This window comes from Sphingomonas sp. SP3, from assembly GCF_058514305.1.
In genome coordinates, this window is the sequence record NZ_JBZSOE010000001.1 from 1103281 (window position 1) to 1160376 (window position 57096).

At 64.6% G+C, this 57096-nt stretch carries 51 protein-coding genes and 1 tRNA gene (2 of these 52 cut by a window edge); 26 read left to right on the forward strand and 26 right to left on the reverse strand.

Annotation, left to right across the window (positions count from 1 at the left end):
* The 4 genes in view from AC4K8G_RS05845 to AC4K8G_RS05860 are tightly spaced (at most 60 nt apart) and all read right to left on the reverse strand, a layout consistent with a single transcriptional unit that may run on beyond the window.
* Positions 1-566, reverse strand: partial view of an anti-sigma factor family protein gene (locus AC4K8G_RS05845; protein ID WP_491733225.1) — the 5' portion only. Its footprint begins 178 nt before the window's first position; the window shows 566 of its 744 coding nt (coding positions 1-566); the start codon lies at positions 564-566; its stop codon lies off the left edge, out of view.
* Complete coding sequence (locus AC4K8G_RS05850) at positions 563-1153, reverse strand: sigma-70 family RNA polymerase sigma factor (RefSeq protein WP_491733226.1); 591 nt, start codon at positions 1151-1153, stop codon at positions 563-565. Before AC4K8G_RS05850 ends, AC4K8G_RS05845 begins: the two co-directional genes overlap by 4 nt.
* Before the next feature lie 60 nt (positions 1154-1213).
* The gene (locus tag AC4K8G_RS05855; protein ID WP_491733227.1) at positions 1214-1570 is read right to left on the reverse strand and encodes a cupredoxin domain-containing protein; all 357 of its coding nucleotides are present in this window, start codon (positions 1568-1570) and stop codon (positions 1214-1216) included.
* A 17-nt stretch (positions 1571-1587) separates the two neighbouring features.
* The gene (locus tag AC4K8G_RS05860) at positions 1588-2526 is read right to left on the reverse strand and encodes a metallophosphoesterase family protein (protein WP_491733228.1); all 939 of its coding nucleotides are present in this window, start codon (positions 2524-2526) and stop codon (positions 1588-1590) included.
* 138 nt (positions 2527-2664) lie between these two features.
* Between AC4K8G_RS05860 and AC4K8G_RS05865 the strand changes: the two genes are divergently transcribed.
* The gene (locus tag AC4K8G_RS05865; protein ID WP_491733229.1) at positions 2665-4314 is read left to right on the forward strand and encodes an MFS transporter; all 1650 of its coding nucleotides are present in this window, start codon (positions 2665-2667) and stop codon (positions 4312-4314) included.
* Positions 4315-4318: 4 nt separating this feature from the next.
* Here AC4K8G_RS05865 and AC4K8G_RS05870 read toward each other — a convergent pair whose 3' ends face one another.
* The 4 genes from AC4K8G_RS05870 to AC4K8G_RS05885 are packed head-to-tail and all read right to left on the reverse strand — an operon-like array spanning position 4319 to position 8628.
* Complete coding sequence (locus AC4K8G_RS05870) at positions 4319-5020, reverse strand: 6-phosphogluconolactonase (RefSeq protein WP_491733230.1); 702 nt, start codon at positions 5018-5020, stop codon at positions 4319-4321.
* 19 nt (positions 5021-5039) lie between these two features.
* Positions 5040-5786: an energy transducer TonB gene (locus tag AC4K8G_RS05875; RefSeq protein ID WP_491733231.1), complete on the reverse strand. Its 747-nt coding sequence runs from the start codon at positions 5784-5786 to the stop codon at positions 5040-5042.
* 41 nt (positions 5787-5827) lie between these two features.
* Entirely contained in the window at positions 5828-6649 is an 822-nt protein-coding gene (locus tag AC4K8G_RS05880) for a COG4705 family protein (protein WP_491733232.1), read from the reverse strand.
* Positions 6625-8628, reverse strand: a complete 2004-nt coding sequence (locus tag AC4K8G_RS05885; RefSeq protein WP_491733233.1) for a TonB-dependent receptor plug domain-containing protein — start codon at positions 8626-8628, stop codon at positions 6625-6627. The genes AC4K8G_RS05880 and AC4K8G_RS05885 overlap by 25 nt, the downstream gene beginning before the upstream one ends.
* 465 nt (positions 8629-9093) lie before the next feature.
* Here AC4K8G_RS05885 and AC4K8G_RS05890 point away from each other — a divergent pair, with 465 nt between their 5' ends.
* The 3 genes from AC4K8G_RS05890 to AC4K8G_RS05900 are packed head-to-tail and all read left to right on the forward strand — an operon-like array spanning position 9094 to position 21874.
* Positions 9094-10626 (forward strand): ShlB/FhaC/HecB family hemolysin secretion/activation protein, encoded by a 1533-nt coding sequence (locus AC4K8G_RS05890; RefSeq protein WP_491733234.1) that lies wholly within the window; start codon positions 9094-9096, stop codon positions 10624-10626.
* A complete protein-coding gene (locus AC4K8G_RS05895) occupies positions 10623-18773 on the forward strand; it encodes a beta strand repeat-containing protein (RefSeq protein ID WP_491733235.1) in 8151 nt (2716 codons plus the stop codon). Before AC4K8G_RS05890 ends, AC4K8G_RS05895 begins: the two co-directional genes overlap by 4 nt.
* 26 nt (positions 18774-18799) lie before the next feature.
* Positions 18800-21874 carry a CHAT domain-containing protein gene (locus AC4K8G_RS05900; protein WP_491733236.1) on the forward strand — a complete coding sequence of 1025 codons (3075 nt, stop codon included), beginning with the start codon at positions 18800-18802 and terminating at the stop codon, positions 21872-21874.
* 16 nt (positions 21875-21890) lie between these two features.
* Here the strand turns inward: AC4K8G_RS05900 and AC4K8G_RS05905 are convergent, their stop codons facing one another.
* Positions 21891-22166, reverse strand: coding sequence for a hypothetical protein (locus AC4K8G_RS05905; RefSeq protein WP_491733237.1), 276 nt, complete (start codon positions 22164-22166; stop codon positions 21891-21893).
* Positions 22167-22388: 222 nt separating this feature from the next.
* On the opposite strand from AC4K8G_RS05905, the gene AC4K8G_RS05910 reads away from it, so the two are divergent.
* The 4 genes from AC4K8G_RS05910 (at position 22389) to AC4K8G_RS05925 (ending at position 28563) form a co-directional block, all read left to right on the forward strand.
* On the forward strand, positions 22389-23948 hold the full coding sequence (locus tag AC4K8G_RS05910; RefSeq protein ID WP_491733238.1) for a hypothetical protein: 1560 nt from the start codon (positions 22389-22391) through the stop codon (positions 23946-23948).
* Positions 23949-24018: 70 nt separating this feature from the next.
* On the forward strand, positions 24019-27105 hold the full coding sequence (locus AC4K8G_RS05915; RefSeq protein WP_491733239.1) for a hypothetical protein: 3087 nt from the start codon (positions 24019-24021) through the stop codon (positions 27103-27105).
* A 2-nt stretch (positions 27106-27107) separates the two neighbouring features.
* A complete protein-coding gene (locus AC4K8G_RS05920) occupies positions 27108-28163 on the forward strand; it encodes a PrsW family glutamic-type intramembrane protease (protein ID WP_491733240.1) in 1056 nt (351 codons plus the stop codon).
* Between the two features lie 139 nt (positions 28164-28302).
* Positions 28303-28563 carry a hypothetical protein gene (locus AC4K8G_RS05925; RefSeq protein WP_491733241.1) on the forward strand — a complete coding sequence of 87 codons (261 nt, stop codon included), beginning with the start codon at positions 28303-28305 and terminating at the stop codon, positions 28561-28563.
* A 32-nt stretch (positions 28564-28595) separates the two neighbouring features.
* Here the strand turns inward: AC4K8G_RS05925 and AC4K8G_RS05930 are convergent.
* Positions 28596-28685 (reverse strand) — tRNA-Ser (locus tag AC4K8G_RS05930).
* Positions 28686-28810: 125 nt separating this feature from the next.
* Between AC4K8G_RS05930 and hspQ the strand changes: the two genes are divergently transcribed.
* The 4 genes from hspQ to AC4K8G_RS05950 all read left to right on the forward strand — a co-directional run bounded on the left by hspQ (position 28811) and on the right by AC4K8G_RS05950 (position 30876).
* On the forward strand, positions 28811-29152 hold the full coding sequence (gene hspQ / locus AC4K8G_RS05935; RefSeq protein ID WP_491734422.1) for a heat shock protein HspQ: 342 nt from the start codon (positions 28811-28813) through the stop codon (positions 29150-29152).
* 116 nt (positions 29153-29268) lie between these two features.
* Positions 29269-29856 carry a 50S ribosomal protein L21 gene (gene rplU / locus AC4K8G_RS05940; protein ID WP_491733242.1) on the forward strand — a complete coding sequence of 196 codons (588 nt, stop codon included), beginning with the start codon at positions 29269-29271 and terminating at the stop codon, positions 29854-29856.
* A gap of 6 nt (positions 29857-29862) precedes the next feature.
* Positions 29863-30135: a 50S ribosomal protein L27 gene (gene rpmA / locus AC4K8G_RS05945; protein WP_491733243.1), complete on the forward strand. Its 273-nt coding sequence runs from the start codon at positions 29863-29865 to the stop codon at positions 30133-30135.
* A 186-nt stretch (positions 30136-30321) separates the two neighbouring features.
* Positions 30322-30876 carry a GNAT family N-acetyltransferase gene (locus AC4K8G_RS05950; RefSeq protein ID WP_491733244.1) on the forward strand — a complete coding sequence of 185 codons (555 nt, stop codon included), beginning with the start codon at positions 30322-30324 and terminating at the stop codon, positions 30874-30876.
* Here AC4K8G_RS05950 and AC4K8G_RS05955 read toward each other — a convergent pair.
* Positions 30873-31580: a 2OG-Fe(II) oxygenase gene (locus AC4K8G_RS05955; protein ID WP_491733245.1), complete on the reverse strand. Its 708-nt coding sequence runs from the start codon at positions 31578-31580 to the stop codon at positions 30873-30875. The genes AC4K8G_RS05950 and AC4K8G_RS05955 overlap by 4 nt on opposite strands.
* 56 nt (positions 31581-31636) lie before the next feature.
* Complete coding sequence (locus AC4K8G_RS05960; protein WP_491733246.1) at positions 31637-32509, reverse strand: metal-dependent hydrolase; 873 nt, start codon at positions 32507-32509, stop codon at positions 31637-31639.
* A 27-nt stretch (positions 32510-32536) separates the two neighbouring features.
* Here AC4K8G_RS05960 and AC4K8G_RS05965 point away from each other — a divergent pair, with 27 nt between their 5' ends.
* The 3 genes from AC4K8G_RS05965 to AC4K8G_RS05975 are packed head-to-tail and all read left to right on the forward strand — an operon-like array spanning position 32537 to position 34885.
* Positions 32537-33124 carry a TetR/AcrR family transcriptional regulator gene (locus tag AC4K8G_RS05965; protein ID WP_491733247.1) on the forward strand — a complete coding sequence of 196 codons (588 nt, stop codon included), beginning with the start codon at positions 32537-32539 and terminating at the stop codon, positions 33122-33124.
* Entirely contained in the window at positions 33117-34427 is a 1311-nt protein-coding gene (locus AC4K8G_RS05970) for an NRAMP family divalent metal transporter (RefSeq protein WP_491733248.1), read from the forward strand. Before AC4K8G_RS05965 ends, AC4K8G_RS05970 begins: the two co-directional genes overlap by 8 nt.
* A 41-nt stretch (positions 34428-34468) precedes the next feature.
* Entirely contained in the window at positions 34469-34885 is a 417-nt protein-coding gene (locus AC4K8G_RS05975; RefSeq protein ID WP_491733249.1) for a low affinity iron permease family protein, read from the forward strand.
* Here the strand turns inward: AC4K8G_RS05975 and AC4K8G_RS05980 are convergent.
* Positions 34882-35064 carry a hypothetical protein gene (locus AC4K8G_RS05980; RefSeq protein WP_491733250.1) on the reverse strand — a complete coding sequence of 61 codons (183 nt, stop codon included), beginning with the start codon at positions 35062-35064 and terminating at the stop codon, positions 34882-34884. The genes AC4K8G_RS05975 and AC4K8G_RS05980 overlap by 4 nt on opposite strands.
* A 98-nt stretch (positions 35065-35162) precedes the next feature.
* On the opposite strand from AC4K8G_RS05980, the gene AC4K8G_RS05985 reads away from it, so the two are divergent.
* The 3 genes from AC4K8G_RS05985 to AC4K8G_RS05995 all read left to right on the forward strand — a co-directional run bounded on the left by AC4K8G_RS05985 (position 35163) and on the right by AC4K8G_RS05995 (position 38530).
* Positions 35163-35783: a retropepsin-like aspartic protease family protein gene (locus AC4K8G_RS05985; protein ID WP_491733251.1), complete on the forward strand. Its 621-nt coding sequence runs from the start codon at positions 35163-35165 to the stop codon at positions 35781-35783.
* Positions 35784-35913: 130 nt separating this feature from the next.
* Positions 35914-37335 (forward strand): MBOAT family O-acyltransferase, encoded by a 1422-nt coding sequence (locus AC4K8G_RS05990; protein ID WP_491733252.1) that lies wholly within the window; start codon positions 35914-35916, stop codon positions 37333-37335.
* A complete protein-coding gene (locus AC4K8G_RS05995) occupies positions 37310-38530 on the forward strand; it encodes a hypothetical protein (RefSeq protein WP_491733253.1) in 1221 nt (406 codons plus the stop codon). Before AC4K8G_RS05990 ends, AC4K8G_RS05995 begins: the two co-directional genes overlap by 26 nt.
* On the opposite strand, the gene AC4K8G_RS06000 is transcribed toward AC4K8G_RS05995, so the two are convergent.
* From AC4K8G_RS06000 to AC4K8G_RS06010, 3 genes are all read right to left on the reverse strand, one after another.
* Positions 38524-38790 (reverse strand): hypothetical protein, encoded by a 267-nt coding sequence (locus tag AC4K8G_RS06000; protein ID WP_491733254.1) that lies wholly within the window; start codon positions 38788-38790, stop codon positions 38524-38526. The two genes, AC4K8G_RS05995 and AC4K8G_RS06000, sit on opposite strands and share 7 nt — an antisense overlap.
* Positions 38787-39284, reverse strand: a complete 498-nt coding sequence (locus tag AC4K8G_RS06005) for a hypothetical protein (protein ID WP_491733255.1) — start codon at positions 39282-39284, stop codon at positions 38787-38789. The genes AC4K8G_RS06000 and AC4K8G_RS06005 overlap by 4 nt, the downstream gene beginning before the upstream one ends.
* A gap of 124 nt (positions 39285-39408) precedes the next feature.
* On the reverse strand, positions 39409-40086 hold the full coding sequence (locus AC4K8G_RS06010; RefSeq protein WP_491733256.1) for an SDR family NAD(P)-dependent oxidoreductase: 678 nt from the start codon (positions 40084-40086) through the stop codon (positions 39409-39411).
* Between the two features lie 120 nt (positions 40087-40206).
* On the opposite strand from AC4K8G_RS06010, the gene AC4K8G_RS06015 reads away from it, so the two are divergent.
* The 6 genes from AC4K8G_RS06015 (at position 40207) to AC4K8G_RS06040 (ending at position 46352) form a co-directional block, all read left to right on the forward strand.
* Positions 40207-40842 (forward strand): TetR/AcrR family transcriptional regulator, encoded by a 636-nt coding sequence (locus tag AC4K8G_RS06015; protein WP_491733257.1) that lies wholly within the window; start codon positions 40207-40209, stop codon positions 40840-40842.
* A 12-nt stretch (positions 40843-40854) separates the two neighbouring features.
* Positions 40855-41895, forward strand: a complete 1041-nt coding sequence (gene obgE / locus AC4K8G_RS06020; protein ID WP_491733258.1) for a GTPase ObgE — start codon at positions 40855-40857, stop codon at positions 41893-41895.
* Positions 41892-42797 (forward strand): NAD-dependent epimerase/dehydratase family protein, encoded by a 906-nt coding sequence (locus AC4K8G_RS06025; protein ID WP_491733259.1) that lies wholly within the window; start codon positions 41892-41894, stop codon positions 42795-42797. The genes obgE and AC4K8G_RS06025 overlap by 4 nt, the downstream gene beginning before the upstream one ends.
* Before the next feature lie 61 nt (positions 42798-42858).
* Positions 42859-43110 carry an acyl carrier protein gene (locus tag AC4K8G_RS06030; protein ID WP_491733260.1) on the forward strand — a complete coding sequence of 84 codons (252 nt, stop codon included), beginning with the start codon at positions 42859-42861 and terminating at the stop codon, positions 43108-43110.
* Positions 43076-44305, forward strand: coding sequence for a serine palmitoyltransferase (spt, locus tag AC4K8G_RS06035; protein WP_491733261.1), 1230 nt, complete (start codon positions 43076-43078; stop codon positions 44303-44305). Before AC4K8G_RS06030 ends, spt begins: the two co-directional genes overlap by 35 nt.
* 58 nt (positions 44306-44363) lie before the next feature.
* On the forward strand, positions 44364-46352 hold the full coding sequence (locus AC4K8G_RS06040) for an ATP-binding protein (protein ID WP_491733262.1): 1989 nt from the start codon (positions 44364-44366) through the stop codon (positions 46350-46352).
* Here AC4K8G_RS06040 and AC4K8G_RS06045 read toward each other — a convergent pair.
* Both AC4K8G_RS06045 and AC4K8G_RS06050 read right to left on the reverse strand, forming a co-directional pair.
* The gene (locus tag AC4K8G_RS06045; RefSeq protein ID WP_491733263.1) at positions 46309-47169 is read right to left on the reverse strand and encodes a hypothetical protein; all 861 of its coding nucleotides are present in this window, start codon (positions 47167-47169) and stop codon (positions 46309-46311) included. The two genes, AC4K8G_RS06040 and AC4K8G_RS06045, sit on opposite strands and share 44 nt — an antisense overlap.
* A 10-nt stretch (positions 47170-47179) precedes the next feature.
* On the reverse strand, positions 47180-48241 hold the full coding sequence (locus AC4K8G_RS06050) for a diacylglycerol/lipid kinase family protein (RefSeq protein ID WP_491733264.1): 1062 nt from the start codon (positions 48239-48241) through the stop codon (positions 47180-47182).
* A 124-nt stretch (positions 48242-48365) separates the two neighbouring features.
* On the opposite strand from AC4K8G_RS06050, the gene lptF reads away from it, so the two are divergent.
* On the forward strand, positions 48366-49586 hold the full coding sequence (gene lptF, locus AC4K8G_RS06055) for an LPS export ABC transporter permease LptF (protein WP_491733265.1): 1221 nt from the start codon (positions 48366-48368) through the stop codon (positions 49584-49586).
* Positions 49583-50689, forward strand: coding sequence for an LPS export ABC transporter permease LptG (gene lptG / locus AC4K8G_RS06060; RefSeq protein ID WP_491733266.1), 1107 nt, complete (start codon positions 49583-49585; stop codon positions 50687-50689). The genes lptF and lptG overlap by 4 nt, the downstream gene beginning before the upstream one ends.
* 52 nt (positions 50690-50741) lie before the next feature.
* On the opposite strand, the gene AC4K8G_RS06065 is transcribed toward lptG, so the two are convergent.
* The 8 genes from AC4K8G_RS06065 to AC4K8G_RS06100 form a co-directional block, all read right to left on the reverse strand.
* Positions 50742-51161, reverse strand: a complete 420-nt coding sequence (locus AC4K8G_RS06065) for a GFA family protein (RefSeq protein ID WP_491733267.1) — start codon at positions 51159-51161, stop codon at positions 50742-50744.
* Positions 51162-51341: 180 nt separating this feature from the next.
* A complete protein-coding gene (locus tag AC4K8G_RS06070) occupies positions 51342-51896 on the reverse strand; it encodes an SRPBCC family protein (RefSeq protein WP_491733268.1) in 555 nt (184 codons plus the stop codon).
* A complete protein-coding gene (locus AC4K8G_RS06075) occupies positions 51889-52224 on the reverse strand; it encodes an ArsR/SmtB family transcription factor (RefSeq protein ID WP_491733269.1) in 336 nt (111 codons plus the stop codon). Before AC4K8G_RS06075 ends, AC4K8G_RS06070 begins: the two co-directional genes overlap by 8 nt.
* Before the next feature lie 49 nt (positions 52225-52273).
* Positions 52274-52918 carry an FABP family protein gene (locus tag AC4K8G_RS06080; protein ID WP_491733270.1) on the reverse strand — a complete coding sequence of 215 codons (645 nt, stop codon included), beginning with the start codon at positions 52916-52918 and terminating at the stop codon, positions 52274-52276.
* A gap of 32 nt (positions 52919-52950) precedes the next feature.
* Positions 52951-53130: a hypothetical protein gene (locus AC4K8G_RS06085; RefSeq protein ID WP_491733271.1), complete on the reverse strand. Its 180-nt coding sequence runs from the start codon at positions 53128-53130 to the stop codon at positions 52951-52953.
* 121 nt (positions 53131-53251) lie between these two features.
* Entirely contained in the window at positions 53252-54940 is a 1689-nt protein-coding gene (locus AC4K8G_RS06090; protein WP_491733272.1) for a hypothetical protein, read from the reverse strand.
* Positions 54941-55039: 99 nt separating this feature from the next.
* A complete protein-coding gene (locus AC4K8G_RS06095; protein ID WP_491733273.1) occupies positions 55040-56086 on the reverse strand; it encodes a J domain-containing protein in 1047 nt (348 codons plus the stop codon).
* A gap of 156 nt (positions 56087-56242) precedes the next feature.
* On the reverse strand, positions 56243-57096 hold the 3' portion of the coding sequence (locus AC4K8G_RS06100; RefSeq protein WP_491733274.1) for an ATP-binding protein. The gene runs 805 nt beyond the window's last position; 854 of the gene's 1659 nt are visible here — the last part of the coding sequence; the start codon falls outside the window, past its right edge; its stop codon occupies positions 56243-56245.

The following is a 57096-nucleotide window of genomic DNA, read 5'->3' on the forward strand; positions in this document are numbered from 1 at the left end:
AGTCGGCGATGATAGACGATCGCCGCAACCGTTTTGCCATCGATGGAATCTAGTCGTCCACCGGCAAGCGGATAGCCGACGCTGGCGAGTTCGGGGACCGGCGGCGCGAAGTCGATCCGCCCGTTGAACCACGGCTTCACGATATGCTGGTTGGTCGTCTGGACGTCGGTCAAATGGCCCGGCTGGAGCGAGCGTACGTGGCTCGACACCAGCTCCTGCTCCACCACCGACTGCGAGCCGTTGGGAAGAATCGCGACCATCGCCAGCGACGCCGCCAGCGCGCCAGCAAGGCCCGGTCCAAGCCAGCCCGCGACGCTGTTTTGGTTGGCCGGCTTGAAGTTAAGTTCGGGTAGTGCCGAAATGCGCGAGCGTAGCGCCTTCGGCGCCTCATGGCGGACGCCTTCGCCGCGCGCGAGGCTGCGCACGGCATGGAGCCGCTCAAGCTCCTCGCGGCAGCCCTCGCAACGCAACACATGCGCCTCGGTCATCGCGGTGTTCGCGGCGTCGAGCTCGCCGTCGACAAGCCCGCCCAGCAGCAATTCCTGGTCCGCGCAGGCCTTCGTCATTTAGCACTCCTTGTCTGCTCGGCGTGCCTTGCCGCCGGCAGTAATTCCTTGGCCAGCATGGCCCGGCCCCGCGCGAGGCGGGACATCACAGTACCGATCGGAACGCCGGTCACTTCGGCGATTTCGGCGTAGCTAAGATCTTCGAGGTCCCGAAGCACAACGGCTTCCCGGAATGGCTCCGGGATGGCTTCGATCGCGGAGCGGACGAGCAAAGCCTCGTCCGCCTGGATCGCGCTGTCCTCCGGGTTTGCGGCCCCGTCCGGATGCTCGTTCAGCTGCCTCACGCTCTCTTCGTCGAGACTGCTTTCGTGCACGACCAGCGCGAGCGAGCCGCGCTGGCCGGACAGGGCCGTGCTCGCGCAATTGCGGACGATCATGAACAGCCAGGCGCGCGGCGAGCCGCCGCGAAACTGGTCGAACGCCCGATAGGCGCGAAGCACCGCATCCTGCACGACATCCTCAGCGAGCGTCGCATCGCGCGTCAGGTAGCGCGCGAGATTGTAGGCGCCGTCGAGGTGCGGCAGCACCAGCTGCCGGAATTGCGGCGCATGGTCACCGCCGGGCGCGGGATTGCCCGTGGCGGCCATGCGTCGCCGCGTGGAGAGGGAGGGGGCAAATTTCTTCACGTGGTGGGTTGCGAGCCTGCCTTACGCCTTGACGACGATCTTGCCCGTCATGTGCGGGTGCAGCGAACAGAAATAGCTGAATTGGCCTGGCTTGGCGAAAGTGAATGAAAAGCGGTCATCGGTGTCCAATACCTTCGATTTGAAGGCGCCATTGGTTGCAACCACCGTGTGCGGAATATCGTCGCCGTTGACCCAGGTCACGGTCGTCCCCGCCTTTATGGTCACTAGCGGGGTGTTGAACGAGAAATTGTCGATCCGGACCACGGTCGCAGCGGGAGCGACGGCCGCGTGCGTGGCGACCGAAACCGTGGTCATCATCAGCCCGCCGGTGACCAGTGCGGCCGCCTGGAGGGACAGGATCTTGAAAGCGCGGTTCATGACTTCTCCTTGGAAAATTACGCGAGCGTGGAATCGATCAGCGCGATCCGCTCGCTGCCGCGAACGAAGACTGCGTCGGTGATTCCAAGCATCGAATGAAGCTGCTCGGTCGAGACCTTGAGCGGCCCCGGCGAAGGCGCCGTGCCCGGCGCCGGTTGCGGGAAAGCGGTCGAGCGCGCGGTGTGGAAGGCCACTTTGCCTTCGACCTTCTGCGTGATCTGGTGGATGTGGCCGTTGAGTACGGTCACCGATCCGAAGCGGGCGAGAAGCTTCATCGCCTCGGTCGCATCGTCGGTGCCCCAGCCCCAGTCGGCATAGACGGTCCACAGCGGAATATGCGCGAACACGACAATCGGCGTCGACGAATGCCGGCCGGCGAGGTCGGCCTTCAGCCACTTCAGCTGCTCTGCGCCGAGATTTCCCATGCCGCCCGGCTTCAAGTCGGCGACGTTGACCAGCGCGATGAAATGAACGCCGCGATGGTCGAAGCTGTACCAGCCGTCGCCCTTCGCGCCCTTGCCAAAGCGATTGAGGAACGCCTTGCCGCCGTCCGGATCGAGCATGTCGTGTTCGCCCGGCACGAAAAACACCGGAAGGCCGGCTTCCTTCAGTATCTGGTCCGCGTCGTCGAACTCGTCGTCGCGCGAAAGTTGCGAAACGTCGCCGGTGTGGATGATGAAATCGGGCTGTTGGGGCAGCGCTTTGACCTTGGCAACGGCTTCGCGAAAGGTCGCGCGGGCGTCGGCGTTTGGCGGCTTGTTGAAGCCGATGTGGCTGTCGCTCAGCTGGACGAAGGTAAAGGGCTGCGTTGGCGCCGTCTTGAGCGGCGCGGCCAGCGCACTGTCCAGCCCGACTGAAGTCGCAACCCCGCCGCCCAGTGCAAACAAGGCACCCGTTCCGGCCCAGGCCATGCATTTGAGAAAACCGCGGCGGTCGTCATCCACATCGTCGAGCATCGATCGTCCTTTTCGCTAGGGCTCGATGCGGAGACTAGGCGGCGGCGGGCTTTATTCCCGGCCACGAAGATTAATTTGAAAAGGGTGGCGCTTGCACTGCGCGAGGGCGGGGCTATCCCTCCCACCAAGGGGGGAAACATGGCGACTGCGCAGGATCAGAAAAAATCTTGGTCGATGGCTCGGGTCGTCATCGCCTCTTCCGCCGGTACCGCTTTCGAATGGTACGATTTCTTCATCTTCGGAAGCCTGGCGCCGGTCATCTCCAAGGTCTTCTTCGCCGGGCTTGACCCAACGCCCGCGCTGATCGCCGCGCTGGCCTTGTTCGCGGTCGGCTTCGCATTTCGTCCGCTCGGTGCCCTGATCTTCGGCGTCGTCGGCGACCGCTTGGGTCGCAAGGGCGCGTTTCTGATCACGGTGACCATGATGGGCGCCGCAACTTTCCTGATCGGTCTGTTGCCAACCTATGCCCAATCGGGATCGCTAGGTCCGATCCTGCTCATCTTCCTCCGCATCCTTCAGGGCATCGCGCTGGGCGGAGAATATGGCGGCGCGGCGATCTACGTCGCCGAGCACGCACCCAACAACAAGCGCGGCGCAGCGACCGGCTGGATTCAGTCATCGGCCTCGTTCGGCCTGCTCGCCGCCTTGTTGGTGATTGTCGCGACGCGCACCTCCGTCGGGGAGGACGTATTCCTGGACTGGGGCTGGCGCATTCCGTTCCTCGTCTCCGCGGTGCTGCTCGCGATTTCCGTTTGGATGCGCGCCAAACTTGCCGAGAGCCCGCACTTCGCAAAGCTCAAGGAAGAAGACGATTTATCGCGCAAGCCGCTGCGCGAGGCATTCGGGACGAAAAAGAACATCCGCCGCGTGCTGGTCGCATTCTTCGGAATCATGTGCGCGCAGGGTGCCGTCTGGTATTTCACCTTCTTCTACATCCAAGTCTTCTTGGAGCGCTCGCTCGGCTTGCCGAGCCAGACCAAGGACTTGCTGCTGATCGTTATGACGGTCGTGAGTGCGCCACTGTATGTTTACTTTGGCTGGCTCAGCGATCGCGTTGGCAGGAAGCCCGTCATGGTCGGCGGAATGCTGCTTGCGCTGGTCATGTATTTCCCTGCATCCCACTGGATCGCGGGCGCAGCCAACCCGGCCCTGGTCTATGCGCAGACCTCGACGCCCGTATTCGTCGCGACCGATCCGAACACCTGCTCGGTGCAGTTCGACCCTGTCGGCACAGCCAAGTTCGTCAGCGCGTGCGACATCGCCAAGAGCATCCTCGTCACGCGCGGTATCTCGTTCCAGACGCGCACGTCGACCAGCGGCAACACGGGCGTGGTGATCGGGACCGAGACCGTGCCGATCAAGGGCGGCGAAGGCCTGAACAGCGCCGACCTGAAAGCGCTCAAAGCCAAGGCCGCCGACGCAATCAATGCCGAGCTCCAGCTCGCCGGCTATCCCAAGAGCGCCGACCCGGCTCACTCGAGCATGACGATATTAATCATCCTGCTGCTGATGTTCGTCGTCGCCGCCACCGCCGTTTACGGCCCGCAGGCTGCGGCGCTGGTCGAGATGTTCCCGACGCGCGTGCGCTACACCGCCATGTCCTTCCCCTATCATGTCGGCACGGGGTGGGTTGGCGGCTTCCTGCCGGTCACCAGCTTCGCGCTCGTCGCGATCACCGGGAATATCTACGAAGGGCTGTGGTACTCGGTCGTCTTCACTGGCATCTCGGTCGTCGTCTCGGTGCTGTTCCTCAAGGAAACCGCGGGCCGCCGCCTCGAAGAGGTCTAGAGCCTCACGGGCACCAGTGAATATCGATCGGCTGCTCGGCTTCGGCGAGCACGCGGCCGATCGGCAACTTCGAGCTGTGCCCGTCGGCGATCGCGCTCTCTAATATGTCGCGCTTTTCCTGGCCGGTGATGGTGATCAGGAGCGTGCGCGCCGACAGGATCGCGGCACGAGTCAGCGTAACACGCGCGACCGGCGCTTCCGCCGGAAGCGGGTCCGGCATGACCCCGATCGCGCGGCGCGCCTTGGGTGCGTCGAGGGCGGCCTCGAGGTCGGGTCCGCTGAAGATCGAAGCGGTGTGGCCGTCGGCGCCCATGCCCAGCCACACGAGGTCTGGCGGCCACGACAAGTCCTGAAGACGCGCGTCGGCCGAACCGCCGGCGAGCTTGTAGTCGGCAATCTCGGTCGCAATCGGGATCACGCGAGCTCCTGCCGGTAGGAAAGCGCGCGCGATCTCGCGTACGTTAGAAAGCTCGCTATCCATCGGGGCGAGCCGATCATCGGTTGGGATGATCGTGACCTTCTTCCATGGCAGCTGCTGCTTGGCGAGCTTGGCATAGATCGCCGGGCCGGTCTTGCCGCCGGGTATTGCAATCAGTGAGGCGTTGCGCGCGTCGACCGCGCTGTCGACGATGAAGCCGACGTCGCCGGCCACTGCGTCTGCCAGCTCATCCAGCGAATCATATTCCCACCATTCGACTTCGATCATGCTTGTTCTTCTTGTCCTCTTATCGCGGCGCCGGTTGCGCATAGCCGAACCAGCCGGCGACCGGATGGCCTGCACGATTCAGCGCTGGCCGGAAGCGCAGGCGGTCGTGCGCGACGTTGCACATCGTCGTATCGATCGCGGCGACGCCGGTGCCGCGGTCGACGGTGCATTCGCTGACATAACCGCGCGCGTCCACCCGTAATCTTAGGAATATGGTCGCACCACGCGGCCAGCGATCAAGCATGTCGCGCGGGAAGTCGCGGCCGCGCAGCACCGGCGTCGCGAGATGGGGCGGGTTGGCGACACCATTGTCTCCGCCTCCCCCCGTACCGCTGCCGCCGGCGCCGCTGCCAGTACCCGTGCCAGCGCCGCCCGTACCCGTACCGGGCCCGCGCACGTCGGATGCGCCCTGCGTCGGCGCTGTGCCTTGCCGCGGCGTTTCGGCCGCGGGGATCTTCTGCACCGGCGGCGTGACGATCTTCGGCTTGGGAGCGACCACCGGTGTCGCCTCGCTTTTGATGTTCTTGGGCGCCGATCCGCCCTCCTTCTCCTTAGACTTGGGCTGCTGCTTCTGCTGCTGCGGCGGTGGTGGCGGAGGCGGAGGCGGCGTTCCAATGTCGAACACGCGCAGCACCTCTTCCGGCTCTGGCAAGGGCAGCGCACCGGAAATGTTGAGCAGCGCGAACAGCAGCGCGACATGCACGGCAATCACCGCGGCGGTGGCGGCGCCCTTGTCGCGATTATTGAGGTCGGTCCGGTAGGCCACGACCGGTCAACGCCGCTGCCGACGAGCCGGTTGCGAAACGATCAGGTGGCGGCGCTCTTTGGATGTTCACCGGGCCGCTGCGGCAACAGCAGGATCAGCGCGATGATTGCAACCGCCAGCGCGCCCGTGGCAAGTGGCCGGCTAAGCTCCAACCCACCCTTCGCGACGGGCTTGTCGAGGAAGTCGCCGACCGTCGCGCCCAATGGTCGGGTCAGGATGAAGGCGGCCCAGAACAGCAGCACGTGACTGACGCGGCTGGTGAAATAGAGCGCCGCGAGGACCGCCAGCGCCGCGCCGAACAACAGCGCGCCGCCACTGTAGCCGAGTCCAGCATCGGCGACCCAGTCGCCGAGCGCGGTGCCCAGTGTTTGCGAGAAGGTGATCGTCAGCCAGTAAAAGGCCTCCGCTTTGGGCGTCACGATCGTGTTGACGTCGACCGTGCCCAAGGTCCGGTACCATGCGAACAGCGATCCGAGCACGCAGGCTAGCAGGAGCAGCGACCCGCCCGGGTAGCCGATGCCAAGCGAGCGCGTGCAGAAGTCGGCAAGCGTCGTGCCGCAAGTCGTCGAGGCAACGATCGTCGCCCAATATAGCCACGGGCTAAAGCGCCTCGCCTTGATCTGTGCCCACACGAGCACGATCAGGGCGACGCCGAACAGGGCGGTGCCGACCAGATAGCCGTTGAGCCCGCCGGCGCCCGCATTGGGCGTGGTCTCGCCGAGCCAAGTCATGCTGACCGTGTCGCCGCCGGTTTCGCCGAGCGTCGTCGCGAGGATTTTGATGATCCAGAAGCCAAGCGTGATCGCCGGCACCTTGCTCAACGCATGCTCTTCTTCGGTCACCTGAGCCTCAATCCGATCCATAATGTGCGCGGTGTCGCGCGCTCGACTGATCCATCCCCACCTATCCCGGCCATGACAAGCGCATTGGTGAGGTTTTCCCCCCGCGCAACCAGCTGCAGCCGGTTCGAGAGCGGCCATGAGGCGAAGGCGTCGAGAGTCGTTGCGCCCTTCAGCACGTCGCTGTTGAGGTCATCGTCAAATTGCGCGGTCACTCGCCGCAGGACGAGCACCGCACCCTTCCCGCCCGATTGCCAGCTGGTCGACAAGGTGCCGGCGAACCTCGGCGTCTGCGCCGGCCGCAGCCCGTTCAGGAACGACGCGGCGCCGCTGCCTTCCATGCGCGCGTGGGTGAGGCTTGCGCCGGCCGCGAGGGTCCACGGCCCGCGGGTCCACTCGGCCGATGCTTCAACCCCGCGCACCTTCAGCGCGCCGACATTCTGCCGCTGGCTGTAAGCGCCGCCTGCCGCGACAAAGCCAACGCCGGGAAACACCCCCGGGCCATGCCCGAGTGTGACGTTGGCGATTGCATCCTTGAGCCGGTTGGCGAAGGCCGTCGCCGATAGCTTGAGCGGCCCGCGCGCATAATTCACTCCGGCCTCGACTCCCGCGAGCCCCTCGGGCTTCAATGCCGGGTTGGCAGCAGTCGCATCCGCCCCCGCCCGGAACGGCCGAAAGAGCTCGTTCAAGGTCGGCATGCGCCAGCCCAGATAGGCCGCCGAGCGCAGTTCAAAGCCGTCGCCGAGCCGCGCTGACACCCCGCCGCGCGCAGTCGGCAGCCACCCGTCGCGCGGCCCGTCCTGCTCGTCGCGAAGCACCGCTCCGGTCGCGATCTGCCGCTCGAACAAATGCCCGTCGCTGATCCGCCAATGGTCGAGCCGCGCACCGCCCGTCAGCGTAATCGCGCCGAGCTCGCCGGTCGCCTCGGCGAAGGCGCCGCTGGTGATGGTTCGTCCGCCCGCAACGCGCCGCCGGGTCGGCTCCCCCGCCACATATGTGAACAGCTCGCGCGATTCCCCGTCGGTGCGCCGCGCGTCGGCGCCCAGCCGAAGTTCGATCCCGGCGGGCATCGGCGGCCGCAGCTCGACGCTTCCGCCGAGCCCGTGCGACGGGACCGAATCTTGCAGCGACACGCGACTTGCGCCCGCCCGCCCGGCGCTGACGCTGGCGAAACTGCTCATCAAATTGCGCCATTGCCAGTAGCCGAGCGCGCTCCATTTCCAATCGCCCCGCCCGACCAACCGGAGCGAGGCGTCGGCGCCGTTGGTCCGGTTGGCGCTGAAATCGGTGCCGCGGGTGCGCCAGTCGCGGAAGCCGTCCACGCTGGCCTGAGCCTCAAGATCGTTGCCGATCGGCGCGACCCAGCGGGCGCGGCCGCTCCATTCGCGATAAGGCGCGCGCCGGTCGGCTGACCCGCGCGTATCGCTCGTGATGGGGACGAACCCGTCGCTGCGCTCGAACCGGCCGGAGACGCTCAGCACGCCGCCCGCCGCTTTCAGCGCTAAGCGGCCGCGAGCTTCGATCGAATCCCTGCTTCCGGCGTCGAACTCGCCCGATGTCCCCGCATCCGCGCGGCTCGTCATGTCGATCGTCCCGGCAAGCGCGCCCGGACCATTACCAACGCTTCCACCGCCGCGCACTACCCGCACCTGCTCGAGGTCGGCGGGATCGTAGGCCGGCCAATTTACCCAGCCGCCGAACGGATCGCTTTGCGGGACGCCGTCGAGCACCAGCGGCGCGCGGCTGGAGGCATTTCCACCGAGCGCACGCAACGTGACGCCCTGGCTGGTCGGGTGCCCGCTCCGCGCATCGGACCGGCGGAACAGTTGCAGGCCCGCGACGCCTTTCAGCAACTGGTCGAGCTCGTGGCTGGGTGATTGCTCGATCTGCCGGCGGCCGATGCGTTCCACCTTGTAGACGCGCTCGGCCCTCGTCTCGGGCAGTGCGGTTCCCGTGATTATGATCGCCGCTTCTGGCGGCGCTGTGGGAGGCGCGTCGATCACCGGGACGGACCTATGAGTAGGCTCTCCTAATCGTCGAGTTAAAATCCCGTTTCAGGACAAATGTGCCATGTCGAAAATATAAACGGGGTTAAAATTAGGTTGCTGATCTCCCGTTAAATTGCTCTAAATTGGTCATTCTTCGAGTCCGACTCGATTCACTCCAACCGGGAAGGGGGCGCCCGGGTGAAGGTTGTTGGTTGTTCAAGGGGGGGGCGTTTCAACTGCCTGGGGGGGCGGTTCGCTTCCCGATTCCTATTCAGCGCCGCCGCGGTCCTGACGCCTACGACGGTCGCCGCTCAAGCGGCGAGCGACATCCTTCCGCCGACCCGCGAAGAAGTCACTCGTCCAGTTGAGCCCCCGCCCCAGCCGGGGCCTCCCCGTCTTGAAGTCGAGGGCGGTGTCGAGCGGGCCCCGTGCGCCCTCGACGGGCCCGATTATCAGTCAATTCACCTGACGCTTCGCGACGTGCAGTTCGACGGCCTCAAGGGCCTGACGCGCGAGCAGCTTTCGTCGGCTTACTCGCCCTTTATCGGACGCGATGTTCCGATCGCAGTTGTGTGCGAAATCCGCGACCGCGCGGCGACGATCCTGCGCAATGCCGGTTATATCGCCGCCGTCCAGGTGCCCGAGCAGCGCATTGCCGACGGCAATGTCCGCTTCCAGGTACTGATGGCGCATCTAACGTCGGTGCGTGTGCGCGGCGATGCGACCGGCGCCGAATCCGTCATCGCGGGCTACCTAAACCAGCTCACCAAGCAGCCGGTGTTCAACCGCTATGATGCCGAGCGCTATCTACTGCTCGCGAGCGACCTTCCAGGCTACAACGTCCGCCTGACCCTGCGGCCCGCGGGCACCGTTCCCGGCGACGTGATCGGCGACGTCACCGTGCAGCGCACGCCGGCTTACGCCGACTTCAATGTCCAGAATGGCGGATCCAAGGCGCTCGGGCGTTGGGGCGGCCTGGTTCGCGGCCAGATCTACGGCCTTACCGGGCTCGGCGACCGCACGATGCTGTCCGTATTCAGCACCTCCGATTTTCACGAGCAGCAAACGGTACAGGTCGGCCACGACTTCCATGTCGGCCCCAGCGGGCTCAGCATTTCCGACAGTTTCACATACGCCTGGGCCAAGCCGACAGTCCCCAACGCAAGCGTTCTTGCACGCACGCTCCTGAACACGTTCGAGGTTGGCTATCCGTTCATGCGCCGCCAGGCTTTGTCCCTGCGCGGCTCGGTCGGCATGGACTATGTCAATCAGGACGTCCGGCTGAACCATACGCTCGATCTGTCACGCGATCGGTTGCGTGTCGGCTTTCTTCGCCTCGGCTTCGACACGCAGAAGACCGACTTCACCACCGCCGGCTACTCGCAAGCAGAGCCGCCGTGGCGCGCGACCGCCCTGTTTGAGCTTCGCCAGGGACTGAATATTTTCGGGGCGACCGATTGCGGACCCGGCTTCGCCGATTGCACGGGCGTTGGCAACGTGGGACCGAGCCGGCTTGAGGGCCGATTCAATGCAACGGTCTTTCGCTACACGATGTACGGCGAAGCGCGCCCCATACCGAAGCTGACGCTGGCGCTTGGCATCCGCGCCCAATATGCGTGGAAGCCGCTGCCGAGCTTCGAGGAATTTTCGGCGGGCAACTACACCGCGGGCCGCGGCTACGATCCCGGCGCACTGCTCGGCGACATGGGCTTCGGCAGCCAGGCGGAAATCCGCTACGGCAGCAAAATCCCGGCCAGCGCCCGTCGCCCGGCGATCGAGGGCTATGCATTCTGGGACCACGCGCTGGTCCGCAACCGCGACGTCCTGACCGTCGTCGCCGGCTCAGAACATCTCAATTCCGTCGGCGGCGGCGCGCGCGTCAACTTCGACCGCTTCGCGCTCGATGCGTCGGTTGCCGTTCCGCTCACCCGGGTCGGTATCGACGACAAGCGCCCCGACCCGCGCTTCCTCCTCTCGCTTACCACTCGGCTTTGGCCATGGAGTTATCGATGAAACCGACCGTTCGCCGCGCGCATCGCGTGAACAGCAAGTTGCTCATCTCGTGCGCATCGCTCGCCATCGCCGCCGTCACCATGGCGCCACAAAAGGCGCGCGCGGACGCGTTCAACGGCAGCTTCACGCCCACGCCTGACGCAACGCGGTCGAACACGGGCACGGGTACGGAAACAATCACCGTCAACAGCTCGGCGACGACGCTCAACTGGACCGCGACCGACAATAACTTCCTGCCCAATGGGAACACCGCGACCTTCACCAGCAACGTCGGCGTCACCGACTACACCGTGCTGAACAAGGTCACGCCGGCCGACGGCTCAAACCCGATCCAGCTCAACGGCCATGTGATCTCGACGCTTGAGGGCAACTCCTCCGCAATTGGCGGTAACGTCTGGTTCTACGCGCCGAGCGGAATAGTCGTCGGCTCGGGCGCGGTGTTCGATGTCGGCGGACTGCTGCTGACTTCGCTAACGCCCAACCTCATCAGCAATAGCGCCAACGGGTTTAACGCTTCCTTCTCCAAGCAGACCGGTGACGGCGGCCCGATCACCATGGGCGGCCAGGTCAACGCGCTTCAGCAGAACAGTTATGTCGCGCTGGTTGCGCCGCGCGTCGTTCAGAGCGGTACCGTTAAGGTGGACGGGTCTGCGGCTTATGTCGCTGCCGAAAGCCTGACGATGACGATGAATCAGGGATTGTTCGACATCCAGGTCGATCTCGGCGGTGGCACGGACGATGATCAGGGTGTGGTGCACAGCGGGTCCACAACCGGTGGCGACGACGCAAGCCTCAGCGACAATCACAAGATCTACATGGTCGCAGTACCCAAGAACCAGGCGCTGACGATGTTGCTCGGTGGGACCGCCGGGTTCGACGCAGGCGTCGCGGGCTATGAGAACGGCCAGATCGTCCTCACGACCGGCTACAATCTTCACGACCTCGAAGGCGACCTCAATTACAGCTATAATTCGAGCGTCGACGATGCGGGATCGATGCAGATCGATCCTGGCACCTACCTGTCCGACCTCGTCGCCATTTCCAACGGCTCGATCTACGTCGGTGCCGACGATGGCGGCATCGATTTCAAGGGCGATGTCACGCTTAACAGCATCGATCCGTGGGATGGCGGAAGCATCACCCTCAATGCCAGCAACGGCAACACGCTGAACGTCGACGGCGATGTCACGATGTACAGCCAAAACACCTGGTATCAGCCTGACGTTCAGCTGAAGGTCGCAACCGATGTCGGCGCGTCGATCACGATCGGCGGCAACCTCGACATGAAAGCGCAATTCTATCCTGGTTACGGCGGCAGTGCGCAGATCGACGCTTACGGCGGCACGATTTCCGTCGGCGGCGACACCATCGTCAACATGGACGGCATCGACGATCCCGAAAACGGCTACGGTGACGAACGGCGCGGCGGCACGATCAACATCAGCGCGTCCGACGCAGACGGGAACCAAGGGTCCTTCACGACCGGAGACCTGACGCTTTCGGCCAATGCGGTCGCGCACGACAACAGCGGATCGGAAGATTGGCAGCTGGTCGACGCGCTTGGCGGCGTAATCGACATGAACCCGAGCCAGGGCGGTGAGATCACCGTCAACGGCAATCTCGACGCCAGCGCGAACGCGACTGGCGGCCAGCAACTGGCGCTGGAGCAGGGACCCGGCGGCGAAGGCCGTGCCGGCGAGATTCACATCGGCGCCCCCGGAGGGACACTGACGATCGATGGCACTGTGACCGCCAACGCGAATGGCACCGGCGGCGCAGCCACGGCCGGTGTCGACGGCGGCGCGGGTTACGGCGGAATCGTTGACGTCTATTCGGCCGGAAGCGGCGTCGTCAGCATCGGCGGCAATATATTGCTCTCGGCCAACGGTGTCGGCGGAACCGGCCAGAATGGCGGCGCCGGCGCCGGCGGACACGCGGGCGTCGGCTCGACCGGCGGATCGGTTACGCTGGGCGGCGACACCTATGCCGGAGCCGAAGGAACCGGCGGAAACGCGACTGCCGGCTTCGGTGGCGCAGGCGGCGCAGGCATCGGCGGCGTCGCCTATATCGAGGCCGATTCCAGCGAGGGTGGAACAGCGGGCTCGATCACCGGATCGACCGCAACCATCAGCAGCAATGCCCATGGCGGCAGCGGCGGCCAAGGCGATGGCGATACGATCGGCGCCGGCTCCGGCGGATCGGCGACCGGCGGCCAGTTTGAAGGTTTCGACACCGGCGGCTCGTTCGCTCTTGCGGATATCAACGGCGGTTATCTTTCGCTGACCGTGGTCAACCTTACGTCGACCGCCCTCGGCGGCGTCGGGGGCGTTGGCGGCACGGGCCAAGTTGGCGGCAACGGCGGCGATGCGCTCGGCGGACACGTCGAGGCCGGGACCTGGAACTCCCTTGCCCCTGGCGCCCCGATCGACACTTCCGGTTCGGCGCAATTCACCGACGTTTCGGCCAACGCGAGCGCGACCGGCGGCGATGGCGGCGCGGGCGACGGTGCTAGCGAAGGCAATGGCGGCAACGGCACCGGCGGTGCCGCGCTATTCGTCGCGGAAGGCGATACCCAAGCGACCACCGTGACGCTCAACGCCGACGGTAGCGGCGGCGACGGAGCGACCGGCGGGGACGGCTTCGGTGGCAGCGGCGACGCGGGCGGCACCCTTCTGCTGGTTGATGACAATGCGAACATGACCGTCACCGGCGACATCAACCTGAGCTCGGTCGGGTACGGTGGGGACAGCACCACCGATGACGCCGGTGACGGCTACGGCGGCGATTCCGCCATCGTTGTGAACGCGGGCGGTCGTCTCGACGGCGGGATGGATCTCGACGACGAGATCATCCCCTCGGGCGAAATCTTCATCGACAATCGCGGCAAGGGCGGGGCCGGTTGGAACGGCACGCTGGCGGGCAGCGGCGGGGACGGCGAGGGCGGCAACAGCACCGTCATCGTCGATGGCTCGCTCGCAGCCGGCAACTTCACAGTGCTTAGCCGCGGCGTCGGGGGCGGAGGCGGGACCGCGAGCGCTGGCACCGGCGGCTCGGGCGGCTCAGGTCACGGCGGCAACAACGTCATCACTGTCGGCGATAATGGCTTGATGGACGTGTTCGCGTTCACCGCTTTCGCCAATGCTCAAGGCGGCAATGGCGGCTCGGGAACCGCGGGCAGTGGAATTGGCGGATTCGCCGAGGGCGGCACTAACATCGTTACGATCGATGGAACGGCCAACGCTGTCGGCTGCGACGACTGCGGCCCTGACGACGCAATCTTGGGCTTCGTGGCCACGGCTTATGCCCAGGGCGGCAATGGCCAGGATGGCGGTTCTGCTCAAGGCGGCAGCTCGTCGATCACCGTGAATGGATCGCTCACCAGCGGCACACTTCTTCAGGCGAGCGGCCGCGGCACGGGCGGCACCGGAGCGGATTACGGCGGCGGAGCCAATGGCGGCACCGCCTCGATCACGATCAACGGCGACGTTTCCGCAGGATCTGTCGTGGTCGCAACGGATGCTACTGGCGGCAATGCGACTAACTATGACGGCGGCACGGCTCACAGCGGAGCCGCGACCCTTGCGCTTCAGTCTGGTTCGTTGACCGCCGACAACGTCAGCGTCCAAACCATGGCAACCGGAGGCAATTCGACCACCGGCAATGGCGGCGACGCGTACGGATCTCGCCCGTCCGAACTGGAGGGCTTCGTCCCGGGCGGCGCCACCTTTAATACGATCGCCGGGATCGCCACCCTCGGAGGCACCCTCACCTTGGATGCCCACGCCCAGGGCGGAACGGGTTCCACGGGCGGTTACGGGGAGGGCGGCGCGGTCAGTCTCTCCGTCGGCGCCGGCTCGACCTTGAGCGTGACGGGTGAATCGGACCTCTTCGCAACTGGTGGCGGCGGACAGGGTTCCTTTAATGAGTCAGGAACCGGCGGCGTTGGCGGAGATGGCCAGGGCGGGTCGGTAAACGTCGATATCCATGGCGATGCGACGACGGGTGATTTCACCATGCGGTCCAGCGGATTTGGCGGCAACGGCGGCGATGGCGTCGATGGCGGCTCCGGCGGCACTGGCGCCGCGGGAAGTTCGACCGTCACCATCTATTCGGGCGGCACGCTCGATTCGGCCAATATTCTCATCCGCGCCCTGGGATTCGGGGGTAATGGCGGCGACGGAACCACCGGCGTTGGCGGAGATGGCGGCGATGCGTTCGGAGGTGAAACCCACCTTAACGTGAATGCCGGAGGTTCGCTTACGGCTACGAGCTATACGGGGGTGGCGCACGCCCTCAACGGCTTTGATACGCTGAACGACGAAGAGTTCGGCGGCAATGGCGGCTCCGGGGAGGCTGGATCCGGCGCCGGTGGCAACGCCGAGTCGGGCATGACGACTGGGGCAATCGATGGCACGGTAACGGTCGACGACTTTTTCCACATTTCGGCTTTCGCCCAGGGCGGCGATGGCAGCAGCGGCGGCGACGCCACCGCGGGCTCCGCTTCGCTCACCGTCAATGGAAGCCTGACCGCGGGCGGCCGAGTACAATCCTCGGCCCAGGCACTCGGAGGAATTGGCGAGAATTACGGCGGCAACGGTCTCGCCGGCACGGCCTCGATCACGGTCAACGGCACGCTTCATTCAGGCATGATGTACGTCGGCACCAACGCCACCGGCGGCAATGCCACCAATTATGACGGCGGCACCGCGTTCTCCGGCTTGTCGACCGTGACGCTGAACAGCGGCGGGTCAATCCAGGTCGACGACTGGACGACCATCTCGGCCAACGCGACCGGCGGCAATTCGACGAACGGGACCGGTGGCACGGGCTACGGCTTCGTCTTCTGCGACTGCGAATTTGCGGGAGACACGGGCGCGGTCTTCACCGCGACCGGCGGTACCGCCATGATCGGCGGCGAATTCGAGGTCCTCTCGACGGCGACGGGCGGCAATGGCGGCGACGGCGGTTATGCGCTTGGCGGCTATGCAGAGCTCAGCGCGTTTGGCCCAAGCTCGATCGCCGCGAACGGCACCACGACGGTCAGCACTGACGCGACTGGCGGCAACGGCGCCGTGAACGGCGCCGGTGGCGACGCCTATGGCGGTCAATCGAATATCTTCGTGGGCGGAGGAGCGATCGATATGACCGGCACCGTGTCCGCCAACGCCACGGGCGGGACCGGCGGCAACGGCGGCAATGCCAACGGCGGCGACGTGCTCGTGACCATGGGCGATGCCGGCGGATCGCTGACCTTCGGCGGCGCCACCACCCTCACGGCCGATGGCCAGGGTGGCAACGCTCTCGATCAGGACGGCGAAATCGCTGGCGGAATCGGTGGCGACGGCTGGGGCGGAACGGTTCAGCTCTCGACCAACGACACGCTCCTCGAGGCCAGCACGGCAAATCTTAGCCTCGGCAACCTCACCATGGAGGTCTTTGGGGTCGGCGGCGACGGTGGCGACGGAACGACGGGTGGCAATGCCGGCGACGGCCACGGCGGCGATTCCTATCTGAGCATCGGTGCAGTCGAGGCCTCGGGCGGCTCGGTGTTCAATTATGCGAGTGGCCACAGCGGAAGCGGCGGCGCGGGATCGAGCGGCGTTGGCGGCAATGGCGGCTACGCTGAAGGTGGAAACACAGGCCTCACCGTTAGCGGTGCCGGCTCATTCACCGCGACCGCCTATAGCGGAGTCGCAAGTGCGACCGGCGGCGCCGGTGGCAATGGTACCGCGGGGAATGGCAACGGCGGATCCGCGCAGGGCGGCAACAGCAGCGCGACCATCGACGGCGACGCGAGCTTCGGCGGAACGCCGGCGGGTCCGACCGGGCTCGTAATTACGGCATTCGCGCAAAGCGGCGCGGGCACCTCGGCCGGGGATGCGACCGGCGGCAACTCGTCGATTAACGTAAACGGATCGCTCACGGTCAGCGGCCTCGTCCAGGCTACCGGCCGCGCGCAGGGCGGTAACGGTGTCGATTACGGCGGTGACGCCGCAGGCGGCAACGGATCGCTCACCATCAACGGCAGCATGTCGGCCGGTCGGATCCTGATCTCCACGGTCGCAACGAGCGGCTCCGGCGGGATCGACGGCGGCTCGGCTGAAGGCGGCACCAGCAGCTTCCTGGTCGATGGCGGCTCCGCAAGCTTCACCAACAACGCGCAGGTTTTGGCCGACGCCTTGGCGAACGACGGCGGCACCGGCACCGGCGGCAACGCGAGCGCGGGCGAGGCTTCCGTTGAAGTCCGCGCGGGCGGAAGCCTGACCGGCGGCGACCTTACCCTTACGGCCGACGCGGTTGGCGGTGATGGCACCTACGCCGGCAGCGGCTACGCCGGCGACGTCAGCTTGATCGCCGATTCCTACGATTCCGGGCTGGCGACGACGATGTCCCTCGGCACAGCAATTCTCCGCGCTTCCGGAAATGTCGGGTCGGGTCTTGGCGGCGAGGGTCCTCCGGTCGGTGCCGGAAACTCGATCACCGTACGCGCCAGTGGCGCATCCATGTCGGCCGACATCATGTCGCTATATGCCGGCGGCGCGACCGACGGCGGCGATATTGCGCTCATCGCTGCTTACGGCTCGGACAGCCAGGCGGCCTCGTTCGATTTCGGCGGAACCTATGGGTCAGCCGACGGCGGCACCAACGGCGGCACCTTGAGCGTCAGCGTTGGATACGGGATGACCGCGGATCTCGGCGAAGCCGAATTGACCGCAACCGGCGCCGACGGTTTCGTCAGCATCAACGCCGGCGATTGCGATTGCGCAGGAACCATTTCCGCGGACTCGCTCAGCGTGGTCTCGGGCGGCGACTTTGCGATCGGAAGCGTGTCGGTTGATGGCGAAGCGTCCTTCACTGCCGCGGAAGGCGCCAATTTCTACGGAACGGTATCTGCACCGACGATCACCGTAACCTCTCGCGACATCAACATTTTCGACGGGGCTCGCGTGGGCGTCTGGGGCGTCACGGACGACCTAACCTTCAACGCCATCAGCGACGGCGATCCGGTGCTGATTGGTGGGTTCGAAGGCGAAGTCCCGAGCGGCTATCACTTCGACGAAGACGGCGACATCAGCGCGACGAACATCACGTTCAACGCGGTCGCCGGCGATTGCGAGTGCACGCCCGATTTCATCATCGGGAATGTGAACATCGACGGCTCGGGAAGCGAAGATCCGGGCGTCAGTCATGTGACGCTGAACACCGACGGATCGATCTACGTCGCGGGCATTGTCGACTTTCAAGATGCCGGCGCAACCGACAGCCTGACGCTTACCGCGGGCGATTCGATCCAGGTCAACACTGACTTCGGCGGCATTTCGATCACCGATTCCTCGGAAGCCTATGCTGGAACGCTCGAAATGACCGCCCACGACATCTGGGTCGCCGACCAGTCAATCCTCGACCAGCTCGCTGAAGATCCGAACTTCGACGGGCTCGCCGATGCGCTGGCGACCAACAACGGCACGTCGCTGCCCGAAGGTTACATTCGCGCGGGCGAAGTCGATGTGACGATGTTGGGCAGCAGCTTCCTGGTGCAGAACAGCGGCACCGAGAGTAACACCGGAGGCATCAGCGTCGGCAGCGGCGGCCTCTCCATCACCAACCTCGGTGAGGACGATGCCAACGTTATCGCCTACGGCCGCCAGGTGAAGGCCAACGGGACGGTCGTCTCGGGCGACGATTTCGCGGAAAATTCGGTCGAAGTATCGGGCAGCTTCACGACCAGCTCGACGATCAACGGCTGCCCGGTCGGTACCTGCACGACCCCGCCGCCTCCGCCTCCGCCTCCGCCGCCGCCTCCGCCGCCTCCGCCGCCTCCGCCGCCGCCGCCACCGCCGCCGCCGCCGCCACCACCACCGCCGCCGGACGTTCCGCCGGCCGTGGGCGGGGTCGAAAGCATCCTCGGGCCGATCGGCGACATGACGAGCCCGCTCGACCTTGGCGTGAGCGATCCGGCCGAGCCGAACATGGATCAGGGAAGCAGCGACGACAGCGACAGCGACGACAGCGACTCTGACGACAAGGGTGACGAAAAGACCAACGTCGATGCCACGCTGGGCATCATCAACACCGGCCCTGTGAACATCGAAGCGCCGGTCGATGAGCCGATCACCAGCGGCGGCGACGGTGGGCCCGGGTTCTGATGGGCCCGAATTGATGGGAGAGTGACATGGCCAAATCAGTCCTGACTCTCGCGGCAGCAGCCTGCTGCATCGCGGTCACGGCTTCGGCCCCTGCGGCGCCCCTAAGCGTCCGCGACAGTTTCCGCATCGGGAACAGCGGCACCAGCTTCTGCTCCGCGCAAAGCGTGGCCACCGACAAGGCGCTGAACGACATGTTCGACGCCGGCTATTCGATCACCTGCCGCGACGCGTCGCTGCCCGTGGGCAGGATGTACAAGCTGCGCGACGTTGCGAGCGCGCCCGGCCGGCTGGCAGCTGCACGCGCTGACCAGGTCACCTGCTCTGCCCCGTCGTCAGCCAACATTCCCGACCTCGGCCAAGTCGAAGCGATCGACTGCAAGATGAAGGACGCGGACGTCGCCTATCGGGTCTACCAGTTCCGCAAGGGCAAGTTGTTCTACGCGTCAGAAGGCCTCGCGGGTTACGACAGCGCTCTTCAGCTCGGGCTGCGCAGCATCGTCGCCGATCAGCCCGCAAAGGGTGAAATCTCGATCGCGACGACTGGCGCCGGTGACCCGGCGGCTTTTGCCCGCGTGCAGGCTGGCACACTCGATCCGGCCAAAGCGCTCGCGGAGGCCTATCGCCGCAACAATGCGGGAAGCTACGCCGAGGCTGCGGAGTTCTTCGCGGCTGTCAGCAACGCCGGTGATGTCGCGACCCTGAGCCGGGCGGAAGGCTTGGCCAACGAAGCGCTGCAGAAGTCGAATCTCGGCCGCTATGCGGAGGCCGATTCGCTTTTCGCTCGTGCCTCCGAACAGGTTGGCGCCGACCCGATCGTCGCCCGCCGGCTGCGCAATTACCGCGCTATTCATGAGCTGAACCAGGGCGATTCAAAGGGTGCCCTCGCCGAGCTCGACAGGCCGCTTCCCAAAGCCGTTCGCGATGCCGAGCGCGGGAACGGTACTGGGGGGCTTCAGATCGACGCATCGACCGCCAAGCGCCTCAACGCCGACTCCAAGATCGGCCAACAGCTCGGCCAACAGTCGGACGAGTTGCTTCCGGCCGAGAAAGCCGAAATCCTCGACGGCCAGGCGCTCCAGTTGCGCGGCACGTCGCTGCGCCTGAACGGCGATCTCGCAGGGGCAACGGACGCGCTTCGCCGCGCCGACGCCAAGCTCGAGGCGGTTCGCGGCGGCAAGGTCGCGTCGATCTTGTGGATGCGCGCCCAAATCATGGGCGACCTCGCGGCCATCGCCGAAGACCAGAAGAATATGGCCGAGGCGGACCGCCTCTATCGCCAGGGCGTCGCACTCCTCGACGTGAACTATCCAGGTTCCGCCGCGCTGCTGAACGCCAAGGCGCGCCTCGCGGGCTATCTCGCGCGGACCGGCCAGCTTGCCACCGCGGAAGCGATGTTCCGCGATATCGTCCATTCGCAGCCCGACACGAGCAATTTGCCTCCGAGCTTCGCGCACGTTTTGCGGCCCTACGTCGACCTGCTTCTGAAGAAGACCGGCGACGCCGCTGCTACGGAAGAGATCTTTGCCGCGTCCCAGCTGATGGTGCGGCCAGGCCTTGCCCAGACCCAGGCGGTGCTCGCCCGTGAATTGACCGGCGGCACCGACGAAGCCGCGCGACTGTTCCGCCAGTCAGTCACCCTAACCCGGCAGATCGAGCGCGCTCGCATCGAGCTTGCCCGCTATGACGATCTGGCCAAGCCAACGCCGGAGGAAATGGTTCGCGCCCGGACGCTTCGCGCTTCGCTAAGCCAGACCCAAAAGGAGCAGCTTGCGACCCAATCGGCGCTCGGAAGTTTCCCGCGATATCGGGCCGTTTCGAGCGAAGTCATCACGCTTCCCGAACTTCAGAAATCACTGCGCTCGGGTGAAGCTTATTACCGCATGACGATGGTCGGCGATCACATGTACGCGATGATGATCACGCCGACGAGCGCCCGTGCGGCGAAGCTCGACATGACCTCGGCCCAACTTGGTGAACAGGTCGATGCGCTTCGCGAGACCATCTCCACGGTCGAGAACGGCCAGCGCACAACTTACCCGTTCGACGTCGCTCTGTCGCACCAGATCTATGGGGAACTGTTCGCGCCCTTTGCCGCGGATCTGCCGTCAGTGACGCACCTGATCTTCGAGCCGGACGGCGCGATGCTTCGCCTGCCCGCGAACCTGTTGGTGGCGGACCAAGCATCGGTCGACACCTACACGAAGCGCGCGGCGGCCGGCGGCGACGCCGAGTTCGACTTCCGCGGGATCAGCTGGTTCGGCCGTGATCGCGACATTTCGACCGCAGTTTCGCCGCGCTCGTTTGCCCAGCTGCGCAGCGCGCCGCCGTCAGCCGGCCGCAAGGAATATCTCGGCCTTGGCGAGAACACCCCGCCAACTGCGGCCGCCCAGGTCGTTCCCGCGGCGGCCGACCGCGATTGCATGCTTCCGATGTCATCCTGGGCCAATCCGATCTCGCCCAAGGAACTGCAGGTCGCGAGCAGCATCCTGGCAGCTTACGATCCCAACGGCGTCCAGATCCTGACCAAGGATAATTTCACCGACACGGGCCTCGAGGCACGCACCGATCTTAGCGATTATCGCATCATCCATTTCGCCACGCACGGGGTTGTGACGGCTCGCGCTCCGAAATGCGCCGCGCAGCCGGCGCTGCTAACCAGCTTCGGCGGCGAGGGGTCCGATGGGTTGCTGACCTTCCGCGAGATTTTCGATCTCCACCTCGATGCTGATCTGGTGATCCTGTCGGCCTGCGACACCGCCGGAAAGGCGAGTGCTGCAGCGACCCAGCAAGCAGGCCTCGCGACCGGCGGCGATGTTGCGCTCGACGGCTTGGTTCGCGCTTTCGTGGGGGCGGGCGGACGATTGGTGCTCGCCAGCCATTGGCCGGTCCCGGACGATTTTAACGCGACTCAGCGGCTAATGACGGGGTTGTTCTCCGCGCCGCCTGGAACGCCGACCGTGACGGCGCTCAGGCTATCGCAGCGCCAATTGATGGACGATCCGAATACATCGCACCCATTCTACTGGTCGGCTTTTGCGGCCGTGGGTGACGGAGAGATTCCAGTGATCCGCACGAAGCAGGTGATTGCCGCCGCTCACTAGAGCCGCAGCGGATTCGTTATTCCTGGTCTTGCGCCTGCTGTCCGCCGCAGCGGCAGGTGGTGACGCGAGCGGTGCGTGGGCGCTTCACCGGCGCAGTCGGCTGGTCGGCCGAGGGCGGCGAAGCGGCAATGGTCTCGGCTGAAGCGAGAACGACAGCCGCTGGAGGCGTTGCAGGCTGAGCGTGAGGCTGCGGGTCGCGACTCTTCGCGGGCTCCGCGAGCAGCGGATTTCCCATCACCATCGTCAGTGCAGCAATTACCGTCAACCGGGCGTACATGACCGTCTCCATCACGAACGGCCCGGAATAGTCGCGACGCGGTTTCGGTCTTCTTACGGTAAATAGTTAAAACAGTTGAAAGAATCTGGCTTCCGGCACGGTCTTATCAATCATCGTCCGAAACTTTACGCTGTTATTTCAATGATTTAAGATGGCAGTCGACAAGCCGACTTTCATTGACTTTGGATTAACTCAGGCGCACAACCGACTCCTTGACTCAGTCAAGGGGGCACAAAAATGGCATCGAATCTTTCCAACAATCGCAAGATGATTCTGTCTGGCGTCGGCGTTCTGGCGTTCGGGCTCGCAGCATATGGTCTCGGCCGCGTTTATCCGCCGTTGGGTCCGAGTGAAGGGACCGTCGGCCCAGCCGACCGCTATGTTTCAAGCCAGGTTTCCGAAGCGGACGTGACGCTCGGCGATACCGCAGTACCTGAACTGATGCAGACCGACGCGTTCGAGCTGATGGTTCATGACGCGAACTTCCGCGCATTCGCGGCAAGCCCGGCCTTCGCCGCGCTCGCTTCGCAGCCGCAGGCAATGGCCGCAGTGATGCGCAATCCGCAGGCTTTCTCCGCGCTCGCCAAAGATCGCAATGCGTTCGCCGGCGTGGCGCAGGCCGCGCAGAGTTCTGCGGCGCTGCAGGGGCAGTCGCACCAGGCCAGCGCGGCTCTGATGAATGCGGTGGCCGGACATGCGGACGCAATGCAGGCATTGGCCGGGCATCCCCAAGCGCTGGCCGCCATCGCTCGCAATCCCGCAGGCTTCGCCAATTTCGCATCCAACGCCAACGCTTTCCGTGATGCCGCTTCACGCGCGGCCGCAGATGCGCGCATGGCAAGCAGCGCTGCCGCTTTCCAAAAGCTCGCCAGCGACAACAATGCGATGAACGCGATCGGCAAGGATCCGGGCGTGTTCAATGCGATTGCTGCGAGCGCGGCCTCCTGGAAGGCGTTCGCCGGACAGCCGCAGGCTCTGGCCGCCGCGGTCAACAGCGCCGCCTCGGCCGCTCATCAATTGCAGTCGGCAGGCGTGTCGAACGCAGCCATCGCCGCAATCGCTGGCAACAGCGGCGCCTTCAACGCGCTTCAATCGCAGCCGCAAGCTATGGCCGCGATCGCTTCGCATTCGAAGGCCTTTGCAGCGCTGGCCGGCCATCCGCAGGCCTTCGCTGCGATCATGGCGAACCCTTCTGCATTCAGCAGCTTCGCAAACAACGCCAACGCGTTCCGCAATGCTGCTTCCAAGGCGGCGGCCGACGCGCGCATGGCAAGCAATGCTGCTGCCTTCGCGCGCCTCGCCAGCGACAACAATGCAATGAACGCGATTGGCAACGATCCGAAGGTGTTCTCGTCCATGGCCGCCAACGCAGCGGCTTTCGCCAGCTTGGCGAGCAACGCGCGCGCCATGAGCCCGCAGTTGATCGCCGCGGTGGGCAACAACGCCCGCGCTTTCTCGAACATGGCGACTAACGCCGCCCAAATCAGCGCTGCGGCGAAGGCCCTGCAGGCAATGGACGCTCACTCGCTGGTCGCGTCAGCGGCCGCCGCGGGGCGGATCAATGCCAGTGCTGCGCAGGTTGCTCAGCAGAACCCGCAAGCGTTCGCGGCGATGCTGGCGAGTCCGCAGGCGTTCGCAGCGTTTGCCGGCCGACCGCAAGCGGTTGCCGCTCTTGCCGCTAACCAAAAGGCGTTGGCAGCTCTCGCGGCTCAGCCGAGCATGGCCGCGGTCATGGCCAACCCGAACCTGCATGCAGCACTCAACCAGGCTGGCGTGTCACAGTCGCACGCCGACTGATATCCCGGTCTGGGGGGACCGGTTGATGTGCGTTGAACGGTCCGGCGGGCGCCTTGCTCATGTAGCATTGATGCTCGCCGGATGCGTTTTTGCAACGGCTGCCGCCGCTCAGGCGCCCACCGACCAGCCGCCCCCTCCTCCCCCGGCGGACAGCACGACTGTAGTTGAAAAGCCGGAGGCGGTTCCGCCGCCTCCGACCGACGAGCCGGTCGCTGAACCCGTTCAGCCGGAGCCGACCAAGCCGACCGCGCCCGAGCCCAAGACCGAACATGTCCCGCAGGATGCGTCGGGCTTCCACCTGTCGACGCTCGAGACCAAGAACCTGTCGCTGCTCTACATCGACCCGGTTCAAACCTATCTGACGCCGTATCTCGGCCGCGCATTCGAGAACGCGCTCGCGTTCCACGAGAAGAAGTTCAACTGGAAGCCCTGGGACCGGACAACGATCTTGCTCAAGGACTTCGGGGACTACGGCAACGCCGCGGCGTTGGGCAGCCCAAGCAACATGGTGCTGCTCGACGTCGCGCCCTTGTCGCTCTCGATGGAGACCTTCTCGCCGGGCGAGCGCTTCTTCACGCTAAACAATCACGAGCTCGCGCACGTCGCGGCAATCGACGTGTGGAATTCGAAGGACGCCTTCTGGCGCCACTTCCTCGGCGGCAAGCCGGCGCCGCTGCAGAAGCACCCGGAATCGATCCTGTGGAATTTCCTGACCAGCCCGCGGAACCTGACCCCCCGCTGGTACATGGAAGGAAGCGCGGTCTTCTTCGAAACCTGGATGGCAGGCGGCCTCGGACGCGCGCAGGGCGGCTATGACGAAATGGTCTTCCGCGCCAAGGTGCGCGACAATCTGCGCTTCTTCTCGCCGCTTGGGCTAGAGAGCGAAGGCACGCAGATCGACTTCCAGGTCGGTGCTAATAGTTACCTCTACGGCACCCGTTTCTTCTCCTATCTCGCCTTAACCTACGGGGTCGACAAGACAGTCGAATGGCTCCGGCGCTCGGAAGATTCAAAGGCCTTCTACTCGAGCCAGTTCGAGCATGTGTTCGGGCGCCCGCTCGACGATGTGTGGAGCGACTGGATCACGTTCGAACATAAGTTCCAGCAAGAAAACCTAGCGGCACTCGCGCAATATCCGATCACCGAGCCTCGCCACTTAAGCCCGCACGGACTCGGCTCGATGTCGCGTGGCTTCGTCGACGACAGGACCAACAGCCTGATCGCGGCTTTCCGCTATCCCGGCCGCATCGGTTTCCTGGGGCGCATGGATCTTTCGACCGGCAAGCTCACGCATCTCACCGACCTGAACGGGATGATGCTGTACAAGGTGACCAGCGTCGCCTTCGATCCGGACAGCCGGACCGCTTTCTACACCGACGAGAATTACGCCTATCGCGATTTGAACGCGATCGACGTTGATACCGGCAAGAAGCGCCGGCTGTTGACCGACGCGCGCATCGGCGACCTCGCCTTCAATAGGGCCGACAAGAGCCTATGGGGCATCCGCCACCAGAACGGCTACGTCACCCTGGTCCGGATCCCGGCGCCCTACACCAGCTTCAACCAGATCAAGACGTTCCGGTACGGCGAGATCATCTTCGATCTCGACATCTCGCCTGACGGCACGCTGATCTCGGCGTCGCGCAGCACGATCGACGCCAAGCAGTCGGTTGAAGTTTGGAAGGTGGACGACGTTCTCGCCGGCGACACCGACGACCCCGTCGCGACGCTTTCCCTGCAGCCCTCGGTGCCAGAGATGTTCACCTTCACGCCGGACGGCAAGGCGCTGCTCGGCAACTCCTATTACACTGGCGTTTCGAACGTGTTCCGGCTCGACATTGCGAGCGGCAAATATGACGTGCTGACCAACGCTTCGACCGGCTTCTTCCGTCCCCAGCAGCGGCCCGACGGCTCGTTATTGGTCTATGACTATGCGGGCGACGGCTTCAATCCGTCGATCATCCAGCCTGAAGTCCGCCAGGACCTCGCCAACGTCCGCTTCCTCGGAACGGAGGTCGTGAAGACCCGCCCCGAGCTTAAGGAATGGGGCGTCGGCTCGCCGTCCAAGGTCCCGCTCGATGACCTGATTACCCAGCGCGGCACCTACGAACCGCTGAAGCGGATGCGGTTCGACGCCCATTACCCGATCGTTTCAGGCTACGATCGCAAGGCGGCCCTCGGCTATTATGTTCACCTTGCCGACCCGCTTCAGTTCCGCCAGTTGAGCGCGAGCTTGGCGGTGTCCCCTTACGGCGTTCACGGCTCGGAACGCCTCCACGCCAACGTCGAATATCAGACGCCGAACTGGAAGTTTACCTACTGGCACAATCTCGCCGATGTTTACGACCTCGCCGGCCCGGTGCTGCGCAGCCGCAAGGGCGACGCGGTGATCGCTGAATATACCAAGCCCTTGATCTACGATCCGCCGCGCCAGCTCGACCTGTTCGGGTCCGCAGCGGCTTATTTCGGGCTGAAGGAACTGCCGGGCGCGCAGAACATCGCAAGCCCGAGCAACATCCGATCGGGCGAGATCGGCCTTAAGTACACAAATACAACGTCGTCCCAAGGTGGCGTGGATCATGAAAAGGGCATCGCCGGGCGCATCGTGGCGGCGGCCGACCAGGCGCAGGGCGACTTCTTTCCAAAGGTCTATGGTGGCCTCGACATCGGCACGTCCCTGCCGTGGCACAACAGCTCGGTGTGGCTGTACGCGCAGGCCGGCATCGCCGGCGGCAAGCGGCTGAGCCCGCTGGCCGCTTATTATTTCGGTTCCTTCCGCAACAACTATGTCGATGACCGGGCGGTGAAACGCTACCGCGAGATGGAAAGCATGCCCGGCTTCGACATCGACGAGATTGCTGCGCGCAAGTTCGGCAAGGTCACCGGCGAGCTTAACCTTCCCCCGATCCGCTTCGCCGAAGTCGGCGTGCCCGCCTTCTACCTAAGCTACGTTCGTCCTGCGGCGTTCGCCGGGATCATGGCGACCGAAGCGCCCGACGGCAGCCATCACCGCTATCAGAACGTCGGCGGACAGCTCGACTTCAACTTCACGGTCGCGCTCCGCCTGCCGATGGTCCTGTCAGTCGGCGCGGCAGCCGGTTTCGAGGAAGGCCATTATCGCAAGACCGAATGGCTCGCTTCGCTTAAGATCATGTAGCCATGGCTTATTTCCTCGCCGAAGCCGCCCATTGGGGCCTTGCCCTGGTTCCGGTGCTCCTGCTGCTCGGGATATTCACCTGGCTCGACGCTTTCGCGCTGATGCGCTTTCGCGAAATCCTCCTCCTACTGCTTCTGGGCGCGCTCGCGGCTGGCTGCGCATGGCCGATTTCCGGCCGGATGCTTGACACCTTGCCGATCGGCTTTTCCAACTACAGCCGCTTCATCGCACCGTGGATCGAAGAGGCGCTAAAGGGGGTCGTGATGATCGGCCTCTTCCGGTTCAACCGGATCGGCTACAAGCTCGACGCGGTAGTCTCAGGCTTCGCCATCGGCGCCGGCTTTTCGGTCGTCGAGAACATCCTCTACCTGACCCTCTTCCCCAATTACGGGATAGGCACGTGGCTCGTGCGCGGGCTCGGTACCGCCGTCATGCATGGCACGACGCTCGCGCTAATGGCCGCGATCGCGCATGAGTTCGCGGAGCGCGAAAACCGCGAGGCAGCAAGCGATTTCAACTTCAACCTGTTGTGGTTCCTGCCCGGCTATCTCGTTGCAGTCGCGATCCACACCGCCTTCAACCAATTCCCCGAGCGGCCGCTTATCGCGATGATGGGTGCGGCGATCTTCGCCCCGCTGTCGATCATGGCCATCTTCCACTTCGGCACCGCAGAAGCGCAGGATTGGCTCGAAAAGGAGGCCGCCGAGCATCGCTCGCAGCTCGACGCCTTGCGCGCCGGCCAATGGCCGGACAGCGCCAGCGGCCGAAAGATCGCGGCGCTCGCCGAACGCCTCGACCCCGAGGCGGCCAAGCGCATCCGCCGCTACTGGGAGCTTCAGGCGTGGCTGGTGCTGGAGGCCGAGGAGACGATGATGGAGGAGGCCGCGGGCGACGCGACCGTAGATACGACCCAGGTCCGCGCCTCGCTGGCTGAGCTCGACGGGCTAAAGCGCGCGCTTGGCAAAGGCACGTTCACGGCGTTGCGCGCGCTGCTTCCGTTCAGCCGGAACGACCATTGGGAAGTAGCCGAACTTCGCCAGCGGATCGCCCGACTTTAGGGTGTATTACTAATATATAGCACTTTTTGCGGCGGGCAAGATTCGCCTAAGCCATTGTAATTTTACGACCATCCCGATTGGCATGAACCTTGAACTGGCTCCCCCGCAGCAGTGACGCTGCGAAAAAGGGAGTTTGAGTATGATTATGAGTGCTGTGCTGGCCGTGGCGTTGAACGCGGTCCCCGTGATGCATCAACCGCAGAGCCTGACCGCGCGAGGACAGCAGCTTTGCAGCCTGGTTCGCGACGTCCACCAAACCGTGGACCGCCGCGGGGACGTCCACCTGGTCGGTCACGACAAGGCCAATCGTGCCTTCGACCTGAAGATTTACGGCAATGGCGACGTCGAAGGCTCGGTCGGTGCGTGGGACGTCAGCTTCCACGCGGTCGACGCCAGCTGAGGCGGCTAGTGGGTGGGTCGGTCGAAAGTGAATGGCGGAGAGGGTGGGATTCGAACCCACGGTACGGTTGCCCGTACGCCGCATTTCGAGTGCGGTGCTTTCGACCACTCAGCCACCTCTCCGCTAGAGATTTTGGGGTGCTGACCGCTGAATGCGGCTGGTCGCGGCGGCGCTCTAGCAGCGAGGCCGATGCTTGCCTAGATATAGAAGCATGACACCTTTCGAACCGTCCGAGCGTTCCCGCCCCATGGGCCAGAAGATCGACATGCCTAAAGCCAACTTCGCGATCGGCGACGTCGTGCGGCATCGGCTGTTCGATTTTCGCGGGGTGATCTTCGACGTCGATCCGGTCTTCGCCAACAGCGAGGAATGGTATGAATCGATCCCGGAAGATGTCCGGCCGTCGAAGGACCAGCCCTTCTATCATCTGCTCGCCGAGAATGCGGAGTCGAGCTACGTCGCCTATGTCAGCCAGCAGAACCTAGTGCCGGATGACAGTGACGAGCCGGTCGACCATCCCGCGATCGCGACCATGTTCGACGGCCTCGAAGGCGGCCGTTACCAGCTGAGGTTCGGCCAGGTTCAATAGCCGCCACGGTTGACACCCGCGCCCCCCTGCCATAGGCGGCGCGCTTCCCACGAGCCGAGCGTTTTTGAAGCGCGCGCCCGCGCGGGACCGAAATTCTGTCTGGAAGAGAAGAGCCAATGTTCGCAGTCGTGCGCACGGGCGGCAAGCAATATCGCGTCGCCCCCGGAGACAAGATCGTAGTCGAGAAGCTCGACGGCAACGCCGGTGACAAGATCACGCTGGGCGACGTCCTGCTCGCCGGTGACGGCGGCAGCCTGAAGTCGACCAACGGCCTGACCGTCGCGGCGGAAATCGTCGCCCAGGCCAAGGGCGACAAGGTCACGGTGTTCAAGAAGCGTCGCCGGCACAATTATCGCCGCAAGCAGGGTCACCGTCAGCTTCACACCATCCTGAAGATCGTCGCCATCGGCGATCACAAGGAAGAGAAGAAGGCGGCTCCGAAGGCAGAGGCCGCGCCCAAGGCTGAGAAGCCGGCCAAGGAAGCGGCACCTGCGGCCGCGAAGCCCGCCGCCGTCGCGGACGCGCAGAAGTCCAGCGACGTTGCCGGCAAGCCGACCAAAAACCCGGCGCCGAGCGATGCCAAGGCCGCCGGCGCCGAAAAGCCCGCCGCCAAGAAAGCCGCTCCGGCCAAAAAGGCACAAACGGCGTCGACAAAAAATGCTGCACCTGCTAAGGGCGCGGCCAAGAAGTCACCAAAGAAGTAATTCGACATGGCACATAAGAAAGCAGGCGGCTCGTCCCGCAACGGCCGCGACAGCGAGAGCAAGCGCCTTGGCGTGAAGAAGTTCGGCAGCGAAACCGTTCGCGCCGGCAACATCATCGTGCGTCAGCGCGGCACCAAGTGGCACCCGGGCGACAACGTCGGCCTGGGCAAGGATCATACCCTTTTTGCGCTTACCGACGGCCAAGTCTCGTTCCGAGACGGCAAGCTTGGTCGCAAGTACGTGCACGTCATGCCGGCGATTACGGAAAGCGCGAAATAGGAGCGGTTATAAAGGGACCGCTTCCACAAGGGGGCGGCCCGGACGAGATCTAGAAGACCAGATCGAGACCAAAAGGGAGAAGAGGGAAGCCCCCTCTCCTCCCTTCTTTCGTTTTGGAAGGGCCCCAATCTTCTCCCGAAACTGTCACCGGACACCGCTAGGCGCCCGGCTCGAGGAGAAGATGAGATGTTCGCGAGAACGCCAAGATTGCTGCTGAGGCCGGGTTTCCCGGAGGATGCGCCGGCGCTTGCCAGCGCGATTGCCGACAAGGCGATCGTGATGAACATGGCCGGCCCGCCATGGCCGTTTCGCGTCCGCGATGCCGATGCCTATCTCGCGCGCAGCCGCGATCCTCTCCTTCCCTGCTTGATGATCATGCTCCGGACCAATGGCGCGCCCGAGCTGATCGGCGAATGCGGTTTGGCGCGGCGCCCGTCGGGCTCGGTCGAGCTCGGCTACTGGATTGCTCGCGACCACTGGGGCCAGGGCTATGCGACCGAAGCCTGCCTGGCGCTCGTGGACATCGCGCGGACGCTAGGGCTTCCGGCGATCGAAGGCTCGCACTTCCTTGATAATCCGGCTTCGGCGCGCGTGCTCGAGAAGCTCGGCTTCACCCCGCGCGGCGTGATCGCGCCACGGATGAGCTGCGCGCGTGGCGAGGAAGTGCCGGCGCGGCTGATGCAGCTCCGGCTCGACGGGTCCGGTGCCGGCGAAGATGCCGACGAGGCGCTCGCGGCCTAGGCAGCGTCGTGCATAATCACGCCGAGCGTATGGCGGCTGCCCGAGCACAGCTCGCTCACGCCGTGGCGCATCGCGACGCGGTAGGCGCCGCGCGTCCCTTGGACTGGGCGGTGATTGACGGCGAAGATCACCGCCTCGCCGGCCTTCAGTGGCACGACCGCGACGCGTGACTGCATGCGCGGACGCTGCTCGGTCAGCACGAACTCGCCGCCGGTGAAATCGCGCCCCGGTTCGGACAGCAGGAACGCCGCCTGGAGTGGGAACACCCACTCGCCGTAAAGGTCCTGGTGGAGGCAATTATAGTCGCCGGGTCCGTAGCGCAGCAGGAGCGGCGTCGGGCGCTTTTGCCCAGCCGAATGACAACCTTCGAGGAACTCACGATAGGTCGCGGGAAAGGGCTCGCCTTGGCCCATCATCTCTCGCCACCGGTTGGCGATCGGCAGCAGCGCGCGATACAGCCGCTCGCGCAGCCCGCCGATCATTTCGGGCAGCGGGTAGGCGAAATAGCGATATTCGCCGCGCCCATAGCCGTGCCGCGCCATCACGACCGTGCTGCGAAAGCGCACGTCCTGGTCGTAAGCGGCGATCAGTTCGCGCCGTTCATCCTCGGTCAGGAGCGGGCCAATGGTCGCCCAGCCGCGCTTATCGAGTGACGCGGAGACAGCGTTCCAGTCGACAGCGTCAATTTGTGAATCGATCGTCATCGGCTTGGTGTAGCGGTGCACGAGGCATCGCGCCTCCCGCCGCTTGCGCCCGAACTTCAGGCCGCGCGGCGCACCTTCCGCTTGGTCCCGGTGTCTGCCGGCGCGTGCGCGTCATAAGCGGCGAGCAACGCGCGATCGTCCTCATCCCATGGGTGGAAGCCGGGCAGGAAATAGCGCAGCCACGCCCCCGCGATCTTGCGGAACATGCCGGGCCGGACCCAGGCGTACCACAGCAGCCGCCGCCATGCCTCGAAGCCGGTTACGCCGTCCTGACGCATCAGCTCAAGCGCGCCCGCGGTCCGGTCGAGCAGGAAATTGCGGGTGACGTATAGCATCACCTTGGCCTTGACCTTCCAGCGCTTGAAGCGCGGCCAGCCACGGGTGGCGTGCAGCCAGGTGTCATAGGCGACGCCCTTGTGCTCGATCTCCTCGACCGCGTGCCAGCGCCACAGGTCGGCGGCGGCCTTGTCTGCGCCAGCAAGATGACGCGGGTCGGCGAGCAATTGGTGTGCCAGGATCGCGGTGAAATGCTCAAGCGCCATGGTCGCGGCCAGGCTCACGATGGGCAGCTTTCCGCGCGTGACCGCCAGCCTTTTTTCGACCTGCGCCTCGAGCTTCGAGAGGTCGTAGCCGCCAGCCGCTGCGCGCTTGTTGAACGCATCATGTTCGCGGCTGTGGATGGCCTCCTGCGTGGTGAAGGCCTTGATCTCTTCGGCCAGCCGAGCTGGCGTCCCTTCGCGGAACTTCCGCACGCTTTCGACGAAGAAGGCCTCGCCCACCGGGAAGGTCGTGGATAACGCATTGTAAATTGCAGTCGCTTCCACGCGCCCGCCGTGCCAAAGTCGCCGATGCGACACGTCGCGCCCGAAGCGGCGGTCGCGGGGGGTAATGCTAAGGTCCGACGGTGTTGGCAGAATCGTCACGGTCATGAAGCCTAGGTAGATTAACTTACACAAGTGTCAATAAGACGTACACGACTGACCCCTGAGGAAAGCCGGTCCGCCGCGCTCAAGGCGGCGCGCGAGCTGTTGCTCGCCGAAGGACCGTCGGCCGTGACCCTCAAGGCCGTGTCGGCGAAGATCGGCCGCACCCACGCCAACCTTCTCCACCACTTCGGCTCGGCCGCGGGCCTCCAGGGCGAGCTTGCGCGCTCGATCGCGGATTCGGTCAGTTCCAGCATCGCGGAATCGGTCCAGCGGGCCCGCGCTGGCGAAAGCGATGCGCGCGACATCATCGACCGCACCTTCGACGCCTTCGGCAAGGAGGGAGCTGGTGCGCTCGCCGCGTGGATGATCCTCACCGGCAACCGCGATGCGCTGAACCCGATTCTCGATTCGATTCGTCGCCTCGTCTCTGAGCTTACCGTGGGGCATGAGGAGCATCACGTCGCAGAGAGCACGCTTGCCCTGGTGCTGAACGCACTCGGCGATTCGCTGCTCGGTACGCCGATTGCCGACGCGCTGGGCCTGCCGCGCGATTCCGCCCGCGCGCTCGCCGCCGACCGCCTCCGCCAGCGTCTCCATATCGACCATCCCCATGGCTAGGAGGGAGGCGCACGCGGGGCCCAAGGGTCTTCGCGCGCGGTTCCATCATGCTGCCCGCCAATGGAGTTCGGGGCTCGGGCCTGGGATCGTCACCGGCGCCGCCGACGACGATCCCAGCGGTATCGCCACTTACTCTCAGGCGGGCGCGCAGTTCGGGTACGGCCTGCTGTGGACGATGCTGCTCACCTACCCGCTAATGTCAGCGGTGCAGCTGGTGAGCGCGCATATTGGCCGCGTCACGGGCACCGGCCTCGCCAGCAATCTGGGGCGCGCCTTCCCCAAGAAGATCGTTGGCCTGCTGATCGGCATCCTGCTCGTCGCCAACATCATCAACATCGGCGCCGACCTGTCGGCGATGGCAGCCGCGACCCAGCTCGTCATCGGCGGCGGCGACCACCTGTTCGTGTCTTTGTTTGCGATCCTTTGCGTCGTGCTGCAGCTGTTCGTGCCCTATCGCCGCTACACCGAGATACTGAAGTGGCTAACCTTGAGCCTGTTCGCTTATGTCGGCGTCGTCTTGCTGGTGGACATCCGCTGGGATGAAGCTGTGATCGGCATGATCTGGCCGCACGATCTGGGCAAAGCAGCGATGCTGACCATCGTCGCCGTCTTCGGCACGACGATCAGCCCATACCTGTTCTTCTGGCAAAGTTCGCAGGAAGCGGAGGAAGTGGCGGTCTCGCCCAAGGCCAGGCCCCTGAAGCAAACGCCGCGCGCTGCCCCGAGGGAGTTCAAGCGGATCCGCGCCGACACGCTGCTCGGCATGGCCTTCTCCAACCTCATCGCGCTCGCGATCATGCTCGCGACCGCGGCCACACTTCATAACCAGGGGGTCACCCAGATCGAGAGCGCGGCGCAGGCTGCCGAGGCGCTGCGGCCGGTTGCTGGCCAATTCGCCTTCGCCTTGTTCGCGATAGGCATCATCGGCACCGGCCTCCTTGCCGTACCGGTGCTAGCGGGCTCTGCGGCCTTCGCCGTCGCCGAGATTTTTGGGTGGAAAGAAGGGCTCGAATATCAGCCGCAACAGGCCGCGGGTTTCTATTCGATTATCGTCGCCGCGACCTTCATGGGCATATTGATCGACTGGTCCCAGCTCGATCCTATCCGCGCATTGTTTTGGAGCGCGGTCTTAAACGGCATTTCTGCTGTACCGATCATGGTCGCGATGATGATCGTCGCCTCGCGCCCCGAGATCATGGGGCGGTTCACCGAGCGACCCGCTTTAATAATCTTCGGCTGGGCCGCGACTGCGGTCATGGCCGCGGCCTCGGTCATCACGCTTGTGCAGATGGCCGTCGGCTAGCCGACACTGGCACCTTCTCGTTCCGCGCTCGTTACGGACGCATGCGCAAGTTCTTTTCAAACGTCGCAGGCAAGACCGCGGTATGGATGGGTCAGCCCGGCGCCTTCATCGGCGCGACCTTGGCGTGCATCATCTGGGCAGTATCTGGTCCGATATTCCATTATTCGGACACGTGGCAGCTGGTCATCAACACGGCGACTACAGTGCTGACCTTCCTTGCCGTGTTCCTGATCCAGAACAGCCAGAACCGCGATGGCGCTGCGATCCAGGCCAAGCTCGACGAGCTCCTGCGCGCGGTCGACAAGGCGCGCGAGCAGTTCATCGGGATCGAGCATCTGACGGACCAGCAGATCGAGCTCGTCCGTGCGGCGCTCGAACGCAAGGCCAAGCAGATGAAGGAAGAAGGCAAGCAACAGACCGCCGACGACACCGTCGACCGGCTTCTGGACCGTTTCTAATTTTCTCTCTCTAGCCGCGGGGCAGCACGCTTGAGTTCCGCGTCGGCTTCATCGATCGCACGCAACAATTCATTGAAGCTCGGCGCTTCCTCGACCGGCCAGATACGGTCGAACGTTGGTCCCAGCACCGTCAGATCGCGCTGGGTCAGCAGTCCCACGGCTACGATGCGCTCTTGCATAAACTGAGCCTCCGTAAGCCTGATTTGAGTTACTAACGCCCTCCGACGGCTGTGGTGCCTAGCGTTTCGCTAGAGAATCGGTTTCAATGGGAAGCCCCATGCCGACGATCCTCCCGCAATGGCAGCAACTGGCGCTCTACGCGATCGCGGCCGCGATCCTGATCATGCTCCTTCAGCGCATTCCGGTCATTGGCCGCTTCATCCGCCTGGCTTTCTCGCTCGGCCTGCTCGCTTTCTTCATCTTCATCCTGCTTCAGCAAGCGCCCTACCAACCCGAGCTCGCGCGCTTTACCCAGAAGCTCGGCCTCGACGATCAGCGCGTGGTCGGCAAGGAACTGCGCGTGAGCATGGCCCGCGACGGCCATTTCTGGGTGCTTGCGTCAATCAATGGCGTGAAGACGCGGATGCTCATCGACAGCGGGGCCACCGTCACTGCAATCTCTGAAGACACGGCGCGCGCGGCGCGAATCGACACGGGCCGCGGGCTGACGCCGATCGTGCTGCGCACCGCGAACGGCATGACACCAGCCGAGACCGGCAGCATCGACGAGCTTCGCGCCGGCAACATCGTCGCCCGCAACCTCCGGGTCGTAACCGCGCCCGGCATGGGCGGGCTCGACGTGCTTGGGATGAATTTCCTGTCGCAGCTTCAATCGTGGCGGGTCGAAGGCAAGACCCTGATCCTGGTCCCGCACCACCCGCAAATTAATTCCGCTTAAGTAACTTGCGTCTACCCCGTGGGCGTGCGAGCCTTTGACCTTCGGTCGCGGAGTATCGCGAACCGATGCGTACAGCTCGGGGGACGCTGTGCATGATCGACGGGGCTGACGGGCGCATGGGGCGCGCCCGATGATCTTCAATTCGCTCACATTCGTGGTGTTTTTCGCCATCGTCATGGCGCTTCACCACGCACGGTTCTTCTCGTGGCATCAGAAGAAGATCAATCTGCTCATCGCCTCCTACCTGTTCTACGCGGCGTGGAATCCGCCGTTCGTGGTGCTGCTGTGGATCTCGACGGTCGTCGACTGGTGGGCGGCGCAATGGATGGTCCGCGCCAAGGCCGAGCGCACCCGCAAGCTGTGGATGGTGACCAGCGTTGTCGTGAACATCGGCATGCTCGCCTACTTCAAATATGGCGGCTTCCTGCTCGACAATTTCGTCTCGCTCGCCGCTTCTGTGGGCGTTCAGTATCAGCCGCCGAAGTGGGATATCGTCCTCCCCGTCGGCATCAGCTTCTACACGTTCGCGACCCTCTCCTACACGCTCGACGTCTATCTCCGCCGCGCGAAGCCGGCAGCGCACTTCCTCGACTATGCCCTGTTCGTCACCTTCTTTCCGCACCTCGTCGCCGGTCCGATCATGCGCCCCACCGAACTGGTGCCGCAGTTCGCCGAGCCGCGCCGGGCAACCGCGCACCAGATTCACTTCGGGCTCGCGCTGATCATCCTTGGGCTGTTCCAGAAGGTGGTGCTCGCCGACGGCTTCCTCTCGCCGGTGGTCGAGAAAGTCTACGACGCGCACGAGGGCGTCCCGCAGATGCTCGACGCGTGGGTGGCGACGCTCGCCTTCAGCGGCCAGATCTTCTGCGATTTCGCCGGCTATTCCTCGACCGCGATCGGGGTCGCGATGTGCCTCGGCTTCGCGATGCCCGACAATTTCCGCTTCCCCTATGCCGCGGTCGGCTTCTCGGACTTCTGGCGACGGTGGCACATCACCCTGTCGAGCTGGCTTCGCGACTATCTCTACATTCCGCTCGGCGGTAATCGCCACGGTCCCGCGCGAACCTACACCGCGCTGATGGGCACGATGCTGCTCGGCGGCCTCTGGCACGGCGCCGCCTGGACGTTCGTCGTGTGGGGCGGGCTTCACGGCACTTATCTCGCGGTCGAACGCTGGCTGCGGGCGCGGTTTGCCGGCTGGACGCCAGGGCCGGCCGCGATCGTCGGCCTCGGCCTCCTGACCTACTTCCTGGTCAACATCACCTGGGTTTTCTTCCGCGCCAAGACATTCACCGGCGCGGCGACGATGCTGAAGTCGATGGCCGGGGTCGCGGTTAATCCAGTGCCGATGCTGGCGCTGCTGCCGATGCTCTTCGCGATCGTGATCGTCGGCGGAATCGTCGGCACCCACTGGGCGATGCGCAAGCAGACGCTCGAGATCGCGGTCGAGCGCACGCCTGCCTGGCTGGTCGGTGGAATCCTCGCGCTCATGTCGGTCGCGATCGTCGCGGAACAGGGGAAAGGCAGTGCCTTCATCTACTTCCAGTTCTAAGCGGCGCCGCGCGCCGGCCCCCAAGGGCATCGTCACGCGCGAGGGCGCACTTCCCGCGGGGCTGAGGCTGACCGCGTCGGATCGCCCTGGCCAGGCGCAGCCGGTGCCGACGCGCGACATCCCGAAGCAACCTTGGGGCAAGATCATGATCGCCGTCGCGGCGACATTGCTGGCCGGCGTCGCGGCGCTTGAAGTGAACGCGCGCACGCGCCTCGGACTTCACGCGGGCGATCTCGACAATAGCGAGGTCGCCTGGGTCGAAGAGCGCGCCCGGTCAGAAAATGCGCCCGCCGCCATCGTCGGCGATTCCCGCATCCTGTTCGACACCAATCTCGACCGCTTCCAGGCGCTGACCGGCGTGCGCCCCGTCCAGCTCGCTATCCACGGCACCAGCGCACTGACCTTGCTTGAGGATGTCGCCAACAACGAGCATTTCAACGGCCTGCTGATCGTGGGGCTCGCCGACACGATGTTCTTCCAGCCGTTCGACGGATACGGCGGCTATGTTAAGCGCAGGAACGACTTCACGACGCCGTCGGGCCGCATTGGCATAGAGATCGACCACATGTTGCAGCGGCGCCTCGCCTTCCTCGATTCGAACTACCGGCTGAGCGTCCTCGCCCACCGCCTCGACGACGATTACCGGCCCGGCGTCGAGGGGCCGAAGGACGATATCTGGAAGGTCCAGGAAGTCGGCGAGCAGCGCCAGACCTGGCTTTGGGATCGGGTCGAATATGATCCCTGGATCCAGGCGCGGTCGCGCTGGGCGTGGAAGGGCTTCAAGGAGAAGTTTCCGTTCACGCCGCAACTGATCGCCAAGGGCCAGGCGCGGGCCAAGGCAGCGGTCGACAAGATCCGCGCTCGGGGCGGCGATGTGGTCTTCGTTCGCCCCCCCTCGGCGCCGCAACTCCGCGTCAATGAGGAAGCGCAGGTGCCCAAGGCGAAGGGCTGGGACGTGCTGCTCAGGAACACCCACAGTGCAGGGGTGCACTTCGACGATTTGCCCGCCTCGGTGCAGAACCTGACCCTGCCCGAATATTCGCACCTCAACCGCCGCTGCGCGATCGTCTTCACCGACGCCTATGTGCGCCGGCTTACCGAGCTCACGCCGCGCCTGAAGCTGCGGGCGGACGCTCCGCCACCGCTTAGCCGGGCTGATTGCGTGCCGGGCGCACGCCTCGCCTCGGCTCAGTAGGTCCCAATCTCCTCAAGCGGGCTGAGCTCGCGAGGCCGCGCCGATTGCTCCTCGAGCTCCTGCCACAGGAGGTCGATCAGCCCCGCCAATTCGCGGATGTGCGGTACCTGGTGCCGCTGCACGTAGCGATACTTCTCGGTAAGCAACGATACTTCGGCCAGGATCAGGCGGACGATCTCGCCATGCTCGTCGAGGGATCCGATACCTTCGAGCGCCTCAAGCTCTTTGGCCCGCAGCAGGCCGTCGCTGTCGCCAATCATTGGATCGCACCAAGCAAGGCCGGGCCGGCCGACCAATATACCGCGGCGGCCGCCGCCGCGAACAGGACGAACAGCGCCGCCACCCACCAGATGGCGCGGCGCGGGCGTTCCTCTTCTTCAAAAACGAAATCGTCCCAGGCCTGCTCTGCGACCGGCGCGATCGCTTCCGGCTCGGGTGGCTTGGGCAGCAGTCGGGGTTCGGGGCGGATGACTTCGGCGGCAAGGGTCAGCTTCTCGCGATTAAGGGCGGCTCGCTCCATTTCAAGTTCGGGCGAAGACACGTCGACCAGATAATCCTGCAGGCGCCGGTCGAGCGCGACCAGTTCGTCGACCGCTTCGAGCGCCACGCGGCGATCTTTCCGCTCCATCGCCAGCTGCAGACGGATTACCTTAAGCGTGCTGGCGCGAACGAGCATCAGCCCTTCGGCAAGCGCATCGCTGTCGATGACGGCCGGCGCATCGCCGCTGCGTTTCAACTGGCTTTCTGCGTTCATCTCCCCCGCCCGACTCGTCTCCAACTCGGAGCGTAAGCCGTGAAGCGGGCCAAATGATCCGCAAAGTGAACGATTTACGGCTGGCCGTTACGGCAGCGCGACAATGCGCAGCGGTTATCGCGAGTTAGGCGCGACGGCTGAACGTCGGCGGCCGCTGCCGCCACTCCGGGCGCTCTGCGACGACCAGCTCGACGATCCGGCGCGCCGTGTCGCCCTCATCGACGCGTTGCAGCTCGTAAAGGTGGTCCGCGCGAAGGCCGCTCGCGGGCCGGCCGCGCACCACAGTCGGGGTGATGCGCACGACGTCGATCGATGTCCCCTTGGCCTGCACCGCGAGGGCGTCCGACAACCGGTCGAACGCGGGGACGGAGCTTGCATAGGGAAACATGTTGTCCGCTTCACGAAAACCGCCGCACGCGGCGATGTTGATCACCAGCCGCCGGCCGTTGCCGCGCCGAAGCAACGGCATCATCGCCTTCGTCATCCGGGTCATGGCCAACGCCCTGACGTAACCGCGGCCGGCCGCGTTGATCAGCACATCGAGACCCGCATAGCGCTCGGCGATCTCGGCCGCGAACACGGCGACGCTAGTGTCGGCGATGGCGTCGCAGTAGCGCGAGAAAGCATTGAATTGCAGCGCTGCATGCGTCAGCGCATTGCCGTCATGATCGCACAAGATCAGCTCGGCCCCACGCGCGGCAAAGGCTTCGGCGCAGGCCAGCCCGACGCCGCTTCCGGCCCCCACCACCAGCACTCGAAGATTCGAGTCGCCCCCCGCGCCGGTCACCGAATCGGGTCCCACGCGAAAGCCAGCAATATCAGTGGCTTTCGCGGCCCGCCGACGGCGAACCGCACATTGGTTATAGACATTCGGAAATGCACTCTGTTAATGCAACACATGTTGCGTTAGAGGGGGAGTGTCGTGGAGTCAACAGTTCGTAACCGTCCTGTCACAAAACGCCCCGGCGGCCGCACCGCCGAGGTCACCGCGCGCGTTCACAAGGCGATCATGGACTTGGTCGTGGAAGGCGGCGTCCAAGCCTGCACATTTTCCGCTGTCGCCGAACGCGCGGGTGTCGAGCGCTCGACGCTCTACCGCCGTTTTCCCGACCGCTGGGATGCGATCATCGATACCTGGATGGATCTCGGCGCGGCCGAAGTCATGCCCGATCTGGGCGGGACTTTCGCCGGCGACCTGCTGTCGATTCTGAAAAAGCTCAGGGACACGCTGCAAACGCCGCTTGGCCCCGCCCTGCTCAGCGTTGCGGCCGAGCTCAGCACCCGCGACCCGAGCGAGTTCACGCATGCCTTCTTCGACCGCCGGATGGCGCAGCTCGCGCCGATGTTCGACGCCGCCATCGCACGCGGAGAGCTGGAGCCGGACGTGGATCGCGAAGTCCTATTCACCCTCGCAGCCGGGCCGATTTATTTCCGCATGTTTATCGCGGTCCGTGCCGTAGAGGACGACTTCCTCGAAACCGTCGTCGATGGCGTCTGCCGACTGCACTGCCGATCCCAAAAGACGCCAAAGGTTTCATCACGCGAGCGCTTGGCCTAACCGGCGCACACCATGCATTTTCTCGACCAGGCCAAGATCTATGTGAAGTCCGGCGCGGGCGGCCCCGGCGCGGTGTCGTTCCGGCGCGAGAAGTTCGTCGAGTTCGGGGGCCCCGATGGCGGCGACGGCGGCAAGGGCGGCGATGTCGTGTTCGAGGCGGTGGCAGGCCTCAATACTTTGATCGACTTTCGCTATACCCAGCATTTCCGCGCCCCGCGCGGCAAGGGCGGCGCTGGCTCCAATCGCACGGGCGCGGGCGGCGGCGATCTCGTGATCCAGGTCCCGGTCGGCACCCAGATCCTGGCCGATGACGACGATCGCACCCTGATTGCCGACCTGACCAAGGTCGGGGAACGCGTGGCGCTTCTGAAGGGCGGGCTCGGCGGGCGCGGCAACGCCAGCTACAAAAGCTCGACCAACCGCGCCCCGCGCCAGCACCAGACCGGCGAGGATGGCGAGGAAATGTGGCTGTGGCTGCGCCTAAAGCTCCTCGCTGACGTCGGGCTCGTCGGCCTGCCGAATGCCGGTAAGTCGACCTTCCTCAATTCCGTTAGTAACGCTGCGGCCAAGGTCGGTGACTATCCTTTCACCACGCTTCGTCCGCAGCTTGGCGTGGTCCGCCATAAAGGCCGCGAATTCGTGCTCGCCGATATTCCTGGCCTGATCGAGGGCGCTGCCGAAGGCGCGGGCATCGGTGACCGTTTTCTCGGCCATGTCGAACGCACCCGCGCCCTCCTCCACCTGATCGACGGGTCGGTAGACGATCCGGTCGACAGCTGGCGCATCGTCCGTGGTGAGCTCGACAGCTACGGCGCCGGGCTCGACGGCAAGGTCGAGCTGATCGCGCTGACCAAGGCCGACCTGCTCGATGACAAGAAGCGCGCGAAGATCGTCAAAGCGCTCGAAAAGGCCACCGGCGCCAGGGTCTTCCCGATCTCCGCCCCGCTCGAGGAGGGCATGGAGCCGCTGCTGGATGCAGTGATTGAGCGTCTGGGCGATGCCGCGCGCGAAGCGCCTGAGGCCGAGTCCGAACGGAGTTGGTCTCCTCTATGAGGCTCGCCATCACCGGCGGTACGGGTTTCGTCGGCGTGCATCTCATCGATGTCGCGATCGCCGCCGGCCACCAGGTGAAGGCGCTGACCCGGCGTGAGCAAGCCCCGCGCGATGGCGTGGAATGGATTTCCGGCGACCTCCATGATCGCGATGCGCTGGAACGGCTGGTCGGCGACGCCGACGCCGTGATCCACGTCGCCGGTGTCATCACCGCCGCCAGTGCAGCCGCATTTGAGCTCGGCAATGTCGCCGGCACCTTGGCGATGCTTGCGGCGGCGACCGCGGGCGGGGTGCATCGTTTCGTCCATGTCTCCTCGCTTGCGGCGCGCGAGCCCAAGCTGTCGCTCTATGGCGCGTCCAAGCACAAGGCCGAGGCGCTGGTGCACGGCTCCGGCCTCGATTGGGTCATCGTCCGCCCGCCGGCGGTGTACGGGCCGGGCGACAAGGAGACCCTGGAGCTGTTCCGCATGGCCAAACTCGGGTTGATGCTGATGCCGCCCAAAGGCCGCGTCTCGGTGATCCATGTCGACGACCTCGCTCGGCTGCTGCTCGCGTTCGCCGCGCCGACCGCTCCCTCGAACCTCTTGATTGAGGAGGACGACGGAAGACCCAACGGCTGGACTCACCGCGAGTTCGCGACTGCATTGGGCAAGGCGGTTGGCACCAAACCTGCGATCGTTTCTTCGCCGGGGATCGTGCTTCGCCTCGCCGCCCGCGCGGACCAGCTCGTGCGAGGGCCGCGCGCCAAGCTTACCGTCGATCGGGCCGCTTATTTCTCCCATCGCAATTGGGTAATCGAGCCCAAACGCGCCTGCCCCGCCGATCTTTGGCAGCCTCAAATCGCGACCGACGAGGGCCTTGCTCAAACCGCCGACTGGTACCGCGCCCAAGGCTGGCTCTAAACCGCCGCATTCGCGCCCCATTGCGTTGCTTAAGACCGGGCTCAGCACTAACGGAAAAGTCATGTCCGACCGCACCCAGACCTATGCCAAAGTCATCGAGATGATCGAGCCATTCAACAAGAAGGGCGTCGCCGTCACGGAAGGCACGCGCTTCGCGCAGGACCTCGAGTGGGACAGCCTGACCGTCCTCGATTTCGTGGCCAACGTCGAAGACGAGTTCGACGTCATCATCACCATGAACATGCAGGCGGAAATCGAGACCGTCGGCCAGCTGGTCGATGCGCTTGAAGGGCTTACCGCAAGCCGTGGCTGACCTCTTCTCCAAGTTCGACGACGTCATCGCGCTCCGCCAGGGCCTGCTCGATAGCGGCCGGACCGACCCGTTCGGGCTGGTCATGGAAAAGGTCGAAAGCCCGACCGTCGCCATCTGTAACGGCAAGCGCACCATCTTGCTCGGCACCTACAACTATATGGGAATGACGTTTGACCCCGACGTCGTTGCCGCGGGTAAGAAGGCCCTCGACGAATTCGGGTCAGGCACGACCGGAAGCCGCGTGCTCAACGGCACTTATGTTGGCCATCGCGCAGTCGAGGATGCGCTCAAGGACTTTTACGGGATGGACCATGCGATGGTCTTCTCGACCGGATACCAGGCCAATCTCGGCGTCATCTCGACCATCGCCGGCAAGGATGACTACATCATCCTCGACATCGACAGCCACGCGTCAATCTACGACGGTTGTGCGCTCGGCAACGCCCAGATCGTGCCGTTCCGCCACAATGACGTCGAAGCACTCGATAAGCGCCTGAAGCGCCTGCCGCCCGAGGCCGGCAAGCTGGTCGTGCTCGAGGGCGTCTATTCGATGCTCGGGGATCTCGCCCCGCTCAAGGAAATGGTCGCGGTGTCGAAGGCGGCCGGTGCGATGGTGCTGGTCGACGAGGCCCATTCGATGGGCTTCATCGGCGAGCATGGGCGCGGCGTTGCCGAGGCGCAGGGCGTGATGGACGATGTCGACTTCATCATCGGCACCTTTTCGAAGTCGGTCGGCACCGTCGGCGGATTCTGCGTCTCGAACCATCCAAAGTTCGAGATTCTGCGTCTCGTCTGCCGCCCCTATGTGTTCACGGCTTCGCTTCCGCCCTCGGTGGTGGCCACTGCCACGACCTCGATCCGCAAGCTGATGAATTCGGCCGACAAGCGCGTCCACTTGTGGGAAAATTCGAAGCGCCTTCATGCAGGCCTTCGTCAGCTCGGCTTCCAGCTTGGCACCGATGAGCCGCAATCGGCGATCATCGCGGTGATCATGCCCGACCTCGAAACCGGCGCCGCGATGTGGGAAGCGCTCCTGAACGAGGGCCTTTACGTAAATCTTGCCCGGCCCCCAGCCACTCCGGCCAACATGACCCTGCTCAGGTGCTCGCTCTGTGCGCTGCACAGCGAGGACCAGGTAGGTGAGATTCTGGGCATGTTTGCGGCTGCTGGACGTGCCACAGGGTGCATCAATTAGGATAAGCTGCGGGAACCTTTGGCTTTCGCCAATTGGTTAACGCGTCTAAACTGACCGGATGATGCGGGAAGGGGACGAAGTACGCTTCGACTGGCGTCGTGGCGGCGCCGCGGCTGCGGGTCTCATTGCGGCCCTGGTCCTCGTCGTCATGGTCTTTCTCGTCGCGTTCGCCAACGGTGCGCGGGAACGGGCGCTGTCGGCAGAGCGCCACAGCTATGACGTCGCGCTCGTGGTCCGCAACGTCAGCTCCAACATGTCGAAAGCGGAAGCCGCGCTCGCCCGCTTCGTCCTCGACGAGGACCAGAAGACCAGCGGCGCGATCTATTCGAGCGACTGGGATCTCGCCGGCTACCAGATCCAGCAGCTGAAGAAGCTAATGCGCGGCAACGACGAGCAATTGCGCCGGGTCGCCGAGCTCGAGCAGCTCTACCGGAAGCGCGATGGTGAGCTTGCGCTGGCCGCCCGCGCCGCGATCGCCCGCCAGGACCAGAGCGGGATCAGCTATTTCTACCAGGCCGGTCAGTCGGGCACCGGCACCAAGCTCGACTATAAGCTGAACGAGATCATCGTGAGCGAACGCCAGTCGCTCCGCGCCAAGATCGAGCAGAGCCAGCTCTTCTCGGCCCAGGCCGACCGCTTCACCGATTATCTGAGCTGGCTCGGGGTGCTGGTCGGGGTCGGCGCGATCTTCCTCGGCGTGGTCGCGGTCCAGGCGCTTCGCCAGAACGCGGCCTCGCGGCGCCAGGCGGAGAATGAGTCCGAGCGCGCCGAAGTGCTCGAGCTTGCGGTGCGCGACCGCACGCAGGAGCTGTGGGAGGCCAACCAGGCGCTGAAGGCCGAAGCGGCCGAGCGCGAGGCGGCGGAAGCCCAGCTCCGCCAGGTCCAGAAGATGGAGGCGGTCGGCCAGCTCACGGGCGGCATAGCGCACGACTTCAACAACATGCTTGCGGTGGTGGTCGGCGGCATCGATCTCGCGCTGCGCCGCCTCAACGGCCCCCGCCGCGAGGTCATGACCCACCTCAACAACGCGATGGAAGGCGCGACCCGCGCCGCCGCGCTGACCCGTCGCTTGCTATCGTTCGCCCGCTCCGAACCGCTGATGCCCGAAGCAGTCGACAGCAATGAGCTGATCGGCGGCATGTCGGATCTGCTCGACCGCACGCTCGGCGAGCGGATCCGGGTCGAGATTGATCTCGCGGGCGACACCTGGCCCGCTTACGTCGATCCGCACCAGCTCGAGAATGCAATCGTGAACCTCGCCGTCAACGCGCGCGATGCGATGGAAGGCGAAGGCCTGATGCGCATCTCTACCGAGAATGTACATCTGACCGCCAACCAGGTCGGCGATGTCCGCCCCGGCGATTATGTGAAGGTCAGCGTGACCGACACCGGCTGCGGCATGACGCAGGAAGTCCTCGACCGCGCCTTCGAGCCGTTCTTCACGACCAAGCCCGTCGGCAAGGGCACCGGCCTTGGGCTTTCGCAGATCTTCGGCTTCGCTCACCAATCGGGCGGCGAGGTCGGGATCGAAAGCCAGCTCGGGCGCGGCACCACCGTATCCATTTACCTGCCGCGCACCGATGCCGCGGCGAACGTGCGCATGCACCCGACCGTTCAGCGCAGCGAGACCGCCGACGTTCATGTCGCGGGCGCGCGCATCCTGCTCGTCGAGGATGACCCGCGCGTGCGCACCGCGACTGTCGGCGCGCTCGAGGATCTCGATTACGAGCCCGTGGCCTGCGGCAGCGGCGCCGAAGCGATCGAGCAGTTCAAGGCGCAGGAATTCGATCTCGTCATCAGCGATGTGATTATGCCTGAGATGACCGGCCCAGAACTCATTCGTCACCTCAAGACCAGCCAGGACCGCGAGTTCGCCGTGCTGTTCGTCACCGGCTATGTCGGCGAAGACGAAAGCGATGCGCTTCGCAGTCACGAACTGTTGCGCAAGCCGTTCACCGTAGGCGCGCTTGCCAGCGCGGTCGCCGCGGCCCTGTCGCGCTCCGCTAGCGAACCGCCCCGCTCTTCAGCAGGCGGGGCAAGAGGGTAATCGCCGCAAGCAGCGGGTGCCGCTGCTGCCAGGGCTTCAGCTCGATGTTGGTGCCGGCGTGGCGGTTGATCTTCCACGCGATGTAATCCGCGCCGCCGGCAAACGTCGCGCTGGCCTTGGCCAGCCGAAGCACCGACAGTCCCTTCCCTTCAACGCGGCGCCACGCCCAGCTGCCCTTCGGCTTTAGTGCGTGGGCTGCCTTCAGTGCGGGACCCGCGAAGCGCTCGTAACGCTCTTGCTCCACGTCCAAGACCGATGATGCACGACCTTTTCGCTCGGCGCGCAGCTCCGCTGAGTAGGTCAGCGCGAACGCCCGCCGCCACAGGTCGAGCGGTGCTTCTTCCAGCCTCGGCCCAGCCGCCGCGAGCAAGGTCGGGGCGGCGCGGCTGACGGCCGCAATTGCCCGGTCGCGCGCAACCTTGCTTGCCGACCAAACGAGGCGCGAGGGCTGCGCGAACCGCGCCCACACCGATACGCTGCTCGTCTCGGGCCCGTTTAACCGGTCGAAATCCGCTTCACTCAGCACGGCATATTTGGCGGCGAGCCCGTCATGCTCGAAGTAAAAGACGTTGGGCGGGATGAGCCGGTTCGCGACCGCGAGCCAGCGCTTCTCATAGGCAGCGCGATAGTCGGACACGATCAGGTAGAAATCGAGCATCAGCCCGTCGAGCTGCTTCTGCCTGAGGCATGATCCATAAAACAGCACTGCCCTGCTTGCGTTGCCATGCTTGTTTGCGATCGCTTCCGCCATCGCGCTCACGTGCGGATCGACCGGCAGCGCCAACTCTTTGGCGACGAGCTTTTTGAGCTCGGACATGGGAATGCTTTTAGGCCGCCAGCTTGACGAACGACAGCGGCTGCGCGGGATGAAGATGAATCGGCCGCCCCCGCTCGGCGTAGAAGGTCTCGCCGTCCAGGATGATGTTCGAGCTGTCGCTCTCGATCGTAATTCCCTCGGCCTCTTCGAAATGGACACCGCTCACATTCGACTGACCGAGCTTGCCGCCAAGGTGAGCCCAAATCGCGCCAATCATCGACGACGGGCGCTGCTCGATCGCGAGCAGCTTGAGCAAGCCCGGGCGATGTTCGTCGAACGGGTTGGCGATCAGCAGTTTTTCGAGCGTGGTCACCGCCAGCAGCGAGAAGTGGCCGGTGAATGTACCGCCGTTTTCATGCACCGAGACCTGCAGCGGTTTTGGATCCGGCGGCAGGAAGCCGGCTTTGATGCCGAGGAACACCTTCATCAGGAAGGCAATTGCGGTGAGGACGTGGGCGAAGCCGTTCGGTAGGCCCAGCGGATAAATCTTGTCCCGGCAGTAAAGCATCGTGTCCGCCAGGCCGGCGCCGCCCAAGAACATCCCGATCACCGGCCTCTGTTGCCCATCGCCATGGCGGAGCGCGATCAGCTCGCGAGCCACGGTGTAGGGCTTGAGGTCGGTCCGGGCGAGTTCGATCAAGCGCTCGAGAGTCTCGATGGGATCGCTGCGAGCGCCAAGGTCGAGCGCGATGAGGTTGGTCTTGCCGCTCGGGAGAACCGCGACCGGCGGCGGCGCGTCGCCGAAGTGCCCACCATTGTGAAGCTCGGTCAGTGCCGCCTGGACGGTGCCGTCGCCGCCGTTGATCGCCAGCACCTTGGGCCGCACGCGAGCAATGACCTTCATCGCTTCGCCGATCTGGCTCGCATGCTCGACTTCGTAATGGAAGACGTCCGGATGCTCGGCGCAATATTCGCGGATGCGCGGCAGCTGCGCGATGTTGCCGGTCGACTTGGGGTTTGACAGCAAAGCGATGCGCGGCCGAAGCTGGTGCGGCCCGAACGGCTCGGCCGAGATCGGGCATACCTGCCCTTCCGGCACAGGCGGCTCGTTCGGATTGAGCAGTTTCGACATGAATCTATCGGGCGCTTCGCTATAGGGGCTTCGGGCGAACGGTCGCTCCCGGGCCCGGGTGCAATCGTCCGCTATGGGATTTCCGCTGCCTTTGCGGCCAAATGATGGTGCTCGGACGACCAAATTGATCACCAAGCTGACGCATCCCGGCCTGATTGACCGCTATCTCGCGAAGACGATCGCGGTGCCGTTGATCGGCAGCCTCGTCCTCGCCGCCATGCTGCTCGTCCTCGATAAGATGCTTCGCCTGTTTCAATATGTGGTCGATGCCGGGGGTCCGGTCAGCGTGGTGTGGCGGATGCTCGCCAACCTGCTGCCCGAATATCTCAGCCTCGGAATCCCGATTGGCCTGATGCTCGGCATCCTGCTCGCGTTCCGCAAACTCGCTTTGTCCTCGGAGCTCGACGCGCTTCGCGGCATCGGCATGAGTTACGGGCGCATGCTTCGCGTGCCGTTCGCTTATGCAATCCCGCTCGCGATCATCAATCTCGGCATCGTGGGCTACCTCGAGCCCTACACCCACTACCGCTACGAGGGATTGCGGTTCGACCTTAAGTCCGGTGCACTCGGCGCGGCGATCAAGGTCGGCGAGTTCAACAAGCTCGGCAAGCATCTGACGCTGCGCATCGACCGCAGCGAAAACAAGGGCACGATGCTTCACGGGATCTTCGTCCAGAACGAGGATAGCAAGGGAATGAATGTGGCGGCGACCGCGCAGCAGGGCCGCTTCCTCTCAACCGACGACCCCGACACCATACTTTTCCGGCTCGAAAAGGGCCGGCTGGTTCAGGATTCACCCAAGTTTCCGACGCCCCGGACCCTCGCCTTCGACGTTTATGACCTGCCGATCAGCCTGCCGGTGATCGACCAGTTCCGCAGCCGCGCGGTCAATGAGACTGACGAGCTCTACATGCATGAGCTGTGGAACCTCGGTTACGGCGGGCAAGCCCCCACGCACGCCCAGCGCATGGCGGCCGAAGCGCATTTCAACTTCCGCCTGGTCGAGGTGATGATGATGTTCATGCTGCCGTTCTTGGCGATCTCGCTGGCGGTCCCGCCCAAGCGAAGCTCATCGGCGCTCGGCATCTTCCTCGCGATCCTGATCGTGGTGGCCTATCACAAGGTCAATCAATATGCCGAGCAGGCGGGCGCGCGCGGCTCGATCGATCCGACCTTGGCCTTGTGGGTGCCATTGATCCTGCTCTCGGCGGCGGTGCTGTGGATGTATCACGTGCTGGCGCACAAGCCCGGCGGGCAGCCGATCGGAGCGCTTGAGCGCTTTGCGGCGAAGACCGCCAAGGCGGTTCGGTCGGCCATGCCCAAGCGCAATGAGCTGCCGGCATGATCAATCTCAAATTCTTCCCGTCGCGAAACCTCGCATTTTACATGGTGCGGCTGTTCCTGACGCGCAGCTTTGCGGTGCTTATCGCGCTGGTCCTGGTCCTGATGACGCTCGATCTTCTGGGCGAGTCCGGCAAAATTCTCGCGGTCCAAGGCAATGGGGATGCGGAACTGTGGCGCTACGTCGGGCTTCGCCTGCCTCTGCTCATCTCGCGCTTTCTGCCTTTCTCGGTGCTGCTCGGCACCTTGATCGCCTTCGTTGGGCTCAACCAGCACAGCGAGGTGGTGGCGATGAAGGCTGCTGGCCTGTCGGCCCACCAGATCCTTGCGCCGCTGATCCTCGCAAGCATCGGCATCGCCGCCGCATTGTTCGCCTTCAATGAAGGCGTCGTCGTAAAGTCAGCGCGCGTGGTGAATGCGTGGAGCGACAATGACTACAAGCCGATCCCGCCGCAAAGCGGGATCCTCGGCAACGTATGGATCCTCAACGGCGACGACGACCTTATCCGCGTCGGTATCGTTGCCGGCCAGGGGGCCCGGCTGACCGCGCAGGGCCTTACCATCTACGACCGCGCTGGCGGCGTGCTCCAGCGGGTGATCCAGGCCGACCGCGCCGTCCAGGACCCTGCGGGTCATGACTGGCTGCTGTCCAATGTGCGCATTTACAGCGCCGACATGAACGCGGTCCGGAACGTGCCGCAAATGCGCGGTTTGGCCGGGGTGACGCCTGCGCAGTTGACGCTCGCCAAGGTGAGCCCCGACGAGCTCGATTATTGGACATTGAAGAAGCGCATCGCCGAGCTCGAGGCCGCGGGGCGTCCGGCCGATGAAGCGCGCGCGGGCCTCGCGCACAAGATTTCGGGGCCGCTCTCGACCCTCCTCATGCCCTTGCTTGCGGCGATCGCGGCGTTCGGGCTTGCCCGTTCCGGACAGGTCTTGTTTCGCGCGGTCAGCGGCATGGCGCTGGGCTTCGCTTATTTCGTCGCCGATAATTTCAGCCTCGCAATGGGCAATGCCGGAGCCTACCCGCCGATGGTCGCCGCATGGGCGCCGTTCATCCTGTTCCTGCTGATCGGCGAAACCGTGCTCATCCGCACGGAGGAATAGAAAAGGGGCACCGCACCATGGCGCGGCGCCCCTCCTTATCTTGAGCGCTAGCCTACTCCGCGATCATCTCGTTTGATCCGCCGAACGCTTCGGGGAAGTCCTTGAACTTCGGTAACCCGTCGCGAACCGGCAGCACCTTTTCCTGATAATTCACGTGCAGTCCCGGCTGGAAGTCGAAACCGCGCAGCGTTTCGGAGTGGACGTCGACCATGTCGATCGTCGGATGGTTGATCAGCACCTGCCCGCCGCAGCTCGCGCAGTGCCGGCGATCCGAAAAGTCCGTTTTGCTATAGCCCTTCAGCTGGTCCTCGCCCTTCGTCACCTTGACGGCGTCCTTCGGCCATACGGTAAAGCCGCGGACCGGGGCGCCGGCCATGCTCCGGCATGACTCGCAGTGGCAATAGCCCTGCGCCGCCGGCTCGCCGGTAACCTCGACCTCAACGGCCCCACAAAAACACTGACCTTTCGCCATTTCATTACCTCCTTGCGTCGGGGACCGTTCTACGACGGCCTTGATACCCTGGTTTTAGGTGCGCGAGGAAGCGGTCGAAATGACCGTTCGGCCGGATTCGTTGACTGGAACGCCGCCCCACGTCCCCATTTGGGGGCTGCGGGGCGGCATCGGTTCAAAACAGAGGGGTAATCTCGACCCTCACACCTGTCCCGCAAGCGCTTCGGTCACGGCCTCGCGCGATTGCGCGTGCAACGCCCAGAAGTTCTTGACCCCGCGCCCAGCGAGCCGCTCCGCGAGCACGGTCAGATGCGAGTTCCAGCCGCTGCCGAAGTCCTGCGCGCCGGTGCCGCTGATGATCCCGCGATGGGTGATGACGAGCCGGCTCTTCTCGCCCAGCGGCGTCAGCTCATAGGTGACCGTTCCGTTCTTGCCCGACTGAAAGGTCGTTTCGAGGAGGCGCGGCGGATCGAACCGGATGACCTTCTCGGTCCACACCGTGCCTTTGAACTGGGCATAGCCCTCCGGATAATCGACGTCCTTGTCCTCGGAGAGGTTGTCGTGGTCGACCTTGAGGTCGAACTCACCGCCGGGCGTCGCATCGCTGCCGCCCATGAACCAGTCGCGCCGCAGGTTCGCTTCGGTCAGATAGCGCCACACGGTTTCGACCGGTGCATCGAGCGTCCGCTCGAGGCGAATGGTGTCGGGCGCGATCCGCTTCACGGGCACGAAGATTTCTGCTGCTGCTTCAGTCATTCTTCTTCTCCTTATCTCGTTGGATTGCCGCCTCGAGGCGATCGAGCCGGACGTTCCAGAATTTCTCCCATTGCCGGAGCCACCGCTCGGCTTCCTCGAGCGGCTTGGCTTCGAGCCGGCAGTAATGGATGCGGCCTTGCTTGCGCCGCGCGACGAGGCCCGCGCTCTCCAGCACCTTCACGTGCTTCGACGCGCCCGCCAGGCTCATGCTGTAGGGTTCGGCCAGCTCGCCCACCGAAGTCTCGCCAAGCGCGAGTTGCGCCAGCATGCCGCGCCGCGTTGGATCGGCCAGCGCGTGAAATACCGTATCGAGTCGATTATCAACCATGTGGTTTAATATCGACCGGTGCGCACTGATTGTCAACCGATCGGTTGAATTATTTTCTTGCCGCCTCGATCAGCATCAGCGGGTTGGGCTTGGGCTCGGCGATCCGCACCAGCCGGTTGACGTCCTTGTGGGTGAACGGCCCCTGCCCGCGCACCTCGAGCGTGGTTTCGGACACGTAGCTCCAGCTCCCGTCGGGATGGAACGTCACCGTCAGCTGGTAGCGATCGGTACGGAAAGCATGCTCGAGGAAGCCGGTCGAGCAAATGCCATATTCGGTCGATCCCCGCTCCGCGGTCACCACCAGCACATCATCGTCTGGCTTCGCCTTCCCGCCGGCGATCGCGACCTGGCCACGGGGGATCGACAGGGTCTGGATGATAAGGCCGGTCGCCGGCTCCCACAGCCAGTAACCGGTCTGGTCGTGGAAGGTGATTTCCTCTTCCGGCGTGTTGATATGGATGTGGTAGCGAAGCCCATAGAACAGCTGCGGCCCGTTGGGCTGCGGGTCGATCGGCTCCATCAGGATATGCTCGATATATTCGCGGCGCTCGGGGCCATCGGCCTTGGGGTTCAGGTCGACGCCGTCCGCCGACCGCCATCCGCCGGCGAGCCGCCGGAGCGGGCCGAGGTTCGCCAGCGTGTCGGGATCGACCTCGGCCGGCTCCGTAAAAATGTCTTCGGGATATGTCGCCATGCCGACCATGTAGGCGGCGGCGCTTCGGCTCGCTAGCGCAGCTTTACGATCTTCAGCCGGTCGGCCTTGGCGCGGTCCTTGATCGATTCCTCGCTGCGCACCAGCGCCTTGGAGATCGCTTTCAGCGACATGCCCTTCCCCGCCAGCTGGTGAAGCCGCTGGATCTCGTCCTGCCGCCACGGCTGGCGATGCCGTTCGAACCGTTCGCTCATGTCGTGCCCCCCTCACTCCGGCGTCATAGCACAGGTCACGAAATAGGGCCGCCCGGGGGCGATTGGGCGGCCCTTCCCTCAAACTGGCGATTGGATGACCGACCGGCTCAAAGCGTATTACTCAGAAGCCGAACACGGTTCCGTTGATAACGAGCTGGTCGAGATTGGCCTCGAATCCGGTGACGTGAATCACCGCGCCCGCGGCATCCGTGATCGACAAATCACCGTTGCCGTTGTTGACGACAGACACGCCGACATCGTTGATGTTGATCGTGTCGGCGGCGCCATCGCCGACTCCGTTCACGCCAAGATGGACCTCGAAGGTGGTAAGCCCGCTACCGGTCGGATTATTGACGTTGATCACGTCCGCGCCGCCGAGCGCGTTGAGCGTGACTTTCTCGACGCCGGTCATGTCCATGACGATATTTCCTTGGACGCGGGTGAACAGCAGGCCGTCGCCGCCCGCAGACAACGTGAAGCTCTCCGCTCCGGCCGTACCGTTGAACAGCATCTCGTCCGATCCCGCGCCGCCATCGACGTTGTCGCTGCCGTCGCCCGGATCCCAGATGAACACGTCGTTGCCGGCGCCGAGGAAAGCCGTGTCGAGCCCGCCATTGCCGTCGATCACGTCATTGCCGTCGCCGCCGAACAGAATGTCGGCGCCATTGCCGCCGTTGATCGTGTCGTTGCCCGCGCCGCCGTCGACAGTTAGCGAGATCAGACTGCCAAGGTCGCCGCTGGCGCTGAACGTATCGTTCCCGCCGGCCAGGTTGACGACCAGCTTCTCGCTTGTGCCGATGTCGATCGAGAATGGCCCGGGGCTTGTCCGCTCGAGGTCGACGCGCCCGTTGACTGCGGCGACCGTGTAGACTTCGTCGACTCCGCCGCCGTTGACGACTGCGGTGTCGATGCCATCGCCGCCTTCGAACACGTCGGACCCATCGCCGGGGTTCCAGATCAAAGTGTCGTCGCCGGCTTCACCGAAGAAGTGGTCGACGCCAGCGCCGCCGGTGATCGTGTCGTTCCCGTCTCCGCCAAACAGCGAGTCATCGCCCGTACCGCCGAACAAGCTGTCGTCGCCGTTGGAGCCGTGGATCGTGTCGTTGCCGGCCCCGCCGTCGACGGTCAGCCTGACGAGGTTTGCAAGGTCGCCGCTGGCCGAGAAGTTGTCGTTGCCGTCGCCGAGGTTGGCGACGAGCTTCTCGGTCGTGCCGATGTCGATCGAGAACGGGCTTGCGCCAAGACGCTCGAAGTCGAGGCGGCCGTTGTTGGCGGCAAGCGTGAAACTCTCGTCGACCGCGCCGCCGTTGACGATCGCGGTGTCCAGACCCGCGCCACCTTCGAACACATCAGAACCGTCGCCCGGATTCCAGATCAGCTGGTCGTCGCCCGCGCCCCCGAGCAACTGGTCGGTGCCGGCGCCGCCGATCAGCACGTCGTTGCCGTTGCCGCCGGTCAGCAGGTTCGCGCCCGCGCCGCCGGTCAACGTATCGTTGCCATTATCGCCGGACAGCGTGTCGTTGCCGCTGCCGCCGGTCAGGATATCGTCGCCGTTGCCGCCGAACAAATGCGCCGCCGGGAGTGGCCCGTTGGTTTCGTCGAGCCTGATCGTGTCGTTGCCGTTGCCGCCATGCGCTTCGATCAGCGAGGTGTTGTCGAGGGCCGGGGTGCCGCCGCGAATGATGGTCGCGCCGCCGTCGGCGAGAATATGACCGTCCGTATCGCGGCCGATGACGAGGCTCTCGTTACCCACGCCTCCGCTGAACGAAAGCAATTTGGCACGCGCGAGAAATTTCGCACTGAAGCTCATTTTTCAAATCTCCGTGTTCCGGCCCCGAGGGGGGTAGTGCACGGGCGATGGAAATGAGTTCAGTTTAAAAACTCATCCGGCTTTCGGATTTGCTGAAATCTACTGGCTGCTCAAACGCTTGAAGCGATAGCGTCCGTTGACCGGCGACGCGCGATAGCTGTCGCCCGAGGTGCAGGTGACCTTGAACATCTTGCCCAGAATCTGGCTGGTCGAAGCGACCGATCCGCAGCGGTAGCCGATCCGGGCAATGGTTCGCGCAATCGCCGCGTGCGACAGCGGCATGCTGGCCTGCGTCGTTTCTGCCGGCGCGTCGGTCAGCGCAGGCGCAGCTTCCACCGCCTGCGCCGCAGCGATTTCTTCGAACGGGCCGGTCGGCGCTTGGCGATGGACTGCAACCTGCTCAGCGACTCTGGGTTCGGTGGGTGCCGTCTTCCGAGCGACCGAGCGCGGTCTCGGTTGCGGCGTGAAAGCGATCGCCGGCGTGCTCGTCGGATCGGCCTCAGGATCCGATTGGGCGGCCGCAATTGGTTTCGCCTTTGCGCCCGGGACGGGCACGGTCACCGCCGTACCGGCGCCATCTTCAGCGTCATTGCCTGCCTGAACCCCGGCCCAGGCGCCGAACAGCGCGACAGCAGCGATGACAAGGCTCCCTGCGACCGCGGGTCGGCGCCAATCGAATCCCTGTTCCTCGATATCGGCTTCGGTGATTTCCGGCATGGGGCGGCGGAGCCGCACCGTGGGTGCAGGCTCCGCCAGGGGGGAAGGATCGGGTCGGCGCAGCGATGCAGCAATGAAGGACGCTGTCCGCACCTCGTCCTTGGGCTCTTCGCGCGGCGGCAGCGGGTCCGCCTTGGGCTCCGCCGGCGCGGTGACGAAATGGGCGGAGCTGCGGAAGCTTACCGCGGTCGGCGTGACGACCGGTGGCGGCGGCTGGTTGACGCCGATCGACTGGTCATACGCCTTGCGCCGCACGGGGTCGCGAAGCGCCTCATAGGCGATGCTGACTTCGGCGAGCGCACCGAACGCCCGCGTCCGCGATAGGAGAATCTCTCGGCCGAACGCGGCGCCGATCTCGGCCATGGTCGCGCTCGGGGTGAGCCCCAGAACGTCATAATGGTTGCGCCGCGCAGTGACTGCCGTGGCCATTCTCTTATCCCCCACGCCGCGTGCCCGCACACGCGACTCCTAAGCCACGGAGGCTCCACTTCTTTTCGTCCTAGTTCCAGCCGCTTCGCCGCAGGATTCAGCCGACTGGTCGGCAACGCGGAGCGGACAAATGCTTAGTTAACGGGCGGCGAAGGTTCAGCCGGCCCGATCGCTCGAAAATTGCAGGACGTTCGTGGCAGCGTCGCTATCGAGGAGCTTGGCGACCCGCTCGGCAAGGTCGGCCTGGCGGAACGGCTTGGCCAATCTCGGCAGCGCCGCTCCAGGCCCTTCGGCGATCGTCGAATAGCCAGTAATCAACAGCGCCTTCATGGCAGGCGCCAAGACTTTCGCCTGCTCGACGAGTTCGACTCCGTTCATGCCCGGCATCAAATAATCCGTAACCAGCAGGTCGGGGACATCGCCCGAGCGCAGGATCCTTAGCGCCTCAGCACCGGATGTTGCCTCAATCACTTCGTAGCCAAGGTCGGATAAGATCTCACACGTGCCGGTGCGGACCAATTCCTCATCGTCCACCAGCAGGATCGTCGCGTGCCGGCGGGCCACGATCAGGGCAGGCGGTTCAGTATCTTCTGCGGCAACCGCCTCGGTCGCTACCGGTAGCCATATCTCGGCCCTCGTTCCGGATCCGGGCGCACTGCTGATGTCGAGCATTCCGCCGAGCTGAGCGGCAAGGCCGTGAACCATCGACAGGCCCAGGCCGGTGCCCTTGCCAACGCCCTTGGTCGAAAAGAACGGTTCGACCGCCCGCTCTAGGGTTTGACGGTCCATCCCCGTACCGGTGTCCTCGACGACGATGCAGACATACTCGCCGGGCTCGATCCTTCCGCGCTCAGTGGTAGTGCACGGATGAGCCTTGATCTTCAGCTTGCCCCCGCGCGGCATTGCGTCGCGTGCGTTGATGGCGAGGTTGAGGATCGCGAGCTCTAGCTGGTTAGGATCGACCTTCGCCGCCGGGAGGTCGTCGGGATGCGAGATTTCGACGTCGATCG

Excerpts from the sequence above, each read along its gene's own strand:
- AC4K8G_RS05850 (WP_491733226.1), bottom strand. The coding sequence starts at position 1,153 with ATGGCCGCCACGGGCAATCCCGCGCCCGGCGGTGACCATGCGCCGCAA.
- AC4K8G_RS05855 (WP_491733227.1), bottom strand. The coding sequence starts at position 1,570 with ATGAACCGCGCTTTCAAGATCCTGTCCCTCCAGGCGGCCGCACTGGTC.
- AC4K8G_RS05860 (WP_491733228.1), bottom strand. The coding sequence starts at position 2,526 with ATGCTCGACGATGTGGATGACGACCGCCGCGGTTTTCTCAAATGCATG.
- AC4K8G_RS05865 (WP_491733229.1), top strand. The coding sequence starts at position 2,665 with ATGGCGACTGCGCAGGATCAGAAAAAATCTTGGTCGATGGCTCGGGTC.
- AC4K8G_RS05870 (WP_491733230.1), bottom strand. The coding sequence starts at position 5,020 with ATGATCGAAGTCGAATGGTGGGAATATGATTCGCTGGATGAGCTGGCA.
- AC4K8G_RS05880 (WP_491733232.1), bottom strand. The coding sequence starts at position 6,649 with ATGGATCGGATTGAGGCTCAGGTGACCGAAGAAGAGCATGCGTTGAGC.
- AC4K8G_RS05895 (WP_491733235.1), top strand. The coding sequence starts at position 10,623 with ATGAAACCGACCGTTCGCCGCGCGCATCGCGTGAACAGCAAGTTGCTC.
- AC4K8G_RS05900 (WP_491733236.1), top strand. The coding sequence starts at position 18,800 with ATGGCCAAATCAGTCCTGACTCTCGCGGCAGCAGCCTGCTGCATCGCG.
- AC4K8G_RS05910 (WP_491733238.1), top strand. The coding sequence starts at position 22,389 with ATGGCATCGAATCTTTCCAACAATCGCAAGATGATTCTGTCTGGCGTC.
- AC4K8G_RS05915 (WP_491733239.1), top strand. The coding sequence starts at position 24,019 with ATGCTCGCCGGATGCGTTTTTGCAACGGCTGCCGCCGCTCAGGCGCCC.
- AC4K8G_RS05920 (WP_491733240.1), top strand. The coding sequence starts at position 27,108 with ATGGCTTATTTCCTCGCCGAAGCCGCCCATTGGGGCCTTGCCCTGGTT.
- AC4K8G_RS05925 (WP_491733241.1), top strand. The coding sequence starts at position 28,303 with ATGATTATGAGTGCTGTGCTGGCCGTGGCGTTGAACGCGGTCCCCGTG.
- hspQ (WP_491734422.1), top strand. The coding sequence starts at position 28,811 with ATGGGCCAGAAGATCGACATGCCTAAAGCCAACTTCGCGATCGGCGAC.
- rplU (WP_491733242.1), top strand. The coding sequence starts at position 29,269 with ATGTTCGCAGTCGTGCGCACGGGCGGCAAGCAATATCGCGTCGCCCCC.
- rpmA (WP_491733243.1), top strand. The coding sequence starts at position 29,863 with ATGGCACATAAGAAAGCAGGCGGCTCGTCCCGCAACGGCCGCGACAGC.
- AC4K8G_RS05950 (WP_491733244.1), top strand. The coding sequence starts at position 30,322 with ATGTTCGCGAGAACGCCAAGATTGCTGCTGAGGCCGGGTTTCCCGGAG.
- AC4K8G_RS05955 (WP_491733245.1), bottom strand. The coding sequence starts at position 31,580 with ATGACGATCGATTCACAAATTGACGCTGTCGACTGGAACGCTGTCTCC.
- AC4K8G_RS05960 (WP_491733246.1), bottom strand. The coding sequence starts at position 32,509 with ATGACCGTGACGATTCTGCCAACACCGTCGGACCTTAGCATTACCCCC.
- AC4K8G_RS05970 (WP_491733248.1), top strand. The coding sequence starts at position 33,117 with ATGGCTAGGAGGGAGGCGCACGCGGGGCCCAAGGGTCTTCGCGCGCGG.
- AC4K8G_RS05975 (WP_491733249.1), top strand. The coding sequence starts at position 34,469 with ATGCGCAAGTTCTTTTCAAACGTCGCAGGCAAGACCGCGGTATGGATG.
- AC4K8G_RS05980 (WP_491733250.1), bottom strand. The coding sequence starts at position 35,064 with ATGCAAGAGCGCATCGTAGCCGTGGGACTGCTGACCCAGCGCGATCTG.
- AC4K8G_RS05985 (WP_491733251.1), top strand. The coding sequence starts at position 35,163 with ATGCCGACGATCCTCCCGCAATGGCAGCAACTGGCGCTCTACGCGATC.
- AC4K8G_RS05990 (WP_491733252.1), top strand. The coding sequence starts at position 35,914 with ATGATCTTCAATTCGCTCACATTCGTGGTGTTTTTCGCCATCGTCATG.
- AC4K8G_RS06000 (WP_491733254.1), bottom strand. The coding sequence starts at position 38,790 with ATGATTGGCGACAGCGACGGCCTGCTGCGGGCCAAAGAGCTTGAGGCG.
- AC4K8G_RS06005 (WP_491733255.1), bottom strand. The coding sequence starts at position 39,284 with ATGAACGCAGAAAGCCAGTTGAAACGCAGCGGCGATGCGCCGGCCGTC.
- obgE (WP_491733258.1), top strand. The coding sequence starts at position 40,855 with ATGCATTTTCTCGACCAGGCCAAGATCTATGTGAAGTCCGGCGCGGGC.
- AC4K8G_RS06025 (WP_491733259.1), top strand. The coding sequence starts at position 41,892 with ATGAGGCTCGCCATCACCGGCGGTACGGGTTTCGTCGGCGTGCATCTC.
- AC4K8G_RS06030 (WP_491733260.1), top strand. The coding sequence starts at position 42,859 with ATGTCCGACCGCACCCAGACCTATGCCAAAGTCATCGAGATGATCGAG.
- spt (WP_491733261.1), top strand. The coding sequence starts at position 43,076 with ATGCGCTTGAAGGGCTTACCGCAAGCCGTGGCTGACCTCTTCTCCAAG.
- AC4K8G_RS06040 (WP_491733262.1), top strand. The coding sequence starts at position 44,364 with ATGATGCGGGAAGGGGACGAAGTACGCTTCGACTGGCGTCGTGGCGGC.
- AC4K8G_RS06045 (WP_491733263.1), bottom strand. The coding sequence starts at position 47,169 with ATGTCCGAGCTCAAAAAGCTCGTCGCCAAAGAGTTGGCGCTGCCGGTC.
- AC4K8G_RS06050 (WP_491733264.1), bottom strand. The coding sequence starts at position 48,241 with ATGTCGAAACTGCTCAATCCGAACGAGCCGCCTGTGCCGGAAGGGCAG.
- lptG (WP_491733266.1), top strand. The coding sequence starts at position 49,583 with ATGATCAATCTCAAATTCTTCCCGTCGCGAAACCTCGCATTTTACATG.
- AC4K8G_RS06065 (WP_491733267.1), bottom strand. The coding sequence starts at position 51,161 with ATGGCGAAAGGTCAGTGTTTTTGTGGGGCCGTTGAGGTCGAGGTTACC.
- AC4K8G_RS06070 (WP_491733268.1), bottom strand. The coding sequence starts at position 51,896 with ATGACTGAAGCAGCAGCAGAAATCTTCGTGCCCGTGAAGCGGATCGCG.
- AC4K8G_RS06075 (WP_491733269.1), bottom strand. The coding sequence starts at position 52,224 with ATGGTTGATAATCGACTCGATACGGTATTTCACGCGCTGGCCGATCCA.
- AC4K8G_RS06080 (WP_491733270.1), bottom strand. The coding sequence starts at position 52,918 with ATGGCGACATATCCCGAAGACATTTTTACGGAGCCGGCCGAGGTCGAT.
- AC4K8G_RS06085 (WP_491733271.1), bottom strand. The coding sequence starts at position 53,130 with ATGAGCGAACGGTTCGAACGGCATCGCCAGCCGTGGCGGCAGGACGAG.
- AC4K8G_RS06090 (WP_491733272.1), bottom strand. The coding sequence starts at position 54,940 with ATGAGCTTCAGTGCGAAATTTCTCGCGCGTGCCAAATTGCTTTCGTTC.
- AC4K8G_RS06095 (WP_491733273.1), bottom strand. The coding sequence starts at position 56,086 with ATGGCCACGGCAGTCACTGCGCGGCGCAACCATTATGACGTTCTGGGG.